This is a genomic window from Paenibacillus planticolens (assembly GCF_013141725.1).
Lineage (GTDB): Bacteria > Bacillota > Bacilli > Paenibacillales > NBRC-103111 > Paenibacillus_E > Paenibacillus_E planticolens.
Map to the genome: position 1 here is coordinate 1 of NZ_WHNZ01000007.1, position 57671 is coordinate 57671.

59 protein-coding genes and 2 pseudogenes (1 of these 61 running past the window's edge) are annotated in these 57671 nt (G+C 43.3%); 10 read left to right on the forward strand and 51 right to left on the reverse strand.

Translation table 11 applies throughout. The annotated features are described in order from the left end of the window. The 8 genes and pseudogenes from GC097_RS00500 to GC097_RS00535 form a co-directional block, all read right to left on the reverse strand. A pseudogene (locus GC097_RS00500) lies at positions 1-275 on the reverse strand (EamA family transporter); the annotation flags it as partial. 192 nt (positions 276-467) lie between these two features. Beyond that, positions 468-629, reverse strand: a complete 162-nt coding sequence (locus tag GC097_RS00505; RefSeq protein WP_171681398.1) for a hypothetical protein — start codon at positions 627-629, stop codon at positions 468-470. A 30-nt stretch (positions 630-659) separates the two neighbouring features. Continuing rightward, positions 660-914: a hypothetical protein gene (locus GC097_RS00510; RefSeq protein WP_171681399.1), complete on the reverse strand. Its 255-nt coding sequence runs from the start codon at positions 912-914 to the stop codon at positions 660-662. Positions 915-1478: 564 nt separating this feature from the next. Then, entirely contained in the window at positions 1479-1928 is a 450-nt protein-coding gene (locus GC097_RS00515) for a hypothetical protein (RefSeq protein WP_171681400.1), read from the reverse strand. Positions 1929-2297: 369 nt separating this feature from the next. Beyond that, complete coding sequence (locus GC097_RS00520; protein ID WP_171681401.1) at positions 2298-4244, reverse strand: FAD-dependent oxidoreductase; 1947 nt, start codon at positions 4242-4244, stop codon at positions 2298-2300. Positions 4245-4475: 231 nt separating this feature from the next. Continuing rightward, positions 4476-5564, reverse strand: a complete 1089-nt coding sequence (locus GC097_RS00525; RefSeq protein ID WP_171681402.1) for a sensor histidine kinase — start codon at positions 5562-5564, stop codon at positions 4476-4478. Between the two features lie 34 nt (positions 5565-5598). Then, positions 5599-6291 carry a response regulator transcription factor gene (locus tag GC097_RS00530; RefSeq protein WP_171681403.1) on the reverse strand — a complete coding sequence of 231 codons (693 nt, stop codon included), beginning with the start codon at positions 6289-6291 and terminating at the stop codon, positions 5599-5601. A 505-nt stretch (positions 6292-6796) separates the two neighbouring features. After that, on the reverse strand, positions 6797-7102 hold the full coding sequence (locus GC097_RS00535) for a hypothetical protein (protein WP_171681404.1): 306 nt from the start codon (positions 7100-7102) through the stop codon (positions 6797-6799). Positions 7103-7465: 363 nt separating this feature from the next. Between GC097_RS00535 and GC097_RS00540 the strand changes: the two genes are divergently transcribed. Beyond that, positions 7466-9343, forward strand: a complete 1878-nt coding sequence (locus tag GC097_RS00540) for an LTA synthase family protein (protein ID WP_171681405.1) — start codon at positions 7466-7468, stop codon at positions 9341-9343. Between the two features lie 94 nt (positions 9344-9437). Here the strand turns inward: GC097_RS00540 and GC097_RS00545 are convergent, their stop codons facing one another. The 3 genes from GC097_RS00545 to GC097_RS00555 all read right to left on the reverse strand — a co-directional run bounded on the left by GC097_RS00545 (position 9438) and on the right by GC097_RS00555 (position 12194). Further along, positions 9438-10079: a sugar O-acetyltransferase gene (locus GC097_RS00545; RefSeq protein ID WP_171681406.1), complete on the reverse strand. Its 642-nt coding sequence runs from the start codon at positions 10077-10079 to the stop codon at positions 9438-9440. 99 nt (positions 10080-10178) lie between these two features. Beyond that, on the reverse strand, positions 10179-10808 hold the full coding sequence (locus GC097_RS00550; protein ID WP_171681407.1) for a DapH/DapD/GlmU-related protein: 630 nt from the start codon (positions 10806-10808) through the stop codon (positions 10179-10181). A gap of 24 nt (positions 10809-10832) precedes the next feature. After that, a complete protein-coding gene (locus GC097_RS00555; protein ID WP_312875585.1) occupies positions 10833-12194 on the reverse strand; it encodes an MATE family efflux transporter in 1362 nt (453 codons plus the stop codon). Between the two features lie 138 nt (positions 12195-12332). Here GC097_RS00555 and GC097_RS00560 point away from each other — a divergent pair, with 138 nt between their 5' ends. Continuing rightward, positions 12333-13253 (forward strand): helix-turn-helix transcriptional regulator, encoded by a 921-nt coding sequence (locus GC097_RS00560; RefSeq protein WP_216625608.1) that lies wholly within the window; start codon positions 12333-12335, stop codon positions 13251-13253. A 31-nt stretch (positions 13254-13284) separates the two neighbouring features. Here the strand turns inward: GC097_RS00560 and GC097_RS00565 are convergent, their stop codons facing one another. Further along, positions 13285-13812, reverse strand: a complete 528-nt coding sequence (locus GC097_RS00565) for a hypothetical protein (RefSeq protein WP_171681408.1) — start codon at positions 13810-13812, stop codon at positions 13285-13287. Positions 13813-14004: 192 nt separating this feature from the next. Between GC097_RS00565 and GC097_RS00570 the strand changes: the two genes are divergently transcribed. From GC097_RS00570 to GC097_RS00580, 3 genes are read left to right on the forward strand one after another with little or no spacing between them, the layout of a single operon-like run. After that, a complete protein-coding gene (locus tag GC097_RS00570; protein WP_171681409.1) occupies positions 14005-14796 on the forward strand; it encodes a DeoR/GlpR family DNA-binding transcription regulator in 792 nt (263 codons plus the stop codon). Next, positions 14789-16030 (forward strand): MFS transporter, encoded by a 1242-nt coding sequence (locus GC097_RS00575; protein WP_171681410.1) that lies wholly within the window; start codon positions 14789-14791, stop codon positions 16028-16030. The genes GC097_RS00570 and GC097_RS00575 overlap by 8 nt, the downstream gene beginning before the upstream one ends. Before the next feature lie 17 nt (positions 16031-16047). Next, positions 16048-16662, forward strand: coding sequence for a DUF1349 domain-containing protein (locus tag GC097_RS00580; RefSeq protein ID WP_171681753.1), 615 nt, complete (start codon positions 16048-16050; stop codon positions 16660-16662). 348 nt (positions 16663-17010) lie between these two features. Here GC097_RS00580 and GC097_RS00585 read toward each other — a convergent pair whose 3' ends face one another. From GC097_RS00585 to GC097_RS00660, 16 genes are all read right to left on the reverse strand, one after another. Continuing rightward, a complete protein-coding gene (locus tag GC097_RS00585) occupies positions 17011-18585 on the reverse strand; it encodes a multicopper oxidase family protein (RefSeq protein WP_171681411.1) in 1575 nt (524 codons plus the stop codon). A 145-nt stretch (positions 18586-18730) separates the two neighbouring features. Further along, complete coding sequence (locus tag GC097_RS34885; protein WP_312875586.1) at positions 18731-19945, reverse strand: M24 family metallopeptidase; 1215 nt, start codon at positions 19943-19945, stop codon at positions 18731-18733. A 71-nt stretch (positions 19946-20016) separates the two neighbouring features. Then, on the reverse strand, positions 20017-20763 hold the full coding sequence (locus GC097_RS00595) for an amino acid ABC transporter ATP-binding protein (protein ID WP_171681412.1): 747 nt from the start codon (positions 20761-20763) through the stop codon (positions 20017-20019). Positions 20764-20776: 13 nt separating this feature from the next. Further along, positions 20777-21421 carry an amino acid ABC transporter permease gene (locus GC097_RS00600; RefSeq protein ID WP_171681413.1) on the reverse strand — a complete coding sequence of 215 codons (645 nt, stop codon included), beginning with the start codon at positions 21419-21421 and terminating at the stop codon, positions 20777-20779. A 26-nt stretch (positions 21422-21447) separates the two neighbouring features. Beyond that, positions 21448-22311: a transporter substrate-binding domain-containing protein gene (locus GC097_RS00605; protein WP_171681414.1), complete on the reverse strand. Its 864-nt coding sequence runs from the start codon at positions 22309-22311 to the stop codon at positions 21448-21450. Positions 22312-22536: 225 nt separating this feature from the next. Further along, positions 22537-24144: a copper amine oxidase N-terminal domain-containing protein gene (locus tag GC097_RS00610; protein ID WP_171681415.1), complete on the reverse strand. Its 1608-nt coding sequence runs from the start codon at positions 24142-24144 to the stop codon at positions 22537-22539. A gap of 284 nt (positions 24145-24428) precedes the next feature. Then, positions 24429-24959 (reverse strand): GNAT family N-acetyltransferase, encoded by a 531-nt coding sequence (locus GC097_RS00615; RefSeq protein WP_171681416.1) that lies wholly within the window; start codon positions 24957-24959, stop codon positions 24429-24431. 41 nt (positions 24960-25000) lie between these two features. Continuing rightward, the gene (locus tag GC097_RS00620) at positions 25001-25885 is read right to left on the reverse strand and encodes a GNAT family N-acetyltransferase (protein WP_171681417.1); all 885 of its coding nucleotides are present in this window, start codon (positions 25883-25885) and stop codon (positions 25001-25003) included. Between the two features lie 92 nt (positions 25886-25977). Continuing rightward, positions 25978-26493, reverse strand: a complete 516-nt coding sequence (locus GC097_RS00625; RefSeq protein ID WP_171681755.1) for an AAA family ATPase — start codon at positions 26491-26493, stop codon at positions 25978-25980. A gap of 296 nt (positions 26494-26789) precedes the next feature. Beyond that, the gene (locus GC097_RS00630) at positions 26790-27668 is read right to left on the reverse strand and encodes a haloalkane dehalogenase (RefSeq protein ID WP_171681418.1); all 879 of its coding nucleotides are present in this window, start codon (positions 27666-27668) and stop codon (positions 26790-26792) included. Between the two features lie 66 nt (positions 27669-27734). Further along, positions 27735-28196, reverse strand: coding sequence for a MarR family winged helix-turn-helix transcriptional regulator (locus GC097_RS00635; protein WP_171681419.1), 462 nt, complete (start codon positions 28194-28196; stop codon positions 27735-27737). Positions 28197-28390: 194 nt separating this feature from the next. Continuing rightward, entirely contained in the window at positions 28391-29452 is a 1062-nt protein-coding gene (locus GC097_RS00640) for a sensor histidine kinase (RefSeq protein ID WP_246293861.1), read from the reverse strand. Continuing rightward, the gene (locus GC097_RS00645; RefSeq protein ID WP_171681420.1) at positions 29445-30140 is read right to left on the reverse strand and encodes a response regulator transcription factor; all 696 of its coding nucleotides are present in this window, start codon (positions 30138-30140) and stop codon (positions 29445-29447) included. The genes GC097_RS00640 and GC097_RS00645 overlap by 8 nt, the downstream gene beginning before the upstream one ends. After that, entirely contained in the window at positions 30109-30723 is a 615-nt protein-coding gene (locus GC097_RS00650) for a DedA family protein (protein WP_171681421.1), read from the reverse strand. Before GC097_RS00650 ends, GC097_RS00645 begins: the two co-directional genes overlap by 32 nt. Next, positions 30713-31312 carry a class I SAM-dependent methyltransferase gene (locus tag GC097_RS00655; protein ID WP_376768351.1) on the reverse strand — a complete coding sequence of 200 codons (600 nt, stop codon included), beginning with the start codon at positions 31310-31312 and terminating at the stop codon, positions 30713-30715. Before GC097_RS00655 ends, GC097_RS00650 begins: the two co-directional genes overlap by 11 nt. Before the next feature lie 204 nt (positions 31313-31516). Next, positions 31517-33199 (reverse strand): hypothetical protein, encoded by a 1683-nt coding sequence (locus tag GC097_RS00660; RefSeq protein ID WP_171681422.1) that lies wholly within the window; start codon positions 33197-33199, stop codon positions 31517-31519. A 626-nt stretch (positions 33200-33825) separates the two neighbouring features. Here GC097_RS00660 and GC097_RS00665 point away from each other — a divergent pair. Then, positions 33826-36459, forward strand: a complete 2634-nt coding sequence (locus tag GC097_RS00665) for a hypothetical protein (RefSeq protein WP_171681423.1) — start codon at positions 33826-33828, stop codon at positions 36457-36459. On the opposite strand, the gene GC097_RS00670 is transcribed toward GC097_RS00665, so the two are convergent. Beyond that, positions 36437-36616, reverse strand: coding sequence for a hypothetical protein (locus tag GC097_RS00670; RefSeq protein ID WP_171681424.1), 180 nt, complete (start codon positions 36614-36616; stop codon positions 36437-36439). The genes GC097_RS00665 and GC097_RS00670 overlap by 23 nt on opposite strands. A 14-nt stretch (positions 36617-36630) precedes the next feature. Further along, positions 36631-37395 (reverse strand): annotated as a pseudogene (locus GC097_RS35145) (formylglycine-generating enzyme family protein). A 115-nt stretch (positions 37396-37510) separates the two neighbouring features. Here GC097_RS35145 and GC097_RS00680 point away from each other — a divergent pair. Beyond that, a complete protein-coding gene (locus GC097_RS00680; RefSeq protein ID WP_171681425.1) occupies positions 37511-37912 on the forward strand; it encodes a VOC family protein in 402 nt (133 codons plus the stop codon). 68 nt (positions 37913-37980) lie between these two features. On the opposite strand, the gene GC097_RS34025 is transcribed toward GC097_RS00680, so the two are convergent. The 3 genes from GC097_RS34025 to GC097_RS00690 all read right to left on the reverse strand — a co-directional run bounded on the left by GC097_RS34025 (position 37981) and on the right by GC097_RS00690 (position 39753). Continuing rightward, the gene (locus GC097_RS34025; RefSeq protein WP_246293862.1) at positions 37981-38274 is read right to left on the reverse strand and encodes a hypothetical protein; all 294 of its coding nucleotides are present in this window, start codon (positions 38272-38274) and stop codon (positions 37981-37983) included. Between the two features lie 112 nt (positions 38275-38386). Continuing rightward, complete coding sequence (locus GC097_RS34030) at positions 38387-38728, reverse strand: hypothetical protein (protein ID WP_246293863.1); 342 nt, start codon at positions 38726-38728, stop codon at positions 38387-38389. Between the two features lie 56 nt (positions 38729-38784). After that, complete coding sequence (locus tag GC097_RS00690) at positions 38785-39753, reverse strand: helix-turn-helix transcriptional regulator (protein ID WP_246293864.1); 969 nt, start codon at positions 39751-39753, stop codon at positions 38785-38787. A 146-nt stretch (positions 39754-39899) separates the two neighbouring features. On the opposite strand from GC097_RS00690, the gene GC097_RS00695 reads away from it, so the two are divergent. Together GC097_RS00695 and GC097_RS00700 are read left to right on the forward strand one after the other, a co-directional pair. Then, on the forward strand, positions 39900-40379 hold the full coding sequence (locus GC097_RS00695) for a hypothetical protein (protein ID WP_171681426.1): 480 nt from the start codon (positions 39900-39902) through the stop codon (positions 40377-40379). 40 nt (positions 40380-40419) lie between these two features. Next, entirely contained in the window at positions 40420-40896 is a 477-nt protein-coding gene (locus GC097_RS00700) for a GyrI-like domain-containing protein (RefSeq protein WP_171681427.1), read from the forward strand. A gap of 133 nt (positions 40897-41029) precedes the next feature. Here the strand turns inward: GC097_RS00700 and GC097_RS00705 are convergent, their stop codons facing one another. The 11 genes from GC097_RS00705 to GC097_RS00755 all read right to left on the reverse strand — a co-directional run bounded on the left by GC097_RS00705 (position 41030) and on the right by GC097_RS00755 (position 50268). Further along, positions 41030-41608, reverse strand: coding sequence for an LURP-one-related family protein (locus tag GC097_RS00705; RefSeq protein ID WP_171681428.1), 579 nt, complete (start codon positions 41606-41608; stop codon positions 41030-41032). 111 nt (positions 41609-41719) lie between these two features. Then, positions 41720-42313, reverse strand: coding sequence for a dienelactone hydrolase family protein (locus GC097_RS00710; RefSeq protein WP_171681429.1), 594 nt, complete (start codon positions 42311-42313; stop codon positions 41720-41722). Between the two features lie 54 nt (positions 42314-42367). After that, positions 42368-42877, reverse strand: coding sequence for a GNAT family N-acetyltransferase (locus tag GC097_RS00715; protein ID WP_171681430.1), 510 nt, complete (start codon positions 42875-42877; stop codon positions 42368-42370). 130 nt (positions 42878-43007) lie between these two features. Then, positions 43008-45308 (reverse strand): cohesin domain-containing protein, encoded by a 2301-nt coding sequence (locus GC097_RS00720; protein WP_171681431.1) that lies wholly within the window; start codon positions 45306-45308, stop codon positions 43008-43010. A 389-nt stretch (positions 45309-45697) separates the two neighbouring features. Next, positions 45698-46708, reverse strand: a complete 1011-nt coding sequence (locus tag GC097_RS00725) for a phosphotransferase enzyme family protein (protein ID WP_171681432.1) — start codon at positions 46706-46708, stop codon at positions 45698-45700. Positions 46709-47104: 396 nt separating this feature from the next. Further along, complete coding sequence (locus GC097_RS00730; RefSeq protein WP_171681433.1) at positions 47105-47455, reverse strand: hypothetical protein; 351 nt, start codon at positions 47453-47455, stop codon at positions 47105-47107. A gap of 116 nt (positions 47456-47571) precedes the next feature. Then, entirely contained in the window at positions 47572-47817 is a 246-nt protein-coding gene (locus GC097_RS00735; protein ID WP_171681434.1) for a nucleoside/nucleotide kinase family protein, read from the reverse strand. 198 nt (positions 47818-48015) lie between these two features. Further along, positions 48016-48444 (reverse strand): GNAT family N-acetyltransferase, encoded by a 429-nt coding sequence (locus tag GC097_RS00740; RefSeq protein ID WP_171681435.1) that lies wholly within the window; start codon positions 48442-48444, stop codon positions 48016-48018. Between the two features lie 85 nt (positions 48445-48529). Continuing rightward, positions 48530-48799, reverse strand: a complete 270-nt coding sequence (locus GC097_RS00745; RefSeq protein ID WP_171681436.1) for a hypothetical protein — start codon at positions 48797-48799, stop codon at positions 48530-48532. Positions 48800-49086: 287 nt separating this feature from the next. Next, entirely contained in the window at positions 49087-49521 is a 435-nt protein-coding gene (locus tag GC097_RS00750) for an NUDIX hydrolase (protein ID WP_171681437.1), read from the reverse strand. Between the two features lie 93 nt (positions 49522-49614). Continuing rightward, complete coding sequence (locus tag GC097_RS00755) at positions 49615-50268, reverse strand: phosphotransferase (protein ID WP_171681438.1); 654 nt, start codon at positions 50266-50268, stop codon at positions 49615-49617. Positions 50269-50433: 165 nt separating this feature from the next. On the opposite strand from GC097_RS00755, the gene GC097_RS00760 reads away from it, so the two are divergent. Beyond that, complete coding sequence (locus GC097_RS00760; RefSeq protein ID WP_171681439.1) at positions 50434-50640, forward strand: hypothetical protein; 207 nt, start codon at positions 50434-50436, stop codon at positions 50638-50640. A gap of 64 nt (positions 50641-50704) precedes the next feature. On the opposite strand, the gene GC097_RS00765 is transcribed toward GC097_RS00760, so the two are convergent. The 7 genes from GC097_RS00765 to GC097_RS00795 all read right to left on the reverse strand — a co-directional run. Further along, on the reverse strand, positions 50705-52120 hold the full coding sequence (locus GC097_RS00765; RefSeq protein WP_171681440.1) for a DUF4179 domain-containing protein: 1416 nt from the start codon (positions 52118-52120) through the stop codon (positions 50705-50707). After that, on the reverse strand, positions 52104-52631 hold the full coding sequence (locus tag GC097_RS00770) for a sigma-70 family RNA polymerase sigma factor (RefSeq protein WP_171681441.1): 528 nt from the start codon (positions 52629-52631) through the stop codon (positions 52104-52106). The genes GC097_RS00765 and GC097_RS00770 overlap by 17 nt, the downstream gene beginning before the upstream one ends. Before the next feature lie 166 nt (positions 52632-52797). Then, positions 52798-54006 carry an MFS transporter gene (locus GC097_RS00775; RefSeq protein WP_171681442.1) on the reverse strand — a complete coding sequence of 403 codons (1209 nt, stop codon included), beginning with the start codon at positions 54004-54006 and terminating at the stop codon, positions 52798-52800. A 14-nt stretch (positions 54007-54020) separates the two neighbouring features. Next, on the reverse strand, positions 54021-55148 hold the full coding sequence (locus GC097_RS00780; protein ID WP_171681443.1) for a Gfo/Idh/MocA family protein: 1128 nt from the start codon (positions 55146-55148) through the stop codon (positions 54021-54023). A 24-nt stretch (positions 55149-55172) separates the two neighbouring features. Further along, positions 55173-55988 carry a sugar phosphate isomerase/epimerase family protein gene (locus GC097_RS00785; protein ID WP_171681444.1) on the reverse strand — a complete coding sequence of 272 codons (816 nt, stop codon included), beginning with the start codon at positions 55986-55988 and terminating at the stop codon, positions 55173-55175. 5 nt (positions 55989-55993) lie between these two features. Next, the gene (locus tag GC097_RS00790) at positions 55994-57520 is read right to left on the reverse strand and encodes an ABC transporter substrate-binding protein (protein ID WP_171681445.1); all 1527 of its coding nucleotides are present in this window, start codon (positions 57518-57520) and stop codon (positions 55994-55996) included. A gap of 52 nt (positions 57521-57572) precedes the next feature. After that, on the reverse strand, positions 57573-57671 hold the 3' portion of the coding sequence (locus tag GC097_RS00795) for a carbohydrate ABC transporter permease (RefSeq protein ID WP_312875588.1). The gene runs 786 nt beyond the window's last position; only the last 99 of its 885 coding nucleotides appear in the window; the start codon falls outside the window, past its right edge; its stop codon occupies positions 57573-57575.

Here is a 57671-nt window from a genome sequence, read left to right on the forward strand (position 1 = left end):
AAGCCTTGATCGAGTATGCCGGCCGCTAGCAATGTCCCTCCAAACAGGACGGTCAGTGTGATCAACATAATGCCGTTCGGACGCCGCCTCTGTTCGACCGAATTGATCAATACCCCCATCCATGTGAATTGGAATAGCAACAGAATGGCTAGTGAATTGGGAATATATCGCAGGGATTGGTAATACAACAAGCCTGTTACAGCCGTAGGTACACCAGCGATCATCAGGATGACTCGATGTCTCCACGAAAACAAAACCAAAATTCTGTATTTCATTGTTATGATTCCTTCCTTCGATTTTCTTTGCCGTATATTTGGAAATAAAAAAACTTCCTTGCTATCGAATATGGAATCGTCGAAACTCGATTCCATATTCGTAGCAAGGAAGTTAAGGCTCCCTGTAGAGACCCCCACCCTGCTCGCCATTGTCAACTGACAACTATTAGGTGCGTCATCGACGTCTCCAGATCATCGCTCGTCAAGTAATTCTCTGTCAGCGACTTCATGCAGCGGACCACCGCTTGCGCGAATCGCTCCCGCTCCGGGGCGCTCTCCGGAAGGAACCCCACAAGTTCTAGCCATACCACAGCAAGCGATCGCCGTCGCTGAGCTGTCCTGCGGCGTCCCCATTCCTATGAAAATCCCGTAGCAGTAAAATCATTAGTATTCTTCGCCCTCATCACCAACTAAAATTGCGTTTAAATTATTAGCTATTTCTTTCATTTTTGGAATTTGAAAGTCATCGACATATCTTACAGTGATATAGTTACCATTTCTATCTTTTTGAAATGAAAATGTTATTTTGTGCTGTTCATCATTAAAAGTTGTAATCCAAATTCCCATACCTTCTGCATCAATTTTCATTAGCTTATTAGTCATTGGGTTTTGAATTTCGATAGAATCACTATACGTCATTTCTGGATCGTTGATGATACAATGTTTCCATTCATCAAGAGATATAGGAGTTCCCGATTCGAGCCTTTTGATATTTCTATTGTATCCTACTATCTACCATCCTTATAATCTTATTCTATCCTGCCAATAGTTTAATGAATGCAAGGGAACAGATCCTCGCTGTCTGCTCCTTGTGAATGACTTCTTTGTTCCGCCGGGGCCATACAGAATGGCTTACATTAAATTAACTAGAGGTACTGTTCTCATATCCCCAAAATTCTAGAAGGCGCTTATTTTCTTTAATATCATCGTTGGTTAAACGGCCCAATTTCATTTTTGCAAGTAGAAGGAGGTTTTTATTATCTGTGTACGTAAAATCCTTGTAGATCTCCTGATTCTTCTTATGGAATAGATGAATTAGTTCAGTTAGTTCAAAGTAAGGTAATTTCTCTGATTTCCAATCCAAAAAAGATTGGTACAAGGGTTCCAGTGCTTGTTCAGTTACTAATTTGTGATACTCGTCAATAATTTCACGCTCTTACTGTCGTTTTTGTTGCTTAGGAGTTAGTTTGTTCTCCAAATTCTTTACCCCCTCTTTTTTGAGCTACCGAGAAATGTTTCACTAACGTCTCCCGTTAGCGACGCTCCAAGAATCATACGAACGCATGCTTTTAAGCATGGTCTGCTTCTGCAGCGGTGAGAGCGACAAATATGTAGGGCAGTCTTTAAATGAGCGGTGTTCATTAAAGTATTGAATGACAGCATTGGACTCTTCAGTTGTAATAGTGCCATTTTCTCGTCTTCTCTTCGCATCGCCTTTAGCAAATAAAGAATCAACCATGCTTGATATTTAAGCTCATTGTCAGGATTATTAAAATACTTATTGATTGGCCATAGTATAAGGAGAGCGACACCGCATAAAACAAGCAGAATTGGAATACTTAACATCAATATGATACCAAAACCATAGGTTAGAGAGATGCCCAGAACTGGCGCAAAAAAGATCAATAAAAGAATGACAATAATTAGCCACATGATGTCCACCTTCTTCAGATGTGCGATTGAAATACAAAATCAATCTTATTACATATCCACGTTGATGAGCAATATAGAATTTATCCTCCCGTTAGAGTTTTAGTAACAGCGCTATTATTCTGTTGACCCTCAAGCTGTATCGTTTAGCAACTACGGGAATGGTATCTTCTTCATGTCCAATATTGGAAACAGTATAACTTCTTGTCTTTTAAAAAGACTCGTAGTTTCCATTTTTATCAAATGTGAGCCATTCTAAGAATATTCCTGCCTCTTTTGTTATAGCTTTGAAAACAACAAAAAAGGACAGATCGGCGCTGTCCCTTAATAGAAGTTCACTTTATATTGTATATTGCGACTCCAGATTCTTTCTCATTTAAATGTAAAACCGCTCAATTTCTCGACGGTATCTTTGAGCATCATGAAGACATCTCCATCTTTCAATTTATTTGGATCTCCAATGAGTGCGATCGTCGTTTGGTTAAGCAATCCCTTGTTTACTAAATCAGCCTGAGCGTTTTCGACAGTTGTGTGCAACCCAACCCCTAAAGCGATCGTATAGCAAGCCTGTTGTAAAGTAAGCACTTGTTTCGTAGGTTCATTCACATTCTTCACAGCTGCAGAAGGATCTCCTGCAAAGTATTGCTTGTACTTTTTCTTTATGATGATCATCTCATTTACAATCCGCTGCGCATTAGAAGGGTTGTCCAGCTTGAATGCTTCGTTATTATAGGATCCTACAGCCAACCCCAGATAGACAGCTGCTTTCAAGCCTGCATACTCTTTATGTTTCATATAGCTTTGCTGCTCTGTCTTATATGGCTTGAGATCCATGCCTTGATCGTTGAGCCGTTTTTGGAGCTCTGCGATCAGAGGTTTCGAATCAGCCATTGTGCGGAAATTGACTCCTTGCTCGACAGCCAACTTGACTGCTGCGCCCGCGGCTTGACCTTCTGCCATTCCAACCGGAATGACGCGCGCACTGCCGTGTGCAAGCGTGTCATAGCTTGCGGATCTTCCTACGACGAGAATCCCATCCACATTGTTAGGTACAATGCTGCGAAACGGTACCGCATATTTCAATGGGTCCACCACAACAGCACCGTTATCCGTCGGTGAAGTTCTCTGAATATCAGCAGGATATGACCCGAAAGCAATACGATCCCATTGATCACGATTTTCCAGCAGATCGATCACATTTAAACGATACAAACCGTTCATATGCCGTGTCTCTCGGACGTAAAGCTCAGGTGCGACACCGCTTAATTCAATGTTTTTAAATTCTTCGAATTTCTTCAAATAATTCACAACATTCGGGAGTTCTTTATTGGCAATATCCATTCCTTCTTTGACAGACTGCGGGTTTAAGCCGTCGATTCCGAATATTTGCAGAGCGTTGATCAGAATCGTTCCATCAAGCTGTCTGCCTATATTAAGTCCACGCATTTTCGCACGCTCTTTGTCTACCGGCACATAATCCTTCATTTCATTGCCATAGCCCCATGCGGACATTTTGCTGACCCCTGTATTACTGTCGTTGTCTCCGTTTAACCGTTTGGCAATCAGACTCCAAGCTTTATCATCGATATTCTTCAAACGGAACACAGCGGTAACCGCCATTCGTGATTTTTCATCGCCCAAATCTTCGCGTCCGATTGTAAACGAAGCACCTGAAGCCGCTGCCACATCCGCATCTTGCGTTGCATCAACGATTGCTTTGGCGATCACCTTCTGTTTAGACCCATCCGGTTTCGTTACCGTTAGACCCTCTACCAAGCTGTTTGTACCTTCTTTTTTGACGATGGGCTCTACGGACGAAGCTTTCATATACAGATCAATGTTTTTCTCATTCCGAACCAAGTCATCAAATGCATTGGCTGCTGTCGTTACATCGAAGGAGTGGCCTTCTGTTTTTTTATACCATTCCGTAAAAATGCCTTTGTTAAAATAATCTTGTTCTTGACCTGGTAGCGAAGATGATGTTCTGTCCCAGTTCATATCGACGCTGTTTAACCAACCAACCGTCATCAGTCCGCCCAACAGCTGGCGATTCCGAGTATCAATCAGCAGTGTTTGAAGCCCATTGCGCGCCGCAGAGACAGCTGCTGTGATCCCTTCAGGATCTGTACCAACTACAATCAAGTCATACCCATCTTTAAGATTTTCAATGGATTTAACAACGTTAGGCTCGCGCTTTACAGTTCCCAATGCAGCTCCTGCCTCATCAGATTTTACTTTTGGTATATTACTACATCCTGAGCCCACTCCAAGCATGGCAGTGATAAGTAACGGCGTAATAAACATTCTTTTAGGTAACATATTGATCTCCTCGTAAATGTATTGTTAATAATTGATCGGACTTATTGGACTTCCTTACTGACATTCACAGTATATCTGAGAGATGTTAATGTTTTTTATGCTGCGAGTTATGGGATGCTTAATTATTTCTTAAGAAAATTTAAGATTATGCCATAGGCAAATAAGAGGTAAGCTTTTGCTTACCCCCAACCAAATAATTTTGACAATTAGTCCCAAAACATTCAATTTCTTTTAGATTGTTAGAGGGAGCTTGGTAACAAAGGCCGTTTCCTTGAAGTTGCTGCGCGCAGATATTCGTCCTCCGTGGATTTCTATAATTCCTTTAGTAATTGCCAGTCCAAGCCCAGTTCCCCCGTTATCAGAAGATCGTGATTTGTCTGCGCGATAAAATCGTTCAAATATATAAGGCAAATCACGCTCTGAGATGGGTTCGCCGTAATTTACAATTTCTACGACTGCCTGATCGTGCTCACGAGCAATCAAAATATCGATATAAATGCCTACACTGCCATATCGAATCGCATTTGAAATGATATTTTCGTATGCACGCATTAATTGATGTCCATCAGCTTGTACATACAAAGTATCTTCTGCTGTGTTCAACCGGCAAGACATGCCTGCTTTCTTTAATAGAGGTGTAAATTCCTCCACCAATTGTTTCAAGAAGCTAATAATGTTTACTTTTTTCAATTGAAGCTTAATGCCTTCCCCGCTAAGTGACGTGTATTCAAAAAGGTGGTCGATCAGTTTCTTTAGGCTTTTCGATTTTTCATAAGCAATATTCGTATAATACCGAAGTTCCACTTCGTCTTTATAACGATCTGTCTCAATCAGTTCCAAATACCCAAGAACAGAAGTAAGCGGAGTACGCAGATCGTGGGATACGCCCGTGATTAACTCATTTTTCGCTTTTTCAGCATTTCGTTCTTCTTCGATCGACTTCCTTAGCTTTTTCGTCATTTGATTAAAATGTTCAGCTAAGACTCCCAATTCATCTGATGTTTTGGTTGTAATCTCATATGACAGATTTCCTTGGGATATTTCTTTAAGTCCGAGCGTGATTTCCTCCAAAAAAGCGAATATTTTCCTGCTATACGTGAAGAAAAAAACAATAAAAAGCAGAGAACCGACAACGACCAAAACCGGCGAGGAGCCTATATGATTAACGACCCAGCGAATCGGAATGGAAAAGGGCTTTATGAAAACAAGGCGCAAGAATACTTGGTAAGCGATTAATAAAGTAATGACAACGGATGCAATACTGAGTACGAACACTAGAATGAATTTCCAGCGCATCGTGTAGATGAAATTTGTTTTCATAACGATTCTCCGATCTTGCCATTAAATGTGAAGTTTACTCAATTGTATAGCCTATGCCCCATACTGTTTTGACGTATTGTGGAGAGCTTGGATCTTTTTCGATTTTCTCTCGGATTTTGCGAATATGAACCATGACCGTATTATTTGATTCAAAGAAAGGGTCGTTCCATACAGCTTCGTAAATTTGCTCCATACTTAGAACATTACCTCGGTTTTGGGCAAGCAGCTGTAAAATGGCGAACTCACGCGGCGTCAATTTGATCTGGTTACTTTCAACAAACACTTTATGAGTTGCCAAATTAATCGTGATCTCATCGATTGTAATTTCATTCTCGTTTTTGCCTTGCCCTGTATTGAAATGCTTGAAGCGGCGAAGGTGAGATTTGACTCTAGCAAGTATTTCCAAGGGGCTGAATGGTTTAACGACGTAATCGTCGGCCCCGATACTGAGTCCTGTAATCTTGTCGATATCTTGTCCTTTTGCCGATAATAAAATAATCGGCATCTGTTTTTCCTCTCGTATTTTCATACATGTCTCAATACCGTCCATACGCGGCATCATCACATCAAGGATGATCAAATCGACAGTTTGTGTTTGTAAAATCTCCAATGCTTCAATACCATCGCTCGCCGTTAGTAACTGATACCCTTCATTGTTTAAGTATATTTTTAGCAGATCTATAATTTCCTTCTCGTCATCAACCACAAGAAGAGTTGCTCCGAACATGTATCGTCCTCCAGTTCCTAAATCCAATTGTCGAATGCATAATTTTACACGTTTGAAATGACAGGATTATCATATTATACGTGATAAGCATAACGATCATACTTCCGCCGCAGATAATTCCTGGATACAAAAAGGCACCCACTGCCGAACACCTTTCTTCAAAGTGTCTAGTAAGTGGGTACCAGTTTAGTATGAGTTTACTGTTGTTTTTTTCGAGTTTGCAAATAGCTAGGATAAGTAATTTCCCCGCTATCGAGCTTTCTAATTTCATCCTCGTTCCAACCGCTGATTTTGTTGGGTTAGAAAATCTATATCTACGATCACCTATTTATCACTGCTCCCTGTTTATTGTGCTAACGTTCCCAGTGAGCGTAATGTTCAAATTCCAATCGAACGTTGTTGGGTTTAACAAAATGGGTCTAACGCCACCCTTCTCTATCCGCAGGCATAGCTCTTTAAAAATAAGCACAATAAAAAGCACCTCTGCTGAGATGCCTTGATTGAATCATTGTATTGCTGTAACAACATTATTTTCTAGATAAACGTATCTATACCCTGAGTAAACCCATTTTTGTGATGCAGTAGTTTTGTTGGCGGGCCCCCCAGTAGTAGTATTAATAATATCATTAGGCATACCCCATCTAGAGTTTGATAATTCCAGAGCATTCATTCCAATAGCAGGCTCTTTTTGTGAAACTTGTCTATTGTCTGAAGTTGGAGTTGTTTGTGATACCTGATTAGTTGCCTGAGAACACCCACTAATTAAGATAAGACTTGCTAGGCTGATAACAATTATTTGATTCTTCTTCATGCTGAGATCCCACCTTACTGCTTTATTTATTATTATACTACAAATATTAGAAATATTTGTAATTTAAATTTGGAATATGATTAAACGGTCAACTTTTGAATGGCATTAAATTCCCCGCCATTATGGACTACTCCCCCATTCCCGCGGCGACATCCACCACCTTTCCCAGGGTTTCATTTAGCCGCTTGCACCATGAGTTCCGTTGCCTTCCCCTTCATGTAAACTCAATTTCTCTGGTCCCCTTTTTTCATATTCGCAAATAAGTTCGGCCGGTATACGGTTGGAATGTTTAGATTCGGTCTTTTTGGTTAAAAAAAGCAATAAGACATATTTGAAATTTATACGCACAATGTAGGAGGTACCATGACGCAGTCCGGGATCAGGGCAGGGGGATATTTATTTTATGTATTTACCTTTATTTTGTGGGTGAAGTTCGCATTACTGCGTTACTTTCTTTTTGAGAAAGTCGATTTGAAGTGGTGGCTTCTGGATTTGGCAAGTCTCCTTGTATTTACTGGAATCATAGAGATTTGCTTCTCCCATCGCGCCAAGCGGTATGCGTATTGGGTTTTCAATGCCACTTTGTCGCTAATCTGTTTTGCGGCTACCCTTTATTTTGAGCATTTCGGATCGGTTGTTACCTATACCTCCATCCTTGAAATCAAACAGCTTATGCAAATTTCGTCGAGTATCAAAGCGACGATTCATCCGTTGGATTACTTATTTTTTGTGGATCTCGTACTTGGCCTCGTGATTTGGCTTGCAGTTCGGAAGCGCGGCCCGCTCCTGAGCAACGACCGGCCTGTGCGGCGATTGTCTTTCGTGGTTATAACCCTGGTCTGTTTGGGGATCTGCGCCTGGTTCGTTAGAATGGACAAAGGCATCACGAATGAGCTGGTACGGGCCGAGCAGCTTGGTCTTATGAATTACGAGGTAACCGTGGCCGTCAACGGGATAACCGAAAAAAGCAAAATGACATTCTCGAATTTGACGCAAGCACGAATAGTGATCAATCAGGTGGAAGCCGGTTATGGATATAATCCAACGGCAAGCCCTGATCAAAAGCCGAACTATTTCGCAGCCCAGCAGGGAATGAACGTCATAGTCGTTCAGCTGGAGGCTTTTCAAAACTTTTTGATTAATCTCTCCTACCAGGGTAAGGAGCTGACGCCTGTGATTAATAAGCTGGCTCAGGAAAGCTTCTACTTCCCGCATGTTTTCCAGCAGATCGGCCAAGGCAATACATCCGACGCTGAATTCATGTCCAATACATCCATTTATCCTACGGGGACGATTCCCATGTCAACAGGTTTCGGCGATCGGCAACTCCCCAGTCTTCCAAAGCTTCTTGAGGGTAAAGGATACGAAGCGGATACGTTTCATGTCAACGATATTCATTTTTGGGATCGGATTAAGTTATATCCTGCAATCGGGTTTACGCATTATTTTGACAAGCCGTATTATTCGAACGACAATTTCAATTCTTTCGGGGCTTCCGACGAAGAATTGTTCCGCGTAGGCTTCGAGAAGCTTACCGAACTGCACAATCAAAAAAAGCCCTTTTACGCGCAGTTTATAACCGTATCGAGCCACTTCCCATTCCTTGTTCCGGTTACATTCGAGAAAATGTCAATACCGGCTGCCTTACAGGGACAGGAGATCGGTAACTATCTGGAAGCTGCCAATTACGCCGATTATGCGCTTGGGACGTTTATTGATAAGCTGAAGAGCACCGGCCTGTGGGATCAAACCCTTTTCATCGCTTATGGCGACCATTTCGGGCTGCAGCCGGAAGACATTAAGCCGGATGTACTTGGCAGCGAGCTGGGGATCACTTATCATGAAAGAATCACCCGCTTTAACATCCCGCTGTTTATCCATATGCCGGGCCAAACTAAAGGTCAAGTGATGAATCAAGTTGGGGGACAGCTCGATATTATGCCGACGATTGCCAACCTGCTTGGCATTTCTTTGAAGGATGAGGGCTTCGTCCACTTTGGTCAGGATCTGTTAAATATCCGGAAAAATGCCTTCGGCATGAGATATTATTTGCCTACCGGCTCCTTTTTCAATGATCATATTCTGTTTATCCCTGGAAAAGGATTCGATGACGGAACGGCTGTTTCCTTGCAGACTCTTCAGCCTGTAGCTGATTTCCAGACCTACAAGAGCGATTATGACTACGTCATGACCTTGATGAAATTGTCGGATCAATATGTGAATTTGTTGCCGAAGCGATAATTAAAACAAAGAGCAGCTGCCGGGGCATAATTGCTCTTTGTTTTATTTTAACCCTGAAGACCATTTTATTGTTTTCTCCAATCTCTTATGACTCTTAATCCGTAACCACACGGCAATCTGCCAACACTTCCGGTTTAAATCGCATACTGTCCGCTTGTGTGATCTGGCGAATTACTCGGCATGGAACACCTGCGGCAAAGGAGCCTTCTGGGATATCTTGAGTCACCACACTACCTGCTCCTATAACGCATCCGTCTCCAATAGTAACACCGCCGCATACCGTTACATTGGCTGAGAGCCACACATCGTTTCCGATCGTCACAGGCTTGGCGTAACATAGCGACTTAAGATCACCATTTTGATCAAGCATTTGCCTACGTTCAGAGGCGATGAACGGATGAATGGGTGTAACAATCGTTACATTAGGCCCAAAACTGACATTATTCCCAATGGTAACCTTTGCATCGTCCTGTACAGTAAGATTGTAGTTGCCAAAAAAGTGATTTCCGATTTCTGTGTGAACCCCGTAATGAAAGAAAATAGGCCCCTGAATGAAGCTGCGTTCCCCCATCTTGCCAAGCAGCTGTTCAAGTATCTCTTCGCGTTCCTCTGTCTGATCCTCAAAAGTGCGACTATATTGACTGCTAAGGTTATGTGCACGGAGCTTTATAGCCTTTAACTCGGGATTACCAGGACTGAATAAAATCCCCTTAAAAATTCGTTCTTCTTCAGTCATATGTTCATCTCCAATTTATTCGACCGAAACTTTTGTCTCAAAAGTCGTAGGGTGGTTGTATTGCAAATCGTCAATATCACATTTTTAATTATTTTGTTTTTACCATTCTACCTGATCAATACGCATGTTTTTGTAGTAAAAGATTTTGTCATGATCCGTAATCTCTCGGAGGACCTTGCAGGGATTACCTACTGCTATTACATTGGCTGGAATATCTTTAGTTACCACACTGCCACCCCCAATGACACTTCCCTTTCCGATTGTAACACCTGGTAAAATAATTGCTCCGCTACCGATCCAAACTCCATCTTCGATAACGACCGGCAAGGCAAACATTCCGCCTTCTTTACGCATTTGCGGGTGCACCGGATGGTTGGTCACAGCGATTGTTACATTTGGGCCAAACATCACATCATTCCCGATCGTAACCTTATAATCATCGACAACCGTTAAATTAAAGTTGATGTACACATTATTGCCTACCGTAGTATTCGACCCGTAGGACATATGGATTGGAGGCTCCATCCATACATGTTCACCCATGCTCCCAAAAAGCTGTTTCATCAACAATTTCCGTCCATCCAAATCATCGGGATGCAATCGATTGATTTCGTAGCACAGAGCCTTGCCACGCTGGCGTGCACGAGCTAGAGCAGCAGCTTCCTCTGGGTAATTAGAATCGTGATCGGTAAACAATTGACCGTTCTTCATTCGCTCTTGAATATTCATGCAATAGTCCCCTCTGGATAAGATTTATATTTTTCTTGTAATATTGTTCAACCATTTGTATTGACGATATCTGATATAAGTAACAGGAAGTTTAACGACCTCATCCAAACTAATTACGATATACAACACGATGGGAGGTACTTGGTAAATAAAAGCACATAAGTAGCCGAGTGGTAATATAATGCCCCACATCACAACAGTATCGCACCAAAACCCAAATTTAGAATCGCCGCCAGCAGTAAATATACCCGCAATTGTCGTGGCATTCATCGACTTGGCAATACAATAAAAAGCACTGATATACAGCATGCCATCCAAGTAATTTTGTGCAGTAGTGTTCAAGCTCACGATAGAGAAAACCAGTGGTTTCAGTGCCAAAATCGTACATCCTGCAATAAATCCAAAAATCAAAGCGTACAGGCTCATCCTATTGCCCGCATGCTTCGCCTTCTCAATCTCTCCCTGCCCCAAATATTTTCCAATTAATACAGATCCGCCGCTGGCAATGCCTCCACATAGTACAATCGCCAGGTTCTTGACCATGGATGCCACCGAATTCGCTGCAACCATGTCAGAGTTTACATGACCGATAATTGCGGCTGTCGCAGTTAAAGCAATGCCCCAAACAATATAATTGCCTTGGACAGGCAAGGTATATTTCCAGAAATCCTTTAATAAATTACGCTGACTGCCTTTAGGAGTAGGAAGTCGGAAGCGAATCGACCCTTTGGTAAAGGAATGTACAATACAGAAGGCAAGTTCAATGAAACGAGCTAGAACCGTTGAAAGGGCAACAGACGCAACCGCGAGCATAGGCATCGTCGGAAAGAGAAAAAAGATGCAGATTGCATTGAACAATATGTTCAAAATTAAGCATATAGAGCTAATCGATGCACTCAGTCGTGCATTTTCCATGCTTCTGATTACGGTGAGATACATCTGCGAAAGGCCCATTGCAATATACGAGAACGAAATCATTTGTAAGAACCTTGAACCATACGCTATCAATTCGTTATCCATCGTAAAAAATCGCATTAGCGTCTCCGGAACTAAAAACGTAACAGAAAAAAATATAACAGAGATACATAACGATAACGTGCATGCAATACTGAGAACGCGCTGTATAGTTTCTAAATCTTTCTTACCCCAATACTGCGCAGTAAGAATACCTGCTCCTGTGGACATTCCCATGTAAAACAAGGTCAACGCAAAGGTAATTTGTCCTGCGAGCGATACAGCCGACATCGCAGTTTGGCTGATCATGCCCATCATGACAACATCTATTGAAATGACCGTAGCTGAGATCAGATTTGACAATGCAATGGGAATAACGAGATTCATAAGCTCCCGATTAAAATCACGGTTAATGGGAGTTGTTAGCTGCACATGATTTTTCACCTTATTCTATCCTCACTCCTTCCTGCTAAATTGATTGATATCAATATAGAACAATATTATTGTCCAATCCATCAAAATTGACTATATTATTATAAAAATCGTATATAGATCAAAGGAGTGTTCCATTTGATTAAAAATTTAGAAGTGTTTTCGGATTTATCGGAACGCTTGGATTATAATCTTCCTGATTTGCCTCTTTATGTTCGTAAAGGAAGTTTGCATCAATTTAATAATTATGCTGCTGCAGCTCATTGGCATTCAGATGTAGAGTTCATTTATGTTCTAAAAGGATCAATGGATTTTTCTGTTAACGGACATATTACTCACATAGAACAAGGGAATGGAATTTTCGTGAGCAGCCGCCGATTACATTTTGGTTTCTCCCAAGATCATGTCGATTGTTTGTTCATTGTTGTTGTCATTCACCCCACCCTACTTGGCGAAGGTGTATCCCCACTTCAAACCTATTGGGACGAAAAATTCAGTCAAATAACGGACGACTTTGTATCGCTCACAAACCAAGTTGCATGGCAACAGAGCATATTGCTGTCTCTTCAAACGATCTATGATGAAATGCACTGTACCAATTCCCCAAATCCGCTGCGCCTCGCTTCACAAGCTTTATCTTTATGTGCCTTAATCGGAGATCACCTACAACCGAAGGTAGGACAACCTGAAGACATACAATTGTGGACAAATGTTCAGAAGATGACCAATTTCATCCGTCAACACTATGAGCAAAAAATAACGCTTGAAGATATAGCATCGGCGGGAACTGTTTGCAGGAGTCGCTGCTGCACATTGTTTAATAAGTATGTAGGTCAAACCCCTAACACATATCTAACTAGATATCGAATTCAGAAAAGTTGTGAAATGCTGAAGGAAACAAAACGATCCATAAGCGAGATTGCACTGGCTTGTGGTTTCCAAAGCGGTAGTTACTTCACATCCATTTTCCGAAAACAACTGGGTTTAGTTCCACAAGATTATCGAAAACAAACAAAAAGTAACAATAATCTTGCGGAGATTAACCAGGACAAAACATAAGGCCACCGAAGTAATCGGCAGCCTTATCGGTTTATGGTAAGTTAGGTTCCCAGGATTTGAGTCCTAACAATTTGCATCCTAATGGGGAGAGGTATGTCTGAAACGGTTTCGCATGCCAATACTGCACTCTTTCTTGTATCGTCACGTCATCGAATTCGTTAGCGGGGATCATGGTCAGGGGGAGCCAAAATGCATCCAAGTCTAAATCAAGGTCAAGGTGACATCTTTCCGCATCGAAAATAATGAGGTCGCACATATTAATTTTCTGAGGGCTGTTGCTTTGCAGACATACCCTTCCTTGAATTTTAGTAGTCTCCTTCGGATCGAGACTAACCATTAATGCCTGATCGCCGAGAACTTCGCTGAAGGCATGATAGACAGGCTTATACATTCGAATATCCCATAACGATTGATGATGAGTTGAATACGCGGCATTCGTTCCGCCTCTTATCAACCATTGCAGATAACGGAGAACGTAAAAGTTAGTCACGGCTTTGGGATATACAACAAAGCCGTGTTGCCGCCAGCTGGAAACATGCTTTTCTTTCGGTATGTCCAATGTTTTCTCCCACCTTTCATCACCATGCATACTGAACTGTAAGGAAAAAGAGCATAATGCTTTTCAAGTCTTTTTGAGAAGTTGTGATCATTGTAGCAGATGATGCCTTAAAAAAACAAGTTGCAATTGCATGATAAACACTTATAATGACTTATAAAGACTTAAATATCCACAAGAGGTGGTGAGGATACATTGTATCAGGAAGAACGTCTCAACAAAATTGTTGATTATCTAAAGCAACATGGGCGTGTTAGCATTCAAGATATTTGCCATATTTTCGGAGTATCCCGAGACACAGCTCGCCGTGACCTTTTAAGGATGGAAGAGATGGGCCTGGTCATCAGAACGCATGGAGGAGCCATTCTCCCTAAACAAGCGAATAAAGTTCATGAATACAGAGAACGTCTGGTACGTGAATCCGAAGAAAAGCACAGGATCGGGGTCTTTGCGGCCTCTCTTGTTAACAATGGCGACTTCATTCTGATGGATGCTTCAACGACGGTCCAATTTGCTGCCGAACATCTTACCTCTACAAATGTAGTCGTTATTACAAATTCAATCGATAACGCAGATGTACTCTCCAAGAAGCCTGCTGTTCGAACGCTTCTTCTTGGTGGAGAATTGCATCCTCAGCATAGATTCTTATTTGGACAAGCGACTATCGACAAACTAAGGGATTATCAAGTAGATAAATTGTTTCTTGGGGCTTGCAGTATTACACTTGATGGACTCTATTACCTGAATGAAGAAGATGGGTTTGTCAAACGTGAGATGATTAAACGAGCAAATCAAATTATCGTGTTAGCTGACCATACGAAATTCGGGGCACAAATGTTCTATCGGGTCTGCGGGCTTGAAGCCATTGATTTGCTGATAACGGATAAACAACCTGAACAAGCTTTTGTAGAAATTCTTCTACAGAACAACGTTGAGTTGTTAATTGTTTCAGAAGAAGGAATGACTGAGGACCACCAACATGAATAGCTCATTAACTAACCGCCAAATTTGGCTTTGGCGTATCGCTATTTATTTCATATTTGCTTTGCCAGGGTTTACGATCTCTTCTTGGGTATCGCGTACACCAGCCATTCGGGATGCTTTGGAAGCTACCACATCACAGATGGGCTGGATCATTTTGGGGATGTCCATCGGTGCTATCGTCGGCCTGACGAGTGCCAGTCATTTAATTGCGCATAAAGGCGGTCGTTTTGTCATGATGACTGGTCTGTCCATAAATGCGGTAGGGCTTCTGGTTGTAGGCATAGGCGGTACGTTGCTTACAAACAGCATTATTTTGTTTTTCGGATTAGCAGTTTTTGGATTCGGAAGCGGAATCTGCGATGTTGCGATGAACGTGGAGGGAACGGCAGTTGAGAAAGTCGCCAAAAAGTCGCTATTAACTGGATTTCATGCAGCATTCAGCGTGGGTACACTGCTAGGTTCATTGGCAGGAACAGGTGCTGTTAAGATCGGCATATCGGTCCCAATTCATCTGGCACTTGCGGCGGCTGTTGTCCTGGTTACGACTTTATATGTATATCGACTCGTACCAGCAGGCACAGCGAAGGAATCCGGTGATTCAAAAACTCCGTCAATGAGCGTCAGAGATCGTATGGCCATATGGAAAGAACGGCGTACGATTTTGGTTGGCATCATCGTACTTGGAATGGCTTTTGCGGAAGGATCAGCAAATGACTGGTTGCCACTTCTTATGGTGGACGGTTATAACGTTACGCCTGCTATGGGGTCATTCTGTTTTGGCGTCTTTGTGGCCGCGATGACCCTTTGTCGTGCAGTCGGTGGTACATTGCTAGATCGGTTCGGCAGAGTTGTCATACTGCGAGCATCCGCGATTTCCGCCATAATTGGACTGCTTCTTGTTATATTCGGACATAATCACGTAATCGCGATTGTAGGGATTGTGTTTTGGGGGTTTGGCGCGGCATGCGGTTTTCCTGTGGGACTGTCTGCCGCAGGTGACGATCCCCGCGGCGTTGCCGCAAGAGTCGGCGCCGTATCGACGGTCGGCTACATCGCTTTCCTTGTCGGCCCTCCCGTATTAGGGCTACTCGGTCAATCTGTCGGCCTACTCCGTGCTCTAATCGTAGTGTTAATCACAGTTGTGGTTGCTGGATTGCTGTCGCAAGCAGCCAAGCCGCTAGGGGTGCAAACAAGGAAGGCCAACGACCAGAAGACAAAGTTTGAATCCATATCCTAAAAGGAGAGAATTTAGTGATGACACAACCGAGCAGAGAGCGAATGGCATGGAAGGCAGGAGTGTGGCTGAATCCCCCACTATCGTTCCAAGAGGATGGCGATCGTTTAAAGGTTATACCCGAGAAAGGGAAAGACTTCTGGAAAAAAACCTTATATGGCTTTGAGTTTGAAGACGGGCCTGCACTTCTGGCCGCATGGGACAAAAACACAGCTGTTGAAGTATCGTTTGAGCTTGGTTCCTTTACAGGGTTATATGATCAAGCGGGTCTGCTCCTCTATCACGGTCCAGAACAATGGATTAAAGCGGGCATTGAAATCAACGATGGCATTCCCCAACTTGCTGTTGTGGTTACGAATGGGTACTCCGACTGGTCGCTTGCGGCCGTGCCTGAATGGGTCGGAGAAGAAGTTACCCTGCGCGCATCAATCATGAAGGATGCAGTCATTATTCGCGCCAGAAGAAAACATGATACATGGCGCACGATTCGAGTCGCGAGGTTCCCCTACCCTACAGGGAATCAAGCAGGCCCGTTTGCGTGTTCACCAACCCGTGAGGGCTTTGAAGTTACGTTTACCCGTTGGGAAATTGCTGCCACAGATCAAGACCTCCATGTGGATCCCCCAGTAGCTTGAATAAAATCGTGAAATTTGACTATTTTCAACTATCTGTGCCATCGATTATCTGGATGCCCATTCTGATATGGCTCCTCTCTGTACATGAACCCAATCATTAAATGGTTGACAAAAGGAAAAAGCGCTATTCGCAAAAATTACAAGCCGAAAGAGACATGCCCATAACCCGCGTATTCGCGGAACAGGCATCTCCCATTTCGGCTTGTCGTTATTTGGAAGTGTCTACTTTTCTCCCATACACTTTCCATTAGCCTCGGTAATGTCTCCACAGTAATTGAGCTCTCTACCTCTTATTCTTTATCTAGAGATTCTAGGAAAAAGCACTAAATTCCTTTTCTGCCCGTGGTGCTATCGTTTCCCGTTAATCATTTTCATTAGTATATTTTTAAGTCTATTTTTTTTCTTCACGATTTCAAATGGTCGCATCATATCGTAATCTTCATGTTCGAGCATGTGACAATGCCATACGAAAAGTCCAGCGAAAGGATCGAATCTCGCGATAAAAGAGGTAACGTATCCAGTGGGAGCACGAATCGTATCTTTAAAGCCCCTCTCGTTAGGTTCAGGAGGAACCGCAGGTCCTGTAAACTTAAGTTCACCTGTGGCTTGGAAATGAGCATCGTCAAAAGGCTGGCGCTCTAGAATTTGCATGTCAACGACATGTAGATGAATGGGGTGGTCATCCGCAGTCAGATTAATTAACCGCCAGATCTCAACAGTTCCTAAGTCCATTTTCTCGGATATAGGATCATTCCACACTTTACTGTCAAGTAAATTTAGCGATCTTCCATATTCATCCTCCACCCTAACGAGTGTGATATCTCTTGTTCTTGTTGACATCTCTCTAGAAAGGAAATCAATTTTCGTTAATTGATCAGGAAGGGAGCTGGCATCTTTGCCTTTTAACGGAGTAGTTACTTTAAACTGCATGACATCGGTTGTTTCGGGCGAGGCACCCTTGAAGACATTTTTAAGAATAATCGTCTTGCCAAAGGATCGAGAAAAATCAACAATCACATCCGCACGTTCGGTCGTTAGAAGGAGGATCTCATTCATTTTCACTGGTCTCTCCAGTAAGCCGCGATCTGTTCCAATTTGATAAAATGGCTGTCCAGAGTCCAGTTTGAATGTAATAGCTCGACTATTACAGTAATTTAACATCCGAAATCGGTATTTTCGCGGTTCTACTTCCAGATAAGGGGAGACTTTGCCGTTTACCAAAATGTAATCTGCATCAAACGGTGTGACAATTGAAGGATAAGGAAGACGATGATTGTTTTTATCGGGAGTAGCGGGGTAAAAGAGTGAACCGTCCGGGTTAAACGAGCGATCCTGAATCATAAGAGGAATTTCATATTTTCCCACAGGCAGATTCAGGGATTGTTCATGCTTATCACGAATGATATAAAAACCTCCAAGTCCCGCATAATTGTTTAACCTAGTAATCCCCATGGTATGGTCATGATAAAATAAAGTAGTGGCTTCAAGGTTAGGATACTCGCATACTTTTTTTTGAAACATAGGCCCTGTTTGTTCAAAATTTCTCGTAAACCAGGCATCAGGGTAACCATCACTATGGTCATGCTGTTTTCCGCCATGTAAATGAACCACAGTCCTAACTTGTGGAAGTGTTTTTTCTGCACCATGAATGGTCGTATCGATGGGAAGAAAATGCTTTATGGGCAGATCATTCATCCATTTAACATATGTCGTTTCACCCTTCTTCACGTCAAAAGTAGGACCCGGGTACATTCCGTTGTAGCCCCATAAGCGGGTAGGCCCTAGATCACGATGCAGTTTTTGGGTAAATTCCCTCATGGTCACTTCGTAATATGAACCTTTCTTGTCTCGTTTTAATGGAGAAATGGTTTTGGGAATCGGCAGTTTATCGACGAATTTTTGAAGTTTTACTTTTACGGGCATATGAGTGGAGACCTCCTCACGGTTAACACCTTAAGAAAGCGTATGAACGACAGATGTCCCACTATGTTTAATTGTCGATTTTTCTTTAATCAACGAATAGCAGCTCAGGCAACGAGTACATTTGTACGTCGAATCTGCAATAGTCTTACAGCAAAACGAGCTCTCGGGAAAGCTGATTTAAGCGTTCACAACCATTAGCTGCGACAAGTACCATATCCTCGATCATCATGGAACCAATGCCATAACCGTAATAAGGCGTTTCGAGGCAGACGACCATTCCAGGTTGGAACAATGTCGCTTCTAACGGGCCTAAGAAAGGCGGCTCTTCGGCCGCGAGGCTTAAACCTGCGCTATGCCCAAGGTGCCCACGATTGTAATTGGGAAGCCCCGAGCGTCGGATCACTCCCATCGCATCCTCGAAGACTGCTTGCATCGAGATGCCTGGTGCCACGATTTCCAAAAGGCGGTCGTGGCCAGCCTTCAATGCTCTATAGATACGGGTAATCGTTTCTGAGGGACTGCCTAGAACGAAAGTCCGCGCAATGTCGGACCCGTAGCCGTTCACATCCACTCCAACATCAAATTTGATGACATCCCCTGTTCTAGCGGGGTTAGTTTCAAAGCGGTGAGCAGGTGCAAATGAAGCACCCACGGAAATCATATGGAAACGTGCGGCTAAGCCCTTCGCGTCTTTCATCAAAGACAGTTGAAACTCATGCACGATGTCCTTCGCTGTGCTGCCTACCCTAATGCTTTGAACGGCATCCATTATTCCGGCTTCCGCAAACGCACACGCTGCACGAAGTTGCTCGATTTCCCACGTTGTTTTGATCGTACGCAGTGCCGTGAACAGCCCCTGGGCTTCCACTAATTCTCCTTCTGATACCACCTGATTCAGCGTTTCCACAGATGAATGTCGCATGTTGTTCAGTTCGACAGCAATTCTGCCAGCCTCGCAGCCATACTCCGCTAGCGTCCTCTGTAGCAGACCAAACATTTCCTGCGCTTGGTGACCTGTCGGTCGTTTGCCTTCATACTTGCCACCCCTCAAACCGAGTGGATCATCGACATCTACCCAAGTTGGATAAGCGCGCAGCTCACAATTCGGCAAATCGCTGGATACGCCAGCCGCTTCAAAATCATTCATGATAATGATTGTCTTGGAACTAGGATCACGGAATAGGACAGCTAAAGCGACTTCGCTCATTCGCAATGTATACATAAATGTGCTTTCATGTCCGCAAAGATAATAGAAATTTTCATAAGACGAAGCCACAAGCGCATCCAAGTTCATCTTGTCCATCAGTATTCGTGCTCTTGCCGCAATTGTGTTTAAATGATGCTCATCGGGATGGGACACGGTATTTTTCTCCTCTCCTTCGTCTTCTCATTGATACTGTACTCAAGACTGCAATTACGTAAAGCGTAACACTACATATTTCCTAACTGTCTTAGAAATCTACGAGCACGTTCTGTCTGCGGCTGCATGAAGAATTGATTCGGACTACCCTCCTCTTGAATAACGCCATCACTCATAAAAATAACCCGATTTGCAACTTCGCTCGCAAACTTCATTTCGTGAGTGACAACGATCATCGTCATTCCATCCAAAGCAAGCCCCTTCATAACTTGTAGCACTTCGCTGGTCAGTTCAGGGTCTAGCGCCGAGGTCGGCTCATCGAAGAGCATTACTTTCGGCTGCATGGCTAACGATCGTGCAATCGCTACTCGTTGCTGTTGACCGCCGGAAAGACGTGAAGGATATTCGTGTTTTTTCTCCAAAAGACCGACTTTCGTCAGTAATCTTTCTGCCAGTTCTTCTGCTTGCTTAGCGCTCTTATTTTTAACCAGCATAGGGGCCATCGTAATATTTTGAAGCACCGTCATATGGGAAAATAAATGAAAAGATTGAAAGACCATCCCGCTCATTAAGCGAATTCGTTTAATGGCTTCCCGCTTCGCGGATCTGTCCATGGCAGCGTTCCATGTGACATCATCCATTCGAATTGTCCCGGAATCCGGCTCTTCCAGTCCATTGAGACAACGGAGCAGCGTGCTTTTCCCCGAACCACTCGGTCCAAGCAGCACGACGATTTCTTTGGCCTTCATTTTAAAGTCGATCTGTTGAAGAACTTGCAAGTCGTTAAATCGCTTCGAAAGCTGATTCACTTCAATCATCCGGTTCACACCTTTAATAAGCCTTAGATAATTTCTTTTCAACCCTAGTCAGCAGATAGGAAAATAGCAAGCTCATGACCCAGTACATAACGGCAATGGCGATATAAAATGGCATGGCGATATAATACTGTGCAATCAAAAGCTGAGCCGTACGAAGCAGCTCCGTCACGGTAACAATAGAAACGAGCGATGTTTCCTTGAGCATCCCGATGAATGTGTTGCCCATTGGGGGTATCGCTACTCGCGCGGCTTGCGGCAGTATAACCTTATAGGTCGTTTGCCAAGAGGTAAGACCTAGTGACATCGCAGCTTCCGTCTGCCCCTTGCTGACAGATAGAATGGCACCGCGGAAAGTCTCCGATAAAAAAGCGCCAATATTGAGACTGAGTGAAAGAATAGCGGCTGTAAGGGGACCAAAACGAATGCCATAATCCGGTAAGCCATAGTAGATGATGAAAATTTGGACGAGAATTGGCGTTCCCCGAAAAACAGAAACATAAAACATCGCGATATTCCTCACAACGAGGCTTCCTTTTAGACGAGCAAACGCCAAAATCAAAGCAAGAATGAAGCCGAAAAACATCGACACCATGGTGATCAACAGCGTATAATACGCACCCTTCAATAGAAAGTCGAGATTTTGCAAAACAAGCTCCATGCATGCATCCTCCTACGCACTGATGCTCAGATGTTAGGATCGACTTTAAACCATTTTTGGAATATTTGTTTAAACGCTCCGTCTGATTTCATTTCGGTCAATGCATTATTCAATGCACTTAAGAATTCAGCGTTATTTTTACGAATCGCGATACCGGCAAAGTCATCTTTTACTGAAGCACCTACAGTTTTAATCTGAAAATGATTCTTTTCTATCAACGGTTGAATGGCAAAAACATTGTTGATTGTGGCATCGATTCTACCCGCATTCAAATCCGTAAGCGACGTAATTACATCGTTATAGGTCACGATATTAAAGGTGCCGACCTTCGGCAGTACTTCGTTGCGTAAATAAGTCTCATCATTTGTTCCAAGACCAACCCCAATTTTCTTCCCTTTAAAATCTTCAATCCCCTTCACAGAGGTATTATCATTTTTAACTATGACACTCACGCTGTTTTTTATGTAGGGCATAGAGAAATCCATCGTTTTCTTGCGATCGTCCGTAATGGTGACTTGGCTGACGAGCGCGTCATACTTGTTTGTTTGCAGCCCTTCTATTAACCCGGAAAACTCACCCGTAACGAAATCAGCTTGAACACCGATCCTCTTGGCTACTTCCTTTGCGACGTCGGCATCGAATCCGTCCACTTCATGTTTATCATTGAGAAAATTGTAGGGTGCGTACGTCCCCATCAAGCCAATTCTGATTTTGCCTGACTTTTTAATCGATGCCAACAAGTCCTCTGAAGCAGCATTGGTGCTCTTAGGTGTTGCTGAAGCGGTTTCTTGCGTGCGATCCCCTGATTTATTGGAGCAACCAACAACCGCTGCAGTTATAACACTTATTATTGAGATCCCTCTTATTATTTTTTTGACTGTGACTGACATGTTCTGTGCCTTCCTCCATTTCACATTGTCTCGGGAAACTGTTTTCACTTAGAAATGCTTCTCAAAATATTCTGCGACACAATAATTATCTACACCTAATGTTTCCCAATTCCCTAAATAATACGCAGGTTATTTTCACTCTATGAAATAGTAAAAACACCGTGCCCATTTTACCGAGCACGATGTTTAATGACAAGAAAATCCCTCAATTTTATCTATATCCTTCTAATCCCTTGTTACCTGAATCATTCGCATTTCATTGTTCCACTCCGTCTTTCCGCCGAACTGAGTGACGATGAAGGTCAACGGAACAAAGCTCTGGTCATCTTTCGTTAACACAGCTTGTTCCATGTCCATGTTTTTGCCATCCACGATCGCTACATTACTACCAATGTGCAGAACAATTGTTCGTGAGGTTTCGGGATCGGTTATCGTAATGTTTTGCGTGACTGAGTCCCATGCCAATTCGGCATTTAAGCGCTCACTGATGAACCGTGTCGGCACCATGGTTACCCCATTTTCGATGAAAGGCTGTTGCGATTTAGGGAAATACTCCCCGTTACCCAGAAATAGAGGAAATGACACCTTCCCTATTTTCAGATCTTGTTTCAGTAGTTGATAGATCGCCGATTTCGGGTCGAAATTTTTCAATATATCATTTGGCTTCGACGCTTTATCCAGAACTAGACTTCCTCCGTCGGTTGCGATCACATCCGCCTTTACTTTGCCGTTCACGTTCCAGTTCTCCGATGACATCGTGATCTTCACAGCAGATACCCCTTGCGTAACTTCTAACTGCGGCGCAATCATCACGGTTGTGTTCGACTTCCGCAGCTTAAGGCTGTTGTCAAAGTAAAGATCCGTATTCATATACGAACTCTCGTTAAATGTGGCTTCCCAAGGCTTCTTATCATCATGGCCAAGAGTTTCCAAAGCGACAAGTAGAATAACAAATATCTGCTTCACTTCGGTGTGGATCACTTCAATTGCACTATCGCGATCGTCCAACACGGCTTTGACTCCGGTCATGATCGGTTCCACGGTTGATTTGAATTGATTCAACGGATTGATGCCAAGGTTTGGCATATCGTCCATCTCATCTAAATGATCGGCATCTTTCGAAAAGTTCCCCTTTTTCGATGAATTTGCCGCCAGCGCCTTCTCCCACTCCGCCGAAATCATCGGATACAAGGCGTCATATAGCTGTCCGATCAACTCTTTGAGCGCCTGATCATCCTTCATCATATTTTTGATGAACGATTTTGCCAATGGCAGCAGCTCTTTGCCCGTGATTTCTCCATGCAGCTTATGTAAGGATACCTTCTCCCCGTTGATCGTTTCGACCACATTGTCCACATTCAGCTTGCTTGGGTTGGGTAACTGTTTGATCAAATATGACATCATGCTGTTCGACAATTTCCCGTCTTTCAACTTCGATTGCAGCTCGGTTACGAACGCTTTCATCGAAGCGTTAGAAGCTTCATCCTGAAGCTGGAATACGATCGGCTTTTTGCCTCCATCGATTTGCAGGACTATTTGTTCTTCCGACACTGAAGCTTGGAAAGGGATGCTATATGTACGGATAGACGCTAAACCCTTAATAGAAACCCGTGTGGAACTTTCCATCTTGATCGAATCGAATTTGAACTTCGTTGTTTCAAATAATTTAAGCATGGCCTGTTCTTCCGCTGGAACTTGAGCCTTTTCATCCCGTATGAGATTGAGCGAGAACTCGCCTGTGCCTTCCATGGATTTCGCGATAACAGCCTCCGTCAGCGCTTTGTTAACGTCGAAGTCTCCAATGGACTTACACCCACTTACAAAAATTACCAATACGACGAATAATAAAGAAACTCTCTTTGTCCAACTCCGCTCCTTCACAAACTCACCTGTCCCTCTCTCTGAAATATATGCTGAAATGACATCCAGAATTAATGTATTCGACACACTGGAAAATTTTCCTTTTTACAATGAATGTTAGTTAAATCGTAAATCTATGTTGCTAGACAATAATTTCCCTGCATAAAAAAAAAGCTTGATTTCTCAAGCTTTTTCGGACTGGTTTATTTAGCTCTTCCTGTTTATCTGTCGTTAACCGTTAGCGTAAGACAAGCCCATTAAAGCTGGATCCAAAAGCGTCTAACAATATTTCCGTTATCCTCGACATATTCCGATTCAAATCGACCACCGTTTTTTAAAATGGTTTTTTCTGATGCATAATTATCCTTATCGCAAACAAGAAGAACTTTTTCTAGTCCCAATTTTTTTGTTAGTTCTAAGGATAATGCTAAAAGTGCAGATGCATAACCTTTTCTTCTTTCCGACGGTCGTATTCCATATCCAATATGCCCGCCACTATTCAGCAGTTTAACGTTAAGTTTATGCCTTACATTTACTACACCAATAATCTTTTGTAAATCATCATTTATTAGCCAGTATGTAGAGTGAGGAACAAAACTTTCGTCAATTATCTTATCTTCTGAATCTTGCGAGTATAAAAAATTCAGCATGACAGCGAAATCATAAGGGTCTTTCTCTACAACCCATGGAACCATATCTTCGCCACTCGATTTCCAATCTTCATAAAACGATATGTATTCATCCTTGTAGTTAGCTGATGGTTTTACTAACCTGACCGGAATTTGCATCTCCCAACCTCCATGTAGTTTAGTCCGATATGTTATCTTACTTACGCTTGAGATGTAATTGGGTGCTTAAAGTGTGGCGGAAAATGATTTTCACCATTTATTTTTACAAACAAAACCTCACTACCTTGATAACTGTTACTCTCAGTGTTGATATTTGGATAATCAGGGGTGAAATGAAAAACTACTCTTTCAATCTCATTGCCTGCAATCTTCTTTAAAATATCTTGAATGTTAAATTCCTTACGACTGATAATATCGAAAATATCTATTTGATTATTTTCCTTTATATAGATAACAATAACATCCTCTTCTTCTAGATAATAAATGTCATCACTAAAGACGTTCAAGCAATAGTACATAAAAATTCCTTGAGAATGATCAGTTCCAAATCGTTGAGAAATAGGGATTCTTTTCGATGAAAAATTATAAATAAAATCTAACTCATCTGTTAGTTTTCCGTTTAGTCTTTTGACACCTTTATCTGCACATTGATTCGGTGTAATTTTCATGGAAAATATATTTTCTTCAACTGCATTAAACCCAAACTTAGGGTAAAAATCAAGAACAGCTTTATTCGCAAAGAGGTACATAAAATCGTACTTGTTCTCATATTCCTCTAGAACTTTATTCATTAAACTTGCAGATAATCCCCTTTTCCGATAATCAGGATGAGTCATTACAGTTCCAATTTGTATAGCTTTTTTCTTTTCATCATTCATTATAAAATCAAGAATATTTACCGAAACATTGGCAATAACTACATCACCATCGACATAAGAAAATGGGATATATCGTTGCTCGTCCCAAAATCCTTTTTGATACCAACTTTCAAACTTTAATCCAAAGGTTCTATCCGCTAGTTCAAAAAAACTCTTTCTAAGTGTTTCATTGTTTTTATAATCCGTAAAAAATTTGAGTTCCTCCATTGAGCTCTCTCCCTCTTATTCTTTATCTAGATATTCTAGGAAGAAGCACTATTTCTCCCACCTTTCTAAAACGATGTTTACATGTTCTCTACTCATTTAAAGTATTGGTCAATCATTCTGTTGTCCTTTAAAATTATCGACTTAATGTTATCCTGATTGAGCAAATTCAAGATCATCGGTTTACTTTGTTTTTCGAATCTAGCATTCCATTCGAACATCTTCATGAAAATCTTAAATGTTGGTTTGTAATTCGCTTTTTCGATCCCTAGTTTTTGCAAGAAATATCTCTTTGTAATCCTAAATATTCTTAGCACATACGGGGTGTCTAGGAAAATAATTAAATTAGCATTCTGAAAGCTTTTGAAAACCCAAACATGGCTATGAGCACCTTCTACAATCCATCGGTCTGAACGGATTATATTGTCTAAGTACTTATCTCTTTCTTCGTCAGATCTTCTAATATCTTCAGATCCATGCCTTATCCAAACTACATTATCTAATTCATAGTAAGGAACACTGTATTTCCGGGATAAATTTCTAGCAAGAGTTGTTTTTCCGCTACCCACTGAGCCAATAATATGTATTTTGTTCGGAATGACCTTGTTCAGACGGATCACCGCTTTTTGTAAAAGATGTTATTCCTTATTTCTGTAAAACAGCTTCAATATCCTTCCACGTATTGATTAGCATGTCTGTTAGATAAAAAAGTGCAGCCGCTCTGTGAACTGTACCCCATTTTGTTAGTCACAAGTAACAATTGGGTGCAGTTCATCTTCTGCCGGCTGCCGTCATGTCGTGATTAAACTATCTTCACGCTAGCTTAATCAAAAACTGTTAATTTTTGAACTCATTTGGTGGAACAACACCTTTGACAATGACCACCCTAAATGCGTTATACATAGCTCTAAACTAAACTTTTCAGCCATAAGGCAAGCGCTTCGCCAACTTCATCGGGTGCGTCTTCTTGGGGATAGTGGCGGCCTGGCACAGTAACTTCGGACTGCGACGGCCATGTTCGGCAGAAATCGATATGGGATTGCGGTAATAAGCCGGGGTCGCATTGAATGAATAGTTTGGGAACAGCGCTTTGTGCCAGCCATTCACCATACTCGGTGACAATCTCCGTTACATCAGCAGGATCTCCGTCGAACGGAAGTTGGCGTGCCCAACTGAGCATAGGACGTCGGCTCTCGCCCGGCTCCTGGAATGGTTTGCGGTACTGTGCCATCTCTTCATCCGTCAGCGTGCGTAATATGTTGACCGGTAAGTTGAATTCGATGAACGTATTTTGCTCTAGTACCATTCGCTCCCCTTCCGCCGTCCGTAGCGTCTGGAAGATTTTGCGTCCATTCTCCGGAATTTCACTCCAACTGCGCGATTTAATAATCGCCTCCATGTAAGCGATGCCTTTGACCGCGTCGGGATGGCGCTTGCTCCAATCGAAGCCCAGTGCTGATCCCCAATCGTGCACCACGAAAGTTACACTCTCGCCCACGCAAAGTTGATCAAGCAGCTCGTCAAGATAGCGGCGGTGCTCAGAAAAGGTGTACGCGTGAGGCCCGCTGTCCGGAAGCTTTGAGGAATCGCCCATGCCAATGAGATCAGGCGCTATGCAACGGCCAAAGTTCTGGGCATAAGGAATGATGTTACGCCAGAGATAGGAAGATGCCGGATTGCCGTGCAGGAAGACGATCGGGTCGCCGCTCCCTGCTTCCACATAAGCCATGTCTTGGCCTAATACTTGAATTCGCTTTTTCTCGTAAGGGAATGCCTCGTTAATCATTTTTCATCTCTCCCTTCAATAGTCAATAGCTCTTCCGTCAAGTCTACTCCCCTGTACCCATCGATTCTACCTCTCCTCCTGCTCGGTCAGATTGCGTAGCACGATATTCAGCAAGTTTATGAACAAGTCATACTCCTCATCGGTGATACCTTTCCGGGTTTTGTTCTTCACGCGTGCAAGTGCTTCCTGCACTTTAGGCACCACCTCACGTCCTGAGTCCGTCAAATAAAGCAAATGATAACGATTGTCGGCGGGATCGGTTTCCCTCCGCACGTAACCTTCTTCTTCCAGCTTGGTAATCGCCTTGGCGGTAGTCGTTTTGTCAATGAACAGCTTTTCGTTTAACGCCTTCTGAGTGATCGGCTGCTGAAATGCAATCGCCATCAGAAAAATATACTGTCCACTCCCGATTCGATATGGCGCCAACTCGGATGAGATCAATACCTGCATGTGCCGGTAGATGGCTGAAATGTATTGACCGTGCGATTCCTCTGCGCCCTTGTCATTCTGCTTCCAAAGCTCGCTCATATGATCCCTCTTCCTAATAGGATGTTATTGCAACTAATTTCAGTTTACAATGAATAGGGAGGTATTGCAACTAATTTTTGTGAAAATTACCCAGTCAACCAATAAATAGGCTGACGTCCCTCCACAGCCGGTAAGCAATCCCCTGACGGTTGAAGCGTCTGAGAGCAGAACTCGCTCTCAGAGGTAAACTCTCATCAACTTACTCGTGGAATTTCTATGAAAAATATAAAATGTCCCTCATGATGTTCTAAACCCATCCGCCCTCCATGCAGCTCTACGATGTTTTTAGCTATCGACAGCCCAAGCCCAGAGCCTTGCGGGACCTGATAATCCTGTCGCGAGGGTTCAGCTTTATAGAACCGTTCAAACAATAACTGCTCTTGCTCCTTCGTGATCGGCTTTCCTTGGTTTTCAACTGCGATGTAAATATGATCTTCCCGTTCAGAAAGAAGAACAGTGATTTCACCAGGTTTGTAAGAAAACTTCAACGCATTCATCAGCAAATTATCGATTGTCCGAACGAACTTCTCCACATCCACGGTTCCATAAACTTGTTTCAATTCCCACACTTTTTCGACCGTAAGTTCATACTCCTTCGCGATCGGTTCGAATTCTATGATGATTTGTTCCAATAAGCCGACTATATCAATCGTTTGAAATGATAATCGCGCAGCGCCGCTCGTCAGATGAGTATATTCAAACAAATCGTCAATAAGCTTTTTCAATTGCTGTGTTTTGTTCAGTGCGTTGTTAATATAACGTTTATGCTCGTCAAGATTTTGGTAATCGTCCGTATTCAACAAATTCAAATATCCAATCATACTTGTCAAAGGCGTACGCAAATCATGGGAAACATTTGTGATAAGCTCCATTTTCGAACTTTCGATTTGGCGTTCTCTTTGCATCATGCTTTGAAGCTGGTCAGCCATATAATTAATATTTCGCGCAACATCTCCCAACTCATCCTGCCTTAACAAAGGAACTCGACAATCCAAATTTCCATTAGCTATAGACATAAGTCCGTCGGTCAACGTTCTTAAATAGCGAACAATAGGACGGGTAAACATGAAAAAGAAAAACACAAATGCAATGATAAGAAGCAATAAACCTGTTTTAGTACCTACAAGAATCGCTACAAAATTGTCGAGAGCAATTGAAATAAACACTGCAAGGAAAAAGCTTAGAACAGCTAAGAAAAATAATTTAGCCCGAATGTTTTTGTTCCAGTTCAGCATTGAAATGAAGTCTCTAATCAACTTTGTACCCCACTCCCCAAACGGTTTTGACGTATTGAGGTTCACGCGGATTGTTTTCAATTTTCTCACGGATATTCCGTATATGAACCATCACCGTATTATCAGATAAAAATTTGTCCTCTTTCCAAACACTTTGATAAATTTTTTCTATATTAAAGACTTGCCCTCGATGGCTTGCTAAGAGCTCAAGAATGGAAAACTCAAGTGGAGTAAGATATATTTCTTTCCCACGTACAGAAACGTGATGTCGACTTATGTCTATGATTAAATTATCCAATTCGAGAATCGCATTGTCAGAAGCTTTACTGCCATTTGCCCCCGTCAATGACTGCCTGCGGAGATGTGCTTTAACTCGTGCAATCAGCTCTAACGGATTGAATGGTTTGGCCACATAATCGTCTGCTCCTGTTGTCAAACCCGTTATTTTATCAATATCTTCCCCTTTCGCAGATAGCATAATGATCGGAGCGCTCGTTATTTCTCTCATTTTAAAACAAGCTTTTATCCCGTCCATCCGTGGCATCATCACATCCAAAATAATGAGATTCACGGTTTCGCGTCGAAGCAACTCCAATGCCTCCACTCCGTTCTCAGCCTCAAAAACAGAATAACCTTCGTTTTGCAAATAAATGCGGATGACATCCCGAATTTCAAGATCATCGTCGGCCACTAGCACGGTCTGTTTCATTTCGTTTCCTCCTTAAAAACACTTTAATCAAAATAAGTGCAAGCGGCAGCCATAAGAATTGGAGCCCGTATGAATAAATGAGCATGCCGATTCTCTGTGCATGATCACCCACGAGATGACCTATAGTAAAGAATAATAACGTCCACACGAACCCTGCTGTATAAGAGTAAATGGCGTATCGTCGAAATGACATCTGATTAAGGCCTGCCATATAAGGCATGACATGGCGTATGATTGGAAAAAAATAACTAATGCTTAAAGCAAAGTTACCATATTTTTGCATCAATTTCTCAGAAAAATTAAAATACTTATCCATTCCTTTCTTTCGCCGCAAACGGTCTAGTATATATAAGCCGAAAATGCGGCCTAATACATAGCCTACAGACAATCCTGAAACTACGCCTAAATACGTTAAAATAAATGCAGGTATTGGATGAAGCATCCCGTTTGCCGTCATTGCCCCTCCTATCATTACCACGACCTCATCCGGAATGGGCATTCCGACGATACCCAGCCATAAAGCAACAAAAAGCGCAACATAGCCATATTGCTGAATGAGCGAAACTAAATTATCATAGCTCATAGTTACAAGCCTCCACAAACTGCTCTTGACTTTTACGACACACGTATACAAAAGCAGGTGGAAAATTAAAAGGAACAAAATGAATATGTTCAATTTCAAATTGACTGCTGAACTGTTTTCTCATTTGTTGAGAATATTGGAATGCAATAAATAATCCACCTGGTTTGAGTGACCCTGCAATTTGGTTCATAAGCTGCTTGCGCAAGGATTGCGGAAAATTAAAGAAAGGTAGTCCGCTTAGAATGCAATCCAACTGGGCAATCCCCTCTTTCTGTAATATTGACTGCAGGTTGCAAGCGTCTTCGTAACAGGTATAATCCTGAAACTTGCTCGCTAACTGCTCGCGTAAAAAACGATCCTTCTCGAATAACACAACTTTTGTTGATGAATCAATCCTCTTCTTCATGAACCTGGTGATAGCCCCAGTGCCTGCCCCCAATTCAGCAGCATACTCTACTTCGTGCCAAGGGACTGCTCCAATCATTTTTTCGGCCAAAAATACAGAGCTTGGCGTCACACTGCCTGTTTGTTTCGGCGCTCTTGCAAACTTGTATAAGAACAACAACTTTTCTTCGATGGATCTCATCATTGCAGGTTACTCATCCTTCCTCGGTTTGATGCCTTAATCTTAACTGTTCATTCTTTAGAGCGAGTGAAGGAATTTCTTAAGGTTTTCTGAATTTCCACAAAAAAGAGAACAGCCCGCCCCTGGCAGTCTGCTCTCTGGTTATTATTATCAATGCTCTTTAGTTGATGTAATTTTGCCGTCAACCGCCTCGCGTATTGATCCGCATTATGGCCCACTCCACTCATGCCCGGCCATAATTCCGAAAACAACCGGATCGCCGATCATCTTTTGAATGTCTTCCTCATCTATGATCTTTGTCTCTTTCGCTCCCCCCATCTCCAAATGGATGGAAGTCGGTACAATCCGCATGGCATACTCGCCAGGGACAGCAGGTATCCCGCCAGTGTCCTGTTGATCCCATTCAATAAAAATCGATTGCGAGCTCATGCTTTCTGGAAACGCCGCTGAAAGTGGCGGCAGCTTTCTTTTCCATACAAGTTCATTCTTCTCCAGATGTTTCAATGCTTCTCCCGGTCCCCCCCCAAGTTTAAAGATTTCTATTTCAAACTCAGTCGGTGAAACGGTTAACGTTTGAGCCGATATGTTTCGTACTTGAAGTGTAAATGGAATGCTCTCATCTTGGTAAAAGCTATGCCTCTGCGAATATTTCGTCAGAGTGATTTCAAGAGGAGCTTTTTGTGGATCTCTAGCCGCCTCGCCTTGCTGCGACTGATACAATCTCCAACTTCCTACCAATGACCTGTCGGTGGCGTTTCGAGGCTTCGGAACCCACAGGTCTCCGTCAGAACCGCGGAATAAGTACCAGTCCAGAATGTCATCACCAGACCATTTAGCTATACTTTGCACCTCCTGCGGAGCATAGTAACCTTTTGGATGAACGACAGCTTCAGGGCTTGGATAGTTATAGGCGGCCGTTTCCTCGTTAAAATGCATTATTTCGCTAGAAGCTGCCGTTCCGAGAGGGCGCTTATGAAGTGACCAACTCGGATTGACCCAAACATTTTTCGCAGTGCCGGTCTTAATCTGAAACCAATCCCCCCAGCGAGCCCATGCCTCCAACTTGCTCCCCGCTTCGAACCATATCAATTGATCGTCCAATTCTGGTGCAGTTGTACCATAGCCTCCTGTAGGTAGTACAATGAACTCATGTACAGGCTTGACGCCGGCTTTTTCGCCTTTCGGCTGCACCCATAGAGGTCCTTGATCCGTTTGAATCTTATACCAAACGATTTCCCTGAAGCGGTACCCCTCTATTCCTGTGTCCCACTGGGCAAGAACATGAACGGTTTGCGGAGCGAGAGTCATTGGCGCTTTTGTAAGGTAAGGAATTTCATACAATTGTTCATCGCGGGTGAGAAGCATATCGAAATCAGCGGATTCCTCTCGGATTTCCTCTTGCAGCAAAGGAGAATAGAGCCACCACACCTTCCCGTCTTCCGTGTTGAATCGATACCATCTGTCATAGTGCCCGGTAATGTGCACCGCTTGTGGGGGAAGCGTCATGAGTTCCTGTTCCATGGAATATGGCGAATCATAAATCCTCTCAACGTTCAAAGTGTGCGCATTGTAGTCCATGGAATCGATTTTTCCGAGTACGACCACACCATCTTTTCTAGGCATCCATTGCTCGCCCAGCCAGGTTTCTACTTTGTACCAAACGACCTTGCCGTCACCTACCGTTTCCTTGACTTTAAGTGTTTGAAAACTACTTACAGCACCCGTGGGTGTTTCTTCTGACATCTGGGCATAAAATGGAGCATCCTTCACGGTGGTAATGACCTGCGTTTCTGGCAGATCAGTCGAAGCCGCTGCCGAGGCAGTTGAAAAGGTGAAACCCACTGCGACCCATGCACATCCTGCTAAGCTAACTATCCATTTTCTATTCATCCGTATACTCCTTCCAACTTCCGTTCTGACGGTTCTTCCTTCGCGCTTCATAAATTTTGGATTGATTATCAAATTTACGGATGAGTTTCTCTTTGTCCATAGTCCCCTCCTTCAATAACCGACGTGTAACTACCGTTCGCCGTTAGTTTGGTAGTGTTTCTTCTGACGCTTTTTCATAAGCATTCCGGTAAGTAGGTAACAAAGAGAAGTAACTATGAACATTTTAAAGATACTTGGTGTCATCGCTAAATAAAGGCTAATTGGAAGTGACCAGAAGAATGCTAAGAACATTATGAAACGCTTATTAATAATTGAACCAACCAATGCTGCGCATGCTGGGGCTAAAAGGAGAAAGCTCGTTCTTATTAAAACGTCATGACTTACTGGTTCAGAATTGTATGGGTTGTAGAAGTTAAGAATTAGCCATAGCGTTATTGATACTAATGACGAGAAAATGCCCAAAAATACCCGAAACTTCACCTTTCTCCTCCTCCCTTCAGTTTCGCCGTCATATTTTATACGGTTCCATTGCTTGGAAGTTGTGTTTACAGTAAGATTGCAACTTTTACCTTTTTGCAGCGTTTAATTGGATGTTCACATTTTCCTGAAAAGGAGCTTTCTCCCATATGAAACGTAAATATACTGCAGCGTTGGCTGCGATCATTTGTACGGCTATGGCCGGCACACCGGCTCCATTTGCACATGCACAATCGAAAGAGCTGGCCGTCGGCACGATTGTCGACAGCGTGCTGACCACGGATATTCATGCATTCGTTAATGGAGAGGCGATCCGTTCGATGAACATCGGCGGCAATACGGCGATTGTCGTGGAGGATTTACGCAGCTACGGCTTTGACGTATCGTGGGACCCGTCCGAACGACAGGTCGACATTTACCCGAATCCCGCTAAAAAGGTTCAATCGACATACGTTCCGAACGGCTACGGAAATATGGCGGTAGGGAACAAAATCGCCGATGTACTGACAACGAATATTCACACGGTCGCCCTCGGCAAAGAAATTCCCTCGTTCAACATAGGCGGCCATACAGCGGTGTTCCTGCAGGATCTTGCTCCGCTGCTGGGCAGCCTGGAATGGAACGAGAAGACGCGCACCGCCTCGTTCACGGAAAATAAGTCCGTCTTACCCGATCCGCGGGCAGAGCAAAGCGCCGCATATCCGCTGCAGATAGAGCATTTATCGAACAACGGGTTCTCGATTCTATTTACCGATGACGGCATGTACTTCGGGGACAAGCGAGTCGGCTTCGGACAGGACGGCCGGGCGATGCTTTCGGTTGAATGGATGGCGGAGATGCTTGGCTACAAGACGGAAAAACACCCAGACGGACTCTACGTTCATAACGATACCTGCGGCTTTCTGATCGGAACGGATCTCGAGACGGCCGAGCTGTATTGGTTCGACGGCAAGGATGACGAGACCAAACTTACATTCCCGGCCGTCGAGCGTGACGGGGAGCTGTATGCGGCCGAGTATGATTTAAAGGAGCTATTCGGTTACACCGGTAACTGGAACTCGGACAAACGGGAGCTGCATGTCGAGCATGCAAGATTTGAAGTGAAGGATTTCGGGATTCCGGAGCACAAGAACAGCTACTGGTACGCCGTGAAGGGACTGCTCTTCGCTCCGCTTACGATGGATATGCCGATGCTGACGGTGACAGCATCAAGAGGAGGTAAAACGTTCGGCGGCAGCTCTTCTATGGCGCTTTCTGAACAAAAGACGGCAAGCGGCGCCCCTATATACGAGTTCTCATCCGAGGCTCCATTGGATCTTGGCGACAATGAAGTCAAGGTTGAGCTCCGCGTACACAAGCGCATCGTGTTCAGTAAAACATTCGTCCATACCCTTAAGTCCGAGCTGCTGAACCCCGTCATCAATTACGGCGATCTGGGACTGGGGTTCGGCGATTTCAGCTCGATCACGCTGGAGACCCCGGCTTCCGGCCAAGTCCGGTCGAAGGACGGCAAGTTCGATGTCAAAGGAACGGTAACCAAATCACTTGGGACCGGCTTGCATGCGATGATCGAAAAGGAAGATGACGGCGGTAATTGGAGCGATCGCGAGACTGCTGAAATACCGTTCGATGCCGGGCATTTCGCGGTGACGCTTCCGCTTGATCATGGCAAAGGACGTTACCGGGTTACGCTGCGGTCCGATCTGTCCATCCCCGCTCCCCGGCAGTACGACCCATACATCGATGTCGCCCGTTTTTACGTCGAATATCGAGACGGCGTGCCACTCATTGTCGGCTTGCAAGGGAATGAAGGCTTCAGCTGGCGCGACGGGAAGCTATTGCATACCTCGAACACGGGCAAAACGTGGGATGTCGTCGTTCCTGACGGCATCGGTGTCAAGGATCGCCCGATTAGCGCTGATTTTAACGATCCGTTTACAGGGTTTGCTTTTTTTCTCAGGGATGACAAGAAGCTCGCCGCCACTCATCGGCTGCAGGACGGAGGCGGCCAGCCTGCTGGCTGGGAAACGGCCGTGCTGCCGACTACGGAGGCGTGGGAAACATCGCCTGACGTAACGCCGCACAGCGCTCTATTGTACTACAGCACGAATTATGTCATGCTAACCTCTTCGCCCGCGGCAGGGCAAATGAACAAATCGCTTTATCGGTTGGACTACAGAGGTAAATCGTGGACACGCGTTGGGGATATCACAACCGCCATCGGCGGCTATCCGACCGGGATTAGCTTCCGTAAGGAGAAGGAAGGCTGGATTGCCGCATCGAACCGCGGACAGGACTTCATTCCGCTGTATCGGACGCAGGACGGCGGCAGAACATGGACGGTTCAGCATGTCGACGCGCCCGCCGATCTGCAAAAGGCGTACGCCAACACATACCCACCCGTATTCGACCAAGAAAACGATCATCACGGCCTATTTATCGCCGAATTCGTTCAGGATGGGGAGAAAACGTACGTCCCCTACGAGACCAATGACGCCGGCGATACGTGGATCCCTCTCCCTAATCGGCTGAAGGATATCCAGGGAGTTCCGGTGCTGCATTTTGACGGTCTCGTCATGGGCAGAGCGATCTCCAATGACGGCAAGACAATCTACACGATGGATACGTACAATCATGAAGATTGGCAGCCGATCAAAACGGATATTCCGCTGCAGGATGCATCGCAATTTTTCCTGCGCACGGACGGTTTCGGTTGGGTACTGCTGGACGGCAGTCTCAAGGTGACGAACGACGGCGGGATCACGTGGAGCGATCCGTCGTAACGGATTGCGTGTAACAAGCACCCTCGGAACCGCTAATCCCTTCATCACTGGATTTTAACGATTGTGCCCATGAGATAAAGGCTGCCATCGTGCTGGCAGCCTTCCATTGCTGTGTATTGTACAAACGTTCTGCGTCAACTACCTGACTTTTTGGCATGCTCACTGTCGTTCTCAAGGTTTAGTAAGTGCTATTCTAAAACCAAGATCATCTATCTTGAAATCAGGCATACTCTTCCTTCTACTCGTAGAACCACAATTGTTCTCAACTTCAGCCCAACTGCCTCCCCGGAAGACTCTGTAGTTCCCATATCGTTCAGTATCATATAGATCCCAGCACCATTCCCATACATTCCCGATCATATCAAATAGCCCCCAGGGATTAGGAAGCAGTCTTCCTACTTGTTGAGCTGATCCATTGGAGTTTTCTTGATACCATGCAATTTGATCAATTCTTGCATACCGATATCCCGCGGTTCCCGCTTTGCACGCATACTGTCATTCAGCGTCTGATAGTAATCGAAAGCCATTCGCTTCTTTGTTGTATGTCGTGTTCTCACTTTCATTTGTGATAGTGTAGCATTCAGTCCTGCCAAGTATTCTGGACAATTCGTTACAAAATGCAAGCGAATCTATCCATGAAACATCTGTAATTGGCAGATTATTATACACATACGGTTCTACTTCATTATGCATGACAAAATGATACAAGTGCTGAGTCACCGGATACTTCATTACATGGAAAGGTCCAATCGTTTCAGTCCATGTAATAACCTTTTTAATACTTCCAGGGTCCGATAAAGAGTAATCAGAACTAAGCCATTTATTCATATTAATATAATCGCGTAATTCAATGGTTCCTCCTTTTACTGGTACCATCAATTTCATTAAATCGTTTATAAACTGCTCTCTGTCACTTCCGTACTTTTTGATTGTCATACCGACCACCTGTCTATCTCAGTATTTTATCGGAACTAGTCATAAGGTTCGCTTCCGCTGCCAGAAGTAGAGTATAATAGGAGTAGTTAAAAATTTATTTCAGGAGGCTACAGCCATGTCACAGGATATTTGGATTAACCTGCCGGTCAAGGATGTTGAGAGGTCAGCTGCCTTTTTCAATGAGATTGGATTCCACGCGGTGAGCTATGGTAACGAGAGAGCCAAGCTTGCCATAGGACAAACAACGATTCTGCTGTTCCCGGATGCAACATTTGAGAAATTTACAGGTTCAAAAACCGCAGATACTTCCCATAGCGCTGAAGTAATATTTTCCATTGGTGCTGAAAGCAGAGAAGAAGTAGATGCCTTTATTCAAAAAGTAGAGTTTGCCGGAGGAAGCATCTTTGGCAAGCCGAGCGATACTGACGGCTGGATGTACGGCGCAGGCTTTGCCGACCTAGACGGTCACCGCTGGAACCTGCTGTACATGGATGAGAGCAAAATGCCGAAACGCTAATATGGAAACGCCGGTCACCTGCTTAAGGTCACCGGCATTTTTTTACACCCCGTATGATCTTAAATCCGTTAGACCGACTTCCAATATTCCCACGACTTTAAGTAATCCTCTAAATCATGCGGATGGAATCTTATACAGATACCAATTCGACAATAAAGTTGAAAGACTACTTCATCAATCAACATTGATCTTTCAATTGGCTCATGATGGAGCAAATCAAAGGCTGCCATTAAAGTTTCTAAGTTCAAATCGTCTGGGGAAGAGCAAAAAGCGTAAGTGAAATCGTAAAGCATAGGACCAATCATCGGTGATGGGTCGATAACATCAATCAGTGAGCGTTCGTAAAATACAAAATTATGCACTCCAGTATCCCCATGTAGAAAATATCTTACTTTTTGATCTTCATTTTTCGATATGTTCTCAAATATCGATTCAACTCTATTGTAATCCTCAATGGATAACAGGCTTCCCCAATCATTTTACTAAGATTGTCAGCCAATTTATTTTTAATCCACGATCATAATGAGTTGTACCTGTCATGTATGTATACACAATATACGCTTTAGAAGGATCCGTATAGAGAATTTTAGGAAAAAGTGCAAGGTATCGATAAGTTCGAAGAAATTGTTCGGCCAATGCAATTTGATGTGGACTGTCAATTTTCAGAACGTATTTTGTTTCTTCGTGCTCAGAAAGTAAATAAACTATACCATCAGTAGTTCCGGTCTTATTATTAGTTGCAGTAACCTTGTTATCAATTATTCCTTCTTCACAAAGAGTATTGATGATGCTGTTAACATCTGTTTTTTCTAACATTATTTATTCATACAAGATAATGTTTTGTTTTAATCGACTCTGCTGCACGTAAAATCTCAGATAAATCTTAAAGCGGCTAAACGCTCTCCCAAAATCACACGCAGTTCATCAGGAATCCGCTCAAACTCGACCCCTTTCCCCAAAAACAAAAGCCAGTCCGCATAATACCCCAGCGCCTCAACATCGGTCACATCCAATTGTACATTGAAAATCCCGCTCGACTGAAACATCCCCGTTAAGGACAAAATAATTCCAGGCGGGTGCATACGCTTAAAGCGCTGAATCCCAATCGTATCAAGTTTCACAACAAGATTGGATTCACGGGCACGAAGCAGTTTCTTGTTTAAAATCTCTTGTTCAGACAACTTCAACTCCTGCTCAGAAATTGCCGAATCCCGTAGCATCTCAACAGGCAAATAACGAAACTCATCCGTATCAAAATCATAAACCTCGACCAGCCACTGAGCGTTCGAGTTAAATACATGCAGCAAAAAAACGTCCAGCAACTGCGGCCAACCAACACTCCGCTCATAAGTCACACGCAAATGTTTATCCCTCACAGCAAGCGAAATCAGCTGGTTTAGCTCTGCAGGCGCAGCATCATCGAGCTCCAAAAGATTCGGATTGGCGGGATTTGTATTTTCGAAAAGCAAGATATTATTCAGCTCAATTAACTCGTCTTGCTGGGTTTGCGACGCGATGCCGATAAGTTTTTCCGTGATTGAGCGGCGATTTTGCAGATAAGGCAGCTGCGAATTTTTCGAGGCGATAAAGCTGATAAAAATCGCCTTCAGTTCTTCTGGCGTGAAGCGGGCGGCGGGCAGATATTGATTTTGCAGGACATAGTATCCGCCACCGCGCCCAAGCTCGGACGTCAGCGGAAAACCCAGCGCCTGAATCTCGTTTATGTCGCGGATCGCCGTCGCGCGGGAAATCTTGAACTCTCGCTGAATCTCGGCAATCGTAAAATGCGCGCGGTTATTGATGTAACGCATGATCAGGTTCACTCGTTCTGTTTTCTTCATGATTTTATTATATCAAAAATGTAGCATAAAAAGTCAGCACTGACGGATATACATTTTCTGTTTTCAATAAATAGTATCATTTTTTGATACATTTGGCACATAGAATCAGTCTTGTAAAGAATTAATCCCACAAAGGAGAGAACAAAATGTCTAACTACTCCATCAAAACAATCTCAGAAAACTACAAAATGACTGCTTTCGGTGTTTCATTTGACGACTACAACGACTGGGCAGGTAATGCAGCAAAAACGGCAGCGAAAAAAGCTGAAATCACTGAAAACGGCAAGCTTGCTGAACTGCTCGCACTCGCTGACGGGCAAGAATATCAAATCAACTACAACCTCGACCGCAAGCCTTGGCGCGGCTTCGGCGTAATGGGTGAGTTCAACGTGGAAGGCGCGGTCGTCCTAGATTTCCTCGCTGGCGAGTACCTCGTCGTGCCTGGGACAGGCGCTGACAAAGACCGCCTTGCTGACGAAATCACAGGCAAAGTTTTCGGCGGCCTGATCCAAGAAATCACAGATTACAAATATGTTGGTCCTGGTAACTCAACGTTCGTTAAAGCAAATGAAACAGGCGAATTCTACGGCGAAATGTGGCTTCGTGTAAATAAAGTCGAAAACTAATCCTTGTTAAATTTAACAACTGAACAAAAGGAGCAATCACATGGCAGATTACACACTCGAACACAAAAAATCATTCACATTGACCGCTTATGGTTTTTCAATCCAGTCGAATTTTCAAGACATGCCAGCTATGCAAAAAGAAAAAAACGAGTTTTGGGACAAGCTCAAGGCTGACGGGCGTTTTAATAAGCTCAAAGACGCCGCAAAAGATGATCGCGAATGGTCTGTCAATGAGGTTTATCAAGGAAAACCGTGGAATTATTTTGCGGTTGAAGCTGGCAAATCAGTGGTTGACGCAACGCGCATCATCGAGTTTCCAGAGAGCGAGTACATCGTGGTCGCAGGAAATGGCGACAAGGAAACTTTGTTTGATCAGCTGACTTACCGTGCTTTTGGCAACGTCTTGGCCCAAATCACTGATTATGCTTACATCGGTGGTCCAAATGCGACTTATCGCAAAGATAACGGCGACGGCACTTTCTACGGCGAATTTTGGGTGCCTGTGGTTAAAAAATAAGGGTATTGTTCCTTGCTTTATCCTTCGGAATACTCCTTGTGTAGCATGATAAACAATACCAAGAACAACGATCTTATAATTACAAACAACGTCACCCGCATCGTGGTGACGTTGTTATAAAACTATTACACTTCTATCCCTGTTTGCCCTCGACGGCGATCAGTAGCACCGCGGCGGCTAGGCCCAAGCGGCGATCAAGTTTGTCGTTGTGGTCTGCCGAGAAATCGAGTTTTAGTTTTTGGACGAAAGGGTTGAAATTCTGTTTGAATTCTGCGACTGTGATCCCATTCATCTCCACGTTGTAATGCTGAGGAATCAAATTCGTCAAGAATCTTCGCAAAAGAGCAAGCAGCACCTTATCTTCCTTAACCAATCCGATCTCCGACTCACTTGAGTTCAAAATCGCCCATTCATCCTTGAAGATCGACTTCACCCCTTTGCGTCGCAAAGATCCTATCTTGCTCCCGGTTTCAACATCAACTACGTCAAAGGTTGCGGAAAAATCAATGACGCTTCGAGCTTGAATGCTGATCAAACATTCTTGCATGGTTTCATCTCCGTATATTCGGATGTCTTCCTTCAACTTGAAGGCTTTCATCTTCGAGAACAGAATTGGCTTTTCATTCATGTCGAAGATATCGATTTTAGCTCCAACTAGAGAAAGGATCTGTTTCCTAACCACGAATTTATGATGATTGAATTTCGGATTCATTTCTTCGCCCCCCTACACTCTAGACTCAACTGAGTCTTTATTTATTAAATTTCGACAGAATTAGGGAGTATTCCTTTTTATTTCCGATTTCAGTTCATTTCGTGATTTTGGTTAACTTGCGACTGTTCCCTTCCCTTGCCGGAGGAATTCAAGTACACGTTGCAACAGCAACGCTGTCGCGTCAGCGTCATACGACGGCAAACTGCTGTCTGCGAAGCAATGTTGATCACCTTGGTACAAAAAGAGATCGGCATGATTGGCCGATGCCACGAGCTCACGTGCCGCCTCAATGTCACCCTCGTCAACGAAATAGGGATCTGCGTCCATGCCGTGAATCTGCACCGGCAGATCCACTGGCCAGGGAGATCCGAACATCGAGGTCGGAACGCAGGAATAAAAGAACAACGCGCCACGGGCGCCTTCAATGGACTGGGCGAGCTTCTGAGCCGCTACTACACCGAGCGAAAACCCCGCATAGACGATCTCACGCGGAAGCTCACTAGCCACACGTGTACAGCGCGCCATTATCTCTTCGAACCCAATCTCCTTGACATAGGCCATGCCCTCCTCGATAGTGGTAAACAAGTGACCGTCGAAAAGGTCAGGAACGTGTACAGTGTGCCCCTCCTCTCTAAGCTCGTCAGCAAAGGTGTAAATCCCCTCTGTCAGTCCGAGTGCGTGGTGAAACAAAAGAACCTCGGCCATTTCTCTTCTCCTCCCATGTGCTACATGATAAAAATCTGTTCTGTAAAGTCCATTTTAGACGTTAATCGCAAATAAGCGGACTTCTTCATCTGTACCCTCATATCGGATCATGCTTTCAAAATGTAACCCTAGCTTTTCTAATAGTTTGGCCGACGCATGATTATCTTCAGTGGTAATAGCCACAATGCGTTTTAACGCTAAAACGGATTGCGCATAACTCATCACTGCGGAAGCAGCCTCAAAGGCGTATCCTTTCCCCCAGAACTTAGGTAGAAAAGCAAATCCAACATCTACATCTTCTAAGAAATCTCTTTTTACCAAACCGCAGATGCCGATCGGAATGCCTCCATCCTTCAACTCTGTCAAATAAAACCCGAAACCCAAACGTGCATACATTTTTAGAGCTCCGTTTAAAATATAGTCCTGCGCATCATCGATGGTTCTCACGCCTTTATCGCCTATGTACTGGATCCAAGAAGGATCGTTCAATAGCTCAAGAATAAAAACCGCATCCTCAATTGATTGTTGACGAAGAATCAGCCGTTCTGTTTCTAGTACTTTCAAGTTAGTTGCCCCCAAACGTTTAAATAGGATATGTATAATTATAACAAAAAAAGAGCGACTCCGTACCACAAGAGCACCCTTTCTTTGGCTTTCAGCAAAGTAGTCTGCTTCTTCTCTCAGATTCAGAGAACTACTCCAAAATCTTCTGCGCAATGAAGGCTAGATCCGTAATATCGATTTTTCCATCATGGTTCGAATCTAAATGTTTGATGCTCTCCCAATCCGGACTTTCCGACGTTTTGCCGTAATTCGCAGCCACTATACTCAGATCGCCGATCGATACTTTACCGTCATTGTTCATATCTCCCGGAATACCGGCAGTCGGCAGCACGATCCGAACCTGCATGGAGGCTGGAACCGGCACGATTTCGTTCCCTTGCGCATCGCCAAGGGCAGCACGGGAAACGGACACGGTTGCTGTCGCAGCTTGCGTTACGGCTTTTGCTTTAAAGGTAACTTCCAATACGACCGGTTTGCCGGTAACGGCATGTTCCCCGCCTTCGCTCGCTACGATGAAGCGCAGCTTGCTTCCCGTATTCTTCGTATCAACAATTCGAATCCCCTCAAGTAACGGCTTAGCCGAAACGTATTCCATCTGGCTCGCATCGTAAGCCAGCTCAATATCCTGGGCGTACACTTGTTGCGAGACGCCTGTAAAGCCGAACCGTAAGTGAAACGGATCTCCGCCTATAACCTGATCCTCTCCGGTTAGTACGGATGATGGGACAACCTGTCCGAACGGAGTTACTACAATCTTGTCAAAATCCGGCGCGTAATCTCCCGCAGTGCTATTGCTAAATTTCAATGCATTCGAGCCTGCATTCAGATTTACTTTAATGACCTGAGTCCCCACAGTTGTCCAGCCCCCTGTAGAAGGGAAAGTCACGGGTATAGTTGCAGCGCCATTAATCGACAAATCACCTTTCCGGCTGCCCCCGCCGTTTATATAATGGATCGCGAGCTCATAACTGCCTGCCGTCTCCGCTTGAATTTGGTTGAATTGCAGCGAATTTCCGCTTCCATTTCCAACATTACCCACGATATAACCGCCTGATGCGCCGCTATTCGCACGTTTATCCGCTGTTCCACTTAATGTGTTGGCATCCGCTTCAGCCTCATAGCTCACACCTGTAGGTTTAGGAACTGGAGTCGGATCGTTCGTTCCGCTAATTTTCAGCATTACACTGCCATGCGCAGGCACGGTGGCCGTATAGCTGGCCGTATACGTCCCCATCTCTTTCTTCTGCCATAAATCACGCACACTAAACCGGTCCATTAGACCAATTTGATCCGACGTCACCGTCATAGCAGCCGGCGCATCCGTACGGTTCAACAAGACAACGGCGCGACTGCCGCTGGTCCGGCTTATAAGCGGCTTCGCATAGACTTGTAAACCAGGCGTGGATTCGGCCACTTTGGTCCCTTGAATGCCAGCCACATCCTGATCCACGGCAATGACTTCCGCATTCGTAACGATATCGGCAAATTTACTGCTGTAAGAGCCCGGCTCATCTAAAGTGGTTACATCCAAACCAAGCATAAGCGGAGCCGCCAATAAGGCCCACATACTGAAATTAGCTTTGGATTCTTCGTAAGATAAGCTTTTTTGGCCGGGATATTTATCCGCTATTACGCCAACTTCTAAGCTGTCCGGGTCATTAAAATGCCCAGGACCCGCTACATCCGCATGCGGAGAGGTCTGATCGATCTCATAGAGCACACCCTTCCAATAATCTCCCTGATTATCGATATCGTAACCAACCCTCCAGGTATTCCCGATACTTGGGGCCCATTTCCAAGGCTGCTGCTTACCCCACTCGCAAATATTAAACAAGATATCACGTTTCGGATTCGCCTGACTTAAAGCGTCCTTGAATTGTTGATATTGGGTCTTGAAGTCGAGTCCCATCGCATCTGCACCGCATGCATCTACTTTGACATAATCGTATCCCCATTCAGTAAACTGATTTACATCCTGCTGATAATATCCGTAACTTCCCGTGTTTCCTCCGCATCCAATTTGGCCAATATCGGTGTAAATGCCAATCTTCAACCCTTTGCTGTGCACATAATCTGAGAGTGCTTTCATTCCGCTCGGGAATTTTGTTTTGTTTGCGGTTAATTTGCCATTAGCATCTCTGCTGCCTTGCCAACCGTCATCAATATTGACATACTTGTACCCTAAGTCACGCAAACCGCTGCTCACCATACTGTCCGCCACTTTGCGGATCAGTTCTTCGTTTACGTTAAAACGAACCGCATTCCAAGTGCTGTAGCCCATAGGCGGCGTTGCACCCACAATAGTTGTATCCTGCATTTCGGGCTGGACGGCGGCCGTTGCGTCATATACAAATGAAACAGCGCCAATCAACGAAACGGAAACAAGGGTACAGGCCAAACCTGCTTTTTTCATAAGGTGAAACAATTTCATACCTCCTTTAAAGTTAATAGGAATTTCTTCATTTGCTCCTTTAAGTTTTACACCTTTATCATATTGGTTTATCCAGCGTACAACCATTGAATTTAGTCCTGTAAATAGTTGATATAGTACTATCTTTAGGCGCAAACTGTCATGATATATTTATGCAATCTGCTAAACGCAAAAAGGAAGGGCCATCCCTCCGTCATTTCCATGGCAGCGGACAGCCCCTCGTATTCATTAACTTTTGCTTAGCGGAATCGCCTCATGCACCTTGCGTCGCCATTCGCTCCTAATGATTTACTCTATATTTTTTCTGGCCACGAACGCAAGATTTTCAATATCAAATTTGCCATCGTAGGTTGTACCTCCCTGATATTACAAGTTTTTTCATATTTACATCATAGATTTGTGAAATCCAAGTCAATATACGGAATATCATTTTTTATATTATTAATATAAAAAGTTAAAGCTTCCTTATTCCAATCACTCCAATTATCAAAGTTACCCATATCAGAACTACGGTGTATAAGACCAATAACGATAGCTTGTCTTAAATTAATAAATAATGGAATGGCATCTAGTGAACTACGGCTTAATGTATTTTCTTTGGAGTATCCTTGGAAAAAGTTTAAAAAAAATCGTTTTGTTATTGTCCTTCGTTTATTCACATCTGAAATAATAAATGGAATTGGAGTTTCATGAAATATCGATGTTGCTATTTCAGATGCAAACCAACTGTACTCGCATTGATCAAAGTCAATGATGCTCGGGTGATCTTCATGATTCAGGTAATTCCCCGGACTAATGTCTCCATGAATAAGTCCAAACGAATCTCTGTCTCTTGACAATGATTGAATTTGACTTATTATTAACTCAAATTTATGTTGAAGCATCTCACTAGGTACATAATTTTGAAATTTTGTAACAGCTGCATTTTCAGTCCAATCGTATCTTTTTTGATTAGGAGAATACTGTTTTGATAGCTTATGCATTTTACCAGTAAACCTGCCAATTCGTTCATAAAAGATATCACTTTCGACGCAAATTTCAGCCCTTCTGCCGGGAGCGAATTCAAAAGCAGTTGCAATAAAACAGTCATCAGCTTGTTCAATAACTTCAACATATTCACCTTGATTAGAAAGTAAGGCTTTAGATACATTCATTCCGGAATCGGCCAGATAAGAAATAAACTCGATCTCAGCAAGCGTCATCTCCTTACTCCTATGTGAACTATGAGCAATCCTTAATATCACATTTATTGATTCACGTTTCCCTAAGAACACAAAATTTTGAAAACCGTCAAGTTCTATACTATCTGCAAAGATAATTCCAAACCGACCTGCTGCCTCTACAAAAATTTCTTTTGTAAACTTGTCTTTAATAGAACTTTCGATATGAATCTCCTCCAAATAAATAATGTTTTATTTCTTATGGAGTGCCGTACTGATATCCCCGTTTTCCGAATTAATCCATAAATTAAATCTGTACCGATTACAATCCTCATTTTTTAATACCCCTTTCAAAAATAATAACAAATTAATATTGAATTGGTTGATAAAAAATGATTATTGTTAAATTATCCCTTTCGTTGAAAAGGGCTGCCATGCGGCAGCCCTTTTAATATTGAACTTACGAATATACTTTCCCCAAGATCCCAAATCGACCTTTTCTCTTTCAATTAAATTAACAAAGTTCCAATTCACATCCCCACAACCCTTGCATAGAATCGGATAACATTTTGGTTCATTAGTTGCTGAAAAAACAGTTAAGAAACTTTTCCAGTTATCGTTTTCGTTAGCTTAATCTCACCGTCTAACTGCTTTAAGAAATGTATCCTCTGTTTTTACTGCAATAGCCTCTTTCACGTCGTTATCTTTAATTTTATAAAGTTCAGTGCCGATCTGATATGCGTTTGAGAAAGCGTCTACAACATAGTGCTCGCCACTTTTATTGGAGTAAGACTTTACTTCTCCAACTTTTTGTTCAATGCCTTGATCATCTACTTTTTCATCAGATACCCTGTAATTTAATCCCTGAAAAATTATAATCTTCAATGATTGACTATCTGATACTTCTGGTTTTTTAGTATCAGTACATGATGATAATATGCCAAGCAACAGGACATTTAATAAAAATATAATGAGTCTTTTCTTCAAGAAGATTATTCACCCCGTTCTTTTGGATTCAGTATTATCATACGAATTCTACCACATCCTATGGAACTAAACTGCCCAGTTAGCATGGAAATGGCAGCCGATCGTTACCGACTAGCTTAGAAACCTCGTAATTTAATTTCTTCAAGTAATTGATTAATAATAAGTTGAGTAGGCAATTCGCCTTTAATGGCTATGTCTGAACTGGGTTTCACACTTTTATTCATCTCCAAGTATGCATTCCGTCCACGGGATAAATAGTTGATTAAATCATTTTTCACTTCAGTAATCGGATTATCCGTATAGTCTCGAAGTAATCTTCTTGCCATTGCAATATCCAACGGTGTATCAATAAAAATCGCCATATCAATATAACTGCTAATTCCTTTATTCAAATAAGCAAAAGGATAATCAAGTAGGATATATTGAAGAGATTTATTATGTAAGTGGAGCTGAATATCTCTAATTAATGGAGTCAGATTCCATTCGTTATAATCCGCTCCTTTTTCGACCCATTCGCAAATGTCATACCATTATTTCGATCAACTAGTGAAGGAGCAGTATTACGTAACATCATTATCTTGAATTACACCAAACATTCCTGTCATTCCTTCATGCTTTTTAAAACCGTATTTATTATAATAAGATTCTTTACCTTGCGCTGCAAACAAACCAATAAATGATTTTTCAGGAGCATATTCCTTTAAGTAGTCTTTGATTGTTTCCATTATTAATTTGCCTATTCCTTGATTTTGATGCTCAGGTAAGACTGCTATATCTTGAATGTAGAAATAGATTCTCCCGTCGCCAATAACCCTGCCCATTCCAATTACTTCGTCTTGGTATTGGATGACTACACCAAATAGTGATTGGTTTAAAGATTCTTCTGCAACTTCGAAATTCATATAATCTTTCCAGCCAACCGCACAACACAGCTTTGTATATTCTGATATCGTTGGAACTCTTTTAAGAATTGTTAGATTATTTTCCATATAACTCTCCTAAAATTCGAATAAAAAACCACCAAGAATGGTGGCTATTGCTTAAAACTCTATCGTAGATTATATAATGTCTTCACTAAATTTTAGAGAGTATAACCGAAGAAATCATTCCAACAACTGGAATCCAAAACATGTATGATTTTAAAAGTCCAACTATCCAATTATGTTGCGCGGTTACCATTTTTGCGTGGTCGTGATTTCTTTGTAAATCGGTTAAAGCGCCTGTTGAATTCCAAGTATTGATATAATTAGACCTGCCTTCACTTCCAAAAGGAAAAACTATAAGTGATATCACCAAAAGACCTAGCGAGCCCATAAAAACATAATCTGATATCTGTTGCAGCATGTTTAGCGCTCCTCTCATAGCTTTACTAATCTAATTATAAATGAATGATGAAATTAATTCCATTTTTATCCACGGGATCGAAACTTTGCAATATCAGATACCCTTGAAATGACAATGAAACCAACAGTGTAAAGTGAAGGCTATCAAGCGGCAACTCCATTAATAAACTGTGAAAAAGGCATCCTTGTTCAAACCAAGTTGCCTGCTTTCAATTACATAACTTTCATCCAAAAGTGTCTAGTTTACACTATTGTGTCCTATTAGTTCAACCATTAATAAGCTCCGAGCTATGTAATATCTTTTAGTAAATCTGTTAAGCCATCTGGATATAGAATTCGTTTCCCTTGTTCAAAGTCAGTTATAGGTATCCATTTTGCACAAGTAATTTCTTTTCCTTCAGTAACATTAAAGCAAATTATTTCGTACAAACTTGGATCAGTAAATTCAACGAGATATATTTGTGTTATTTCATGTCCTATATTCTCATCAACCTTAAAAATATTTTCTAGACACTTAACATAGCTTTTGATCGCTATTTCAAAACCCAGTTCTTCATAAAATTCCCTTACAAGTGTCTCTCGTGAATGTTCTCCGAGTTCAATCGTTCCACCAATTGGTCTGAAATAAGAACCTATTCCTTTAGAGTGCTTTCCAATTTTTTCTTCAACGAGGATCTCTTTATTTCGTGTAACAATACCTAAGACATTGGCACGTGGATACATAAATTCCCCCCTCGAAATTTATCCATTTCTAGTAAAAAATCGTTCTGTGCTTCCGTACTGTCCTCATTGAGCTCCGTTAGTGAAGTCACGTAATTAGAAAAATGCGTACAGTCCGTCTTCAAAATATTTGTATTCACGGTCATTTAATATCTTTTTTCCGTATCCTTCAAAGAAAGCATCAATCTCTGAATTAGTTTCAATAGCATTGGGCTTTGGGCGAATCGCTAAAGATAAATCATATCTTGGGTCTCCAAACGCTTCATCGACCGAATAATGTTTAAGATTAGATTCTGCCTTCAGCAACATCTCTTCCAACCAAACCGAATCCCGCTTTATTTCTTTTGGGCATGGTGTTGAATGAATTTGAGCTAAGAATGCACCAAATTCAAAAATCATTTCATGCTTCTTATTCCTATTCTTCACACCAGGTAATGCTTGTCTTAAAGTTTCCCCTTCGAAATACTGCAGCAATGCCCACGATTGCCCCTCTTCTCTTTGCTCCACAAATCGGTAAACGTTGGGGATTGGTAACGGTGTTTTGCTTAGATATTTGAGGACGTGCATTTCATTTGACAACCAAGAACAATTCCGCTCGCCCCGTGTTCGTTTCAAAACAAAGCGCCACTTTGCGCTTTCAACTATTCCAACATCTGATGTATGACCTTGCCTTGGAAATTTGATGTCTTTTACTGAATCTAGGTAGTCAATTATTTCGTTGGGGATTTCATGAACGTTGATTGGAAGCATAAAATAACCACCTCTATGTTTTCCCTTATTTTAACAAACTCACTGTTTGAACTCTACTGCCCGTTCCTCGTGGAAACGGCAGCCGATCGTAATGGCCGGCTGCCGTAGTGGCTGTATTAAGCTATCGTTCTCACGTAAATAGGCTCAAAGGAGGTATGGCTGTCAATGAGAAAAACACATAATGTAACAACCTTCTCGATCATGGTGCTTTGCGCCATCTTGTCGCTGGCGGGCACGGATTTGGTGCTGCCGGTTGTTCCTCAGTTACCAAATCTGTTATCCTCGGATGAAGCGACGGCGCAGTTAGTACTTGCTGCATACGTTGGAGGCAGCGGGTCAGTTGACTTCACAGACTTCCACTATACCAGATAACGGCAGCTGATTGTGTGCCAGCTGCCACCTGTATTATACGCTGGACTCTCTCGTGTTTCGAATATTACTTAATACGAATTTTATATGGTTGTCGAATGTATGAAGGATAATCGTTGAGGGTTAAGGTCAGCGGCTGTTTATAAGATTGATTTGCAATATAGTACAAAGAGTGTTGCTCTCCTGGTTTTGATCCCTCCATATACCCTCTAATAATCTCATGAAGATCGTGCTCCTTATAGCGGTTGCCTGCCGCATCAGTAAACTCCCCATCACCTAGTGAATACATCATCTTGTCTGTACTGTCGAGTCCTTTTAGGACAAAATCAAGTTTCGTATAATTATCGTTTTTCGTTACCGAGTATAGATCAAGCTTCCTGTCCGGTGCCTGAAGCAGCTGCCCTTTCTCCGTGTCAATTAAGAGATAAGTTTGGTTTTTGTCGAGTGCCCGAAACCAACTTCCTTCGATGGTCAAGGACTTAGGTGAATTAAAATACGGACTTTCAAAATGATAAACAGGATGATCCTTCACCATATTTGCCGAAGTATTTCCCCAAACGGTGCCTTTGTCATCGACCAGTCGGATATCACCTGGTCCGAAAATCTGTTTTGTATTGTTCTCGTCGTAATCTAAATATAGAGAAACCCGCAATGGGGAAACGACGGCTTTGGCGAAGGTGATGCTCTGCCCTTCGATCTGGATGGACTGCCCAAGCACATACTCGTGTTGAAGTCCGGCAAACCGTGCCCGATCAATCGGTATTTTCACGTCGAATTCCGTTCCGCCAATATTTACCAGCCCGGAGATTGGCGTGTTCTCCGTGCCAGTAATCATCTCCTTGGGAACATTTGACGAGTTTGGTGATTCTGGCCTTTTGAGATTCACTTTCAGCACCACCTCGTCAGACAGTGAATATCCTTGCACTAGTTGGAAATCTGCTGTTCCGCGTCGAATGCCCGTTTTCTTACTATCTTGCTTCGTCTCCTCCGGATAGTTGAACCCGACTGACGCCTCCATTGGCTTGCCTGTGGTGTCCGACAGACTGAACCGATCAAGCAGGACGGATTCATTCCCATTAGGCAGTTGAATCTCGTAGAACACTACCATCCGCGAGTCATCCACGATGATTCCTTGGACCGTGAACTTCATTCCCTCATGCTCCTCGGATATGCCTACAGTCTGGATGAATTCATTGTCCACCGCTAGCTTTATTCCTTTATCGTAGGAGTTGTTGATCAGATCAACGAACTTTTCAAGTCCAGGGATATCTCTGATCATTGAGGCAAATACCGGAGAGACCTTAATTGTGAAAATACAGGAAAACAATATAAGAACGAGCGTAATGGTGCCTACAATTCGTCTTCTGAATTCCTCTCTCCGGCGTTTGATCTCTGTTTGTCCCTGCCGAATACCAGCCGCGATGGCCGCCTCAATACGCTCGGAAATTCCAGCGTCGATTTCTTTCTCAGACGTGTTGTGCATGTTCACCCTCCTTCCGCAATGCGATCCGAAGTTCATTTAATGCTTTGTGCAACCATGTTTTCACTGTGCCTTCCGGCTTCTCCAACAGGTTGGCGATTTCAGACAGTGTCATATCCTCGTAATATTTGAGGATAATAATGTGGCGTAATTTAGGCGGGAGTAAATCAACGGCCACTTCAAGAAGGATTTTGTCATCCATTGCCAGATCCGCCGCAAGATGCTCGGGCAATTGAAATAACGGCATGACTTTACGCTTTCTTTTCTGTTCATCGATGCAGATACGGATAAGGATGCGTATTAACCAAGTATGAAAATATCTTGGCTCTTTTAGCTTTGTGAGCTTGGTATAGGCCCGGTATGTCGTTTCTTGAATAACCTCTAGCGCATCGGTTTCATCTTTAAGGTATGCAAAAGCAATGGAGTAAAGCTTCTCCTTTTTGGAGCTGATCAAATGGTGAAACGCCTCATGGTCACCTCGTTGTGCTGCGATCACCTGTTCTTCTGTAGCCACTCCCTTACCACTTCCCTTCCTCTATTAGACTGTCGAACCCCCTAAACGGTTTTTCTGTTTAATAAATATTACCATTATTGGTCGCAGGTCGCGCGAAGACCCGTAGGCGTTACATTCATCAAGGAATGCATTCCTACGGGTCATGTTCACTTTCCAAAATCACTAACTACATTGTTTTTTCGCTTTGTGCGCTAGCATAACGCTCATTTATCCGGTACGAATTCTGTAATAAGTAGAAACCGATAAAACCGCAGATCGTGATGCCAAAGCAAATACGGTACAATACGGGTGCACCTAGATTCTCGAACATCCAGCCGCCGAGTATCCCTGCTATGATTCCGGATATACCTCCCCATGTCAGACCATAAACCGCTTGCCCACTGGATCTGTATTCACCGGGGACAAGGTGCGAAGTAAGCTGTGTCCCAACGTAATAGTAGCCACCGAATGTTATGGCATGCAGCAATTGGATGAATATGACCTGGATAGCCGAGCTCGCGACAGACATCAATAACCAGCGAGCCGAAAAGAGCAGACTGATCACGGTCAACCAACCCAGCATTGTGCGCGAATTTTTCTTCAAATACCGATCCAGCAGCAAAAATACGGGTACTTCCAGAATGGCTGTGGCAAAGGCAGCCCAACCGACAACCGTATTTGTTCCTCCTAAGCCCCTAATGTAGATACTGAGAAAGGTCGTATTCATCGAGTTTGGAATCGATATAAGCACGCCCAAACAGACGAAGATCAGAAAATTTTTATTTTGAAATACCGTGAAATAGCCTTTGTTTGTAAATTTCTCTTTCTGCTCCCTTTCATTGCCTCTTGGCATCAGGAAGGTAAAGAATATAGTGAATAGCAGCATCGCATCGAATACAATCCAGAGCTTGTTAATGCCCAGCCAGCCAATGATCGGACCGGCAATGACCGCAATAAGCGCCCATCCCAGCGACCCCCACGCACGAAACTCTCCGAATTTACGATTAGTCCCCTCAATGACGTTAAGGATCAAGCTGTTGCTTTGCGTGAACAGCGGGCTTTGAAACATGAAATAAAACAGCATCAGACTGTAAATCAACGGGTAGGATTCCGTCATAAACACAAATTGCATACAAATGAAGTTACCGATCAGGCAAATAATCAGAATGCGCTTGTTGTTGCGAAACCGATCCGCACAATACGCCCAGAATGGATTAGCTACCAGACCGATGAGCGGGCCACCGGCTACAAGAAGTCCGATCTGCACAGGTGTAAACCCAATATCCTTCAGATATAACGCGAAGAATGTGCTATAAATAGCCAGTGCCCCATAGAGCACAAAGTTGAACACCTTCAGCATTCCAAGCATATTACGGCCAATCGTATGATCCGACATGATTCCTACATCCCTTACAGTTTGACATTGGTTGACTTCGAATACGCAATGATCTCCTCAGCTGCTACTTCACGTCCCAGTCCGTCGGACAGGTACACGCCTTCACTGATCAGCATGGTTTGCAGCGCAATCTCCGCAGTCGGCAGAAGAGGTACTCTTCCCTGCAAGGCCGCGATCCAATGATGTTGCGAGGAGCTGTACGCATCGTAGTTCTCCTTGAGCCTGCCCCAACGGAGCTCCATGTCATCTAGGTTCACGGTGCTGTCCATATCCATGTCCGCCATGGTCGTATGAAAGCTGAGTCTACCCGTCTGAGATATCGACGAATACGAAGGAAGCCGTATTCCACCCTTGCTGCCCATCATACTTGACCCTTCGAAACCTCCCATATGGATCGACCACGCCTCGATGAGATCAAGCGTTGCCCCGCCTTCGAATCGGATAAACCCAACACCCAGCTCTTCGACGTCGAACTCGGATTCTATTCTTCTCGCCTCGTCCATATCCATCTCTTGATAAACTTTGCCGGACACGCTCTTCACCTTCGGAAGATCCAAAAGATATAGCATTTGGGCAATGTGATAGACCCCCATGTCGAGCAAGGCGCCTCCTGCTGCGGTTTCCTTCCGATTGAAAAACTTGGTGCCATAGCCATCCACGAACGGACGTCCTCTACGGCGAAACCCTGTTGATCTGGCATGGTACAACTTGCCTAAGCTTCCTTCTTCAATTAACGCTTTGGCTGCTTTGGTCTCTTTCTTATACAGGGTGTTCAGTTGGATATGAAGCATCTTATTGCAAGCTTTGGCCGTCTCCAGCATCGTATTGCCGTCATAATAGGTCCCGGCAATCGGCTTCTCGCAATATACATGTTTCCCTGCCTCAAGAGCTTCAATGGTCACTGGAGCATGGAAGTTGTTATGGAGGCATACATCGATCGCATCAATGTCCGCCCGTTTCAGCATCTCCCTAAAATCGGTGTATACATCCTTGATTTGAAATTGGTCGGCTACATGCCGGGCGGCTTGCTCATTAATATCACAGACGGCGACAACCTCAGCATCCTCGATCTGAGCATAGTTTTTCAGATGCGTAATACCGATCAATCCTACACCGACAATGCCAATTCGAATTTTACTCATTTGTATTCGCTCCTTTGACTTCTGTTAGTTTATATTCGATAATACTTTTTTCATTGCAGCAACGGCCCACTCCACCTGAACATATTGATTGCCCGGCGCATTATCCTCAATTGCCCAATAATCTTTAAATCCTCTATCAATCAACGTTTGTGCAATACGAATAGCTCGATCTTCTGCAGCCAACGTTTTGCCTCCAAAATGAACATGGCATGCCCATGGCGCTATAATGGAGTCTCCTTGCTCAGGATCAACCTTCCAGCGGTCAACGTGTAGCAAAATACCGAAATTAGGATGGTTGACTGCCTCAGCGATCTGCTTCAGAAAATGAGGATTAAGCGAAGGTCCCATATGATTCTCCGGACCAACCTTACTGCCGAAATCAGCTGCAATCCGGCTATACTCTTGATATCTTTGTACGATATGCTCAAATTGCTCTTGGCTCATCTCGAAGAAATCGCCTTTTGGATCATTCGAATACGAGCCTCCTGTATCAATTCGCACCGTCTTAGCCCCCAGTATATCTGCTGCACGCAAATGCTTTAATGCATTGTGATATTGCAGCTCGCGTTTCTCCTTGTCGAGATCCCATAAAGAAGCGGTATCAATGGCAAAGTTAACGACTGTCATTTCTTTCTCATCCAGGGCTTCACGAATTTTATGAAGATAATCATCATCTGCCAATTCCCACACTGGCTTGCTTTTGTCCACAAAAAAACCGTTATACAAATCAACCGTGTTCAGACCGTAACGATATTTCACCGTTTCCAAATAACCAAAAACGTCCATTTTCCCTTGTACAAATGTGTTTTGGAACGAATACCCGCCAATAGATATCTTCATTTAGCTCATCTCCCTGACTTTTTGTTTTTTGCTGACCATTCATCCAATTGCTTCTGCTTCTCAGCAATGACCTTATCTATCCCTGCCGCATGAAGAGCAGCATTGAATTTAGGAAGGTTGACTTCTGGATCCAGAGCGCCATTCTCTAGACCGCTTTGGTATTGACGAACAACGTTTGTAATCGCTGCCAATTCCGTTTTTACCGGCGACGGGTTGTAGCTGAAACCAAGGGCTGCAGACTTTTTAGATTCTCGATTGTATTGATCCATCTCAATCCACAGATCGGGATTGTCCGTTATCCAAGTGTGCGATAGAAGTTGATTGCCAAACATCCACCCTTGCCGCATGTTGTAGCCGCTGTTTGTTGCATTGACGCCTGACGGGAAATCAATTGATTTGCCGACCTTTTCATAGTGCTTGCCCTCAATCCCCCAGTCGATGAGATTAATCAAATCTCTATCCGAGTTTAGCAAGTTTAAAAACATCATGGCCCGCTTCGGATCTTTGGAATTGGCAGGAATACCGAGCATAATAGCTGTAATATTGGTTGTACTTGTGATTTGCTTGCCGATATTGACCAGCTCAAGTTTCGTATTCGTACGCGTTTCAGTCTGGGCAAGCGCACCCGGCTTACCTTTTTGAATGACGCCGAAACCGACGTTAGCCTTGATTAAATCGACTGCTGTTTCTTTGCTTGTCGCCGCATCTTTGCTAATATAACCTGCTTCATACCAGCGTCTAACCGTTTTTAACAGCTTCGCGTACTCCGGCGTCTCAAATAAATTGACGACCTTGAGATCATCTAAACTATTTAACACACCAATATTGTCACCCAGAATGTCCCAACTGCTTTCCAATATACGATTTACGATAGGCGCAGAAGCACCTGGCTTGCCAAGCGGAGTTATCGTAGGCTCATTCTTTCGAATCGTCTCCAGAATCGGATCCAAATCGTCTAACGTTTTCACCTTACTTGCATCTAGTTTGTATTTATCCAGTAGATCCTTGCGCATCATAACGTTGGTATTGGAGGCAAAGTCTCTAATACTTGGAATGGCATAAACTTTCCCATCAACTTTGGTTGCTTCCAGTATCTCCGGTTGGAGGGCTTTAAGGATGTCTTGCCCTTGAGATTTAAGCAGATCGTCAAGCGGCAGCAATTGTTTTTGCGCTACCTGTCTTGAAAATTCCGTGCCTCCCGTAACGATTAGATCGACTTGTTCATTTCCGGTGAGCATAAGTATGGTTTGCTGATCCCAAGCTGCTGGTTCAATTCTTTCCAGTTTAACTGTCGCATTGATTTTTTTGAGCGTGATTTGGCTCATCTCTTTTTCAACCAATTCCAAATCCTTCTGAGCCGGTCCATAAAATACTAACTTAACCTCATATGGCGGCAGCTTCTCATCACCGGCTATAGTCGTTCCTTTATCTCCCTCAACCACAGTGGACTTGGTCGATTCTTTGCTGCAACCTGCCAGTATCATCGACAACAATGTCATGATCAAAAGCATAATATTTACCCTATTACGCATAGCAGACCCTCCAATTTTAATAGTTGCGATCCTTTTGGAACTCATTATCGCTTTATCCTTTGACTGCACCTACGGTAAGTCCCTTTGCAAAATACTTTTGAAAGAATGGGTAGGTCACTAGGATAGGGATCACGCCGATGGCGGCAATCGC

Bases quoted from the DNA above. Each gene is read 5' to 3' on its own strand.
- GC097_RS00790 (WP_171681445.1), bottom strand. From the start codon at position 57,520: ATGCGTAATAGGGTAAATATTATGCTTTTGATCATGACATTGTTGTCG.
- GC097_RS00525 (WP_171681402.1), bottom strand. From the start codon at position 5,564: ATGAAAACAAATTTCATCTACACGATGCGCTGGAAATTCATTCTAGTG.
- GC097_RS00515 (WP_171681400.1), bottom strand. From the start codon at position 1,928: ATGTGGCTAATTATTGTCATTCTTTTATTGATCTTTTTTGCGCCAGTT.
- GC097_RS00655 (WP_376768351.1), bottom strand. From the start codon at position 31,312: ATGATGAGATCCATCGAAGAAAAGTTGTTGTTCTTATACAAGTTTGCA.
- GC097_RS00765 (WP_171681440.1), bottom strand. From the start codon at position 52,120: ATGCACAACACGTCTGAGAAAGAAATCGACGCTGGAATTTCCGAGCGT.
- GC097_RS00750 (WP_171681437.1), bottom strand. From the start codon at position 49,521: ATGTATCCACGTGCCAATGTCTTAGGTATTGTTACACGAAATAAAGAG.
- GC097_RS00505 (WP_171681398.1), bottom strand. From the start codon at position 629: ATGGGGACGCCGCAGGACAGCTCAGCGACGGCGATCGCTTGCTGTGGT.
- GC097_RS00600 (WP_171681413.1), bottom strand. From the start codon at position 21,421: ATGGAGCTTGTTTTGCAAAATCTCGACTTTCTATTGAAGGGTGCGTAT.
- GC097_RS34030 (WP_246293863.1), bottom strand. From the start codon at position 38,728: ATGTTAGAAAAAACAGATGTTAACAGCATCATCAATACTCTTTGTGAA.
- GC097_RS00540 (WP_171681405.1), top strand. From the start codon at position 7,466: ATGACGCAGTCCGGGATCAGGGCAGGGGGATATTTATTTTATGTATTT.
- GC097_RS00760 (WP_171681439.1), top strand. From the start codon at position 50,434: ATGAGAAAAACACATAATGTAACAACCTTCTCGATCATGGTGCTTTGC.
- GC097_RS00780 (WP_171681443.1), bottom strand. From the start codon at position 55,148: ATGAGTAAAATTCGAATTGGCATTGTCGGTGTAGGATTGATCGGTATT.
- GC097_RS00520 (WP_171681401.1), bottom strand. From the start codon at position 4,244: ATGTTACCTAAAAGAATGTTTATTACGCCGTTACTTATCACTGCCATG.
- GC097_RS00545 (WP_171681406.1), bottom strand. From the start codon at position 10,079: ATGACTGAAGAAGAACGAATTTTTAAGGGGATTTTATTCAGTCCTGGT.
- GC097_RS00705 (WP_171681428.1), bottom strand. From the start codon at position 41,608: ATGAATCCGAAATTCAATCATCATAAATTCGTGGTTAGGAAACAGATC.
- GC097_RS00660 (WP_171681422.1), bottom strand. From the start codon at position 33,199: ATGAATAGAAAATGGATAGTTAGCTTAGCAGGATGTGCATGGGTCGCA.
- GC097_RS00575 (WP_171681410.1), top strand. From the start codon at position 14,789: ATGAATAGCTCATTAACTAACCGCCAAATTTGGCTTTGGCGTATCGCT.
- GC097_RS00595 (WP_171681412.1), bottom strand. From the start codon at position 20,763: ATGATTGAAGTGAATCAGCTTTCGAAGCGATTTAACGACTTGCAAGTT.
- GC097_RS00775 (WP_171681442.1), bottom strand. From the start codon at position 54,006: ATGTCGGATCATACGATTGGCCGTAATATGCTTGGAATGCTGAAGGTG.
- GC097_RS00720 (WP_171681431.1), bottom strand. From the start codon at position 45,308: ATGAAATTGTTTCACCTTATGAAAAAAGCAGGTTTGGCCTGTACCCTT.
- GC097_RS00635 (WP_171681419.1), bottom strand. From the start codon at position 28,196: ATGAGCGAGCTTTGGAAGCAGAATGACAAGGGCGCAGAGGAATCGCAC.
- GC097_RS00710 (WP_171681429.1), bottom strand. From the start codon at position 42,313: ATGGCCGAGGTTCTTTTGTTTCACCACGCACTCGGACTGACAGAGGGG.
- GC097_RS00695 (WP_171681426.1), top strand. From the start codon at position 39,900: ATGTCTAACTACTCCATCAAAACAATCTCAGAAAACTACAAAATGACT.
- GC097_RS00755 (WP_171681438.1), bottom strand. From the start codon at position 50,268: ATGCTTCCAATCAACGTTCATGAAATCCCCAACGAAATAATTGACTAC.
- GC097_RS00535 (WP_171681404.1), bottom strand. From the start codon at position 7,102: ATGAAGAAGAATCAAATAATTGTTATCAGCCTAGCAAGTCTTATCTTA.
- GC097_RS00740 (WP_171681435.1), bottom strand. From the start codon at position 48,444: ATGGAAAATAATCTAACAATTCTTAAAAGAGTTCCAACGATATCAGAA.
- GC097_RS00645 (WP_171681420.1), bottom strand. From the start codon at position 30,140: ATGAAACAGACCGTGCTAGTGGCCGACGATGATCTTGAAATTCGGGAT.
- GC097_RS00665 (WP_171681423.1), top strand. From the start codon at position 33,826: ATGAAACGTAAATATACTGCAGCGTTGGCTGCGATCATTTGTACGGCT.
- GC097_RS00585 (WP_171681411.1), bottom strand. From the start codon at position 18,585: ATGCCCGTAAAAGTAAAACTTCAAAAATTCGTCGATAAACTGCCGATT.
- GC097_RS00700 (WP_171681427.1), top strand. From the start codon at position 40,420: ATGGCAGATTACACACTCGAACACAAAAAATCATTCACATTGACCGCT.
- GC097_RS00530 (WP_171681403.1), bottom strand. From the start codon at position 6,291: ATGTTCGGAGCAACTCTTCTTGTGGTTGATGACGAGAAGGAAATTATA.
- GC097_RS00745 (WP_171681436.1), bottom strand. From the start codon at position 48,799: ATGCTGCAACAGATATCAGATTATGTTTTTATGGGCTCGCTAGGTCTT.
- GC097_RS00510 (WP_171681399.1), bottom strand. From the start codon at position 914: ATGACGTATAGTGATTCTATCGAAATTCAAAACCCAATGACTAATAAG.
- GC097_RS00580 (WP_171681753.1), top strand. From the start codon at position 16,048: ATGACACAACCGAGCAGAGAGCGAATGGCATGGAAGGCAGGAGTGTGG.
- GC097_RS00615 (WP_171681416.1), bottom strand. From the start codon at position 24,959: ATGCAAATTCCGGTCAGGTTAGTAAAACCATCAGCTAACTACAAGGAT.
- GC097_RS00650 (WP_171681421.1), bottom strand. From the start codon at position 30,723: ATGAGCTATGATAATTTAGTTTCGCTCATTCAGCAATATGGCTATGTT.
- GC097_RS00630 (WP_171681418.1), bottom strand. From the start codon at position 27,668: ATGATTAACGAGGCATTCCCTTACGAGAAAAAGCGAATTCAAGTATTA.
- GC097_RS00620 (WP_171681417.1), bottom strand. From the start codon at position 25,885: ATGGAGGAACTCAAATTTTTTACGGATTATAAAAACAATGAAACACTT.
- GC097_RS00680 (WP_171681425.1), top strand. From the start codon at position 37,511: ATGTCACAGGATATTTGGATTAACCTGCCGGTCAAGGATGTTGAGAGG.
- GC097_RS00605 (WP_171681414.1), bottom strand. From the start codon at position 22,311: ATGTCAGTCACAGTCAAAAAAATAATAAGAGGGATCTCAATAATAAGT.
- GC097_RS00735 (WP_171681434.1), bottom strand. From the start codon at position 47,817: ATGGCGATTTTTATTGATACACCGTTGGATATTGCAATGGCAAGAAGA.
- GC097_RS00670 (WP_171681424.1), bottom strand. From the start codon at position 36,616: ATGCCAAAAAGTCAGGTAGTTGACGCAGAACGTTTGTACAATACACAG.
- GC097_RS00550 (WP_171681407.1), bottom strand. From the start codon at position 10,808: ATGAATATTCAAGAGCGAATGAAGAACGGTCAATTGTTTACCGATCAC.
- GC097_RS00690 (WP_246293864.1), bottom strand. From the start codon at position 39,753: ATGAAGAAAACAGAACGAGTGAACCTGATCATGCGTTACATCAATAAC.
- GC097_RS00785 (WP_171681444.1), bottom strand. From the start codon at position 55,988: ATGAAGATATCTATTGGCGGGTATTCGTTCCAAAACACATTTGTACAA.